We start from the raw sequence: 55551 nt of genomic DNA, 5'->3' as shown, positions 1-55551 counted from the left end.
TCTCACCGTGTATTGGGTTCTACAGGTCAAAACCAAACCCCAGGTCGCGTATTCAAAGGCAAAAAAATGCCAGGTCAAATGGGTAACAAACGAGTTACCGTTCAAGGCTTGGAAATTGTTTCTGTTGACGCCGAAAAAGGTGTACTAGTCATCAAAGGTGCTGTTCCAGGTGCTAATGGTGGTGACGTTATCGTACGTCCGTCAGTCAAAGCCTAGTAAAGGGGATTAACGTGAATTTAAAAACTGTTACAGGTGCAGCGGTTGAACTATCAGAGATCACTTTTGGTCGTGAGTTCAACGAAGCCTTGGTACACCAAGTCGTAACTGCTTACCTAGCTGGTGCTCGTCAAGGCAGCCGCGCTCAAAAGACGCGTGCCGAAGTTTCTGGCGGTGGCAAAAAACCATGGCGTCAAAAAGGCACTGGTCGTGCGCGTGCAGGCTCTATCCGTAGCCCTATCTGGGTTGGTGGTGGTCGTGCATTTGCTGCCAAGCCACAAGATTGGTCTCAAAAAGTAAACCGCAAGATGTATCGCGGCGCAATGCAATGCATTTTGGCGGAATTGGTTCGTCAAGAGCGTTTGGTTTTGGTTGATGACATCGCTGTATCAGCACCAAAAACCAAAGAGCTTATCGCTAAGCTGGCAGAACTGAATGCACCACGTGCATTGATCGTAACTCATGAAGTTGACGAAAACTTGTACTTGGCTGCACGCAATATCCCATATGTAAATGTATTGGGTACTCGTGAAGTTGATCCAGTAAGCTTGGTTTCTTTTGACAAAGTTATCATGACTGTTGAAGCAGCCAAACAATTTGAGGAGACACTTGCATGAGCAACGCAAGACTATATCAGGTACTAAAAGCACCTGTATTTTCAGAAAAATCTCAGCGTCTGGGCGACACTCTTGGTGTGCAAGTTTTCAAAGTTGATAGCACTGCAACCAAGCGCGAAATCAAACAAGCAGTTGAGCTAATGTTTGAAGGTGTTGAAGTTGTCAAAGTCAATACACTGAACACCAAAGGCAAAACTAAGCGTTTTGGCCGTGTTGTTGGTAAGCGTTCTGACGTGAAAAAAGCGTATGTAACCTTAAAAGCTGGTTCAGACGTGCAAATCGGTGCTGGTGAAGAAGCCACTGGCGAAACAGCGACTAACGAATAAGGAATAAAAAATGCCTATCGTAAAAGCAAAACCTACATCACCAGGTCGCCGCTTTGTTGAAAAAGTAGTGCATCCACACCTTTATAAAGGTCGTCCATATGCACCGCTTGTCGAATCAAAAGCTAAAACTGGTGGTCGTAACAATAACGGTCGTATTACCACTCGCCACATCGGTGGTGGTCATAAGCAGCATTATCGTCTGATTGACTTTAAGCGTAATAAAGATGGTATCCCAGCTGTAGTTGAGCGTATTGAATACGATCCAAACCGTACTGCACACATTGCTCTACTTAAGTATGCTGATGGTGAGCGTCGCTACATCATCGCACCAAAAAAATTGAGCGTTGGCGATCAAGTACAATCAGGTGAAGCAGCTCCAATCCGTCCAGGTAACTGCTTGCCACTTAAAAATATCCCTGTTGGTACAGTGATTCATAACATTGAACTTAAAATCGGTAAGGGCGCTCAAATTGCTCGTTCTGCTGGTGCAGCGGTTCAATTATTGGGTCGTGATGGCGCATATGTTATCGTACGTTTGCGTTCAGGTGAAACTCGTCGCATCCATGCGAATTGCCGTGCGGTTATTGGTGAAGTTTCTAACACTGAAAACAACCTAAAATCACTGGGTAAAGCAGGTGCAGCACGCTGGCGTGGTGTTCGTCCTACCGTTCGTGGTACAGCGATGAACCCGATTGACCACCCACACGGTGGTGGTGAAGGCCGTAACTTCGGTAAGCACCCAACCAGCCCATGGGGTCAGAAAGCTAAGGGTCTTAAGACTCGTTCTAATAAGCGTACTGACAGTATGATCATCCGTCGCCGTCGTGCCAAGAAATAAAGGAAAAGTTTCATGCCTCGTTCATTGAAAAAAGGTCCATTTATCGATGCGCATTTGTTTGCCAAGGTTGAAAATGCTCTAGAAAGCAATAACCGCAAACCGATCAAAACTTGGTCACGTCGCTCGATGATTCTACCTCAAATGGTAGGTCTAACCATCTCAGTTCATAATGGTCGCACTCATGTGCCAGTTATTGTTAACGAACAAATGGTTGGTCATAAACTAGGTGAATTCGCCCCGACCCGTTCTTATCGTGGTCACGGCGTTGATAAGAAATCTAAGAGATAAGGTGCTACCATGGAAGTAACTGCAAAATTACGTGGTGCCGCCATTTCGGCACAGAAAGTAAGATTGGTTGCGGACGAAGTTCGTGGTAAGCCAATTGAGCGCGCTTTAGACATTTTAACTTTTAGCAACAAAAAAGGTGCTAAATTAGTTAAAAAATGCCTAGATTCAGCAATTGCTAATGCTGAGCATAACAATGGTTTGGACATCGATAAACTACGTGTTACAACTATTTATGTTGATGAAGGTATCACTTTGAAGCGTATTATGCCCCGTGCCAAGGGTCGTGCTGATCGTATCAGCAAGCGCACTTGTCATATCACTGTTAAAGTAGGGGAATAATCATGGGTCAAAAAGTACATCCAATTGGTATCCGTCTAGGCGTCATCAAAAAGCACAATGCTAACTGGTATGCAAGTCCAAAGCAGTATTCAGAATACTTGCTTAACGACTTCCAAGTTCGTGCTTTTCTACGTAAAAAACTAGAAGGTGCAATGGTAAGTCATATCAACATCGAGCGTCCGACTGGTGCTGCAAAAATCACCATTCACAGTGCACGCCCTGGTGTTATCATTGGCAAAAAAGGCGAAGACATCGAAAGCCTACAAAAAGAACTGACTAAGCTAATGGGCGTTCCTGCTCAAGTTAACATCCAAGAGATCACTTCTCCAGATTTGGATGCTCGCTTGGTTGCTGAAGGTATCGCAAGCCAGCTTGAGCGCCGTGTAATGTTCCGCCGTGCAATGAAACGCGCTGTTCAAAACAGCATGCGTTCAGGTGCACAAGGTATTAAAGTTGAGCTTTCTGGTCGTTTAGGCGGTGCTGAGATTGCTCGTACAGAGTGGTACCGTGAAGGTCGTGTACCTTTGCATACCTTACGTGCTGACATTGATTATGCATCAGTTCGTGCAGAAACCACTTATGGTACAATCGGTGTTAAAGTTTGGATTTTCCGTGGTGAAATCCTAGATGGTATGAATAGTGCTTACAACCCAGTTGTTGAAGACAAAGCACGCGCACCAAAACGCCGTGGCCGTTCTAATCGCCGCAACACAGACAGAGGTTAAGCTATGTTACAACCAAAACGTACCAAGTTTCGCAAAATGCACAAAGGGCGTAACACTGGACTTGCCCAGCGTGGTAACACAGTTGCTTTTGGTGAAATTGGTCTAAAATCTATCGGTCGTGGTCGCATGACTGCGCGCCAAATTGAAGCTGCGCGTCGTACAATCACTCGTCGCATTAAGCGTGGTGGTAAAATCTGGATCCGTGTATTCCCAGACAAACCAATTACCGAAAAACCATTGGAAGTTCGTATGGGTAAAGGTAAAGGTCCTGTTGAGTACTGGGTAGCAGAAATCAAACCAGGCAAAATGCTTTATGAAATCCAAGGTGTTAGTGAAGAGCTAGCCCGTGAAGCACTTACGCTAGCGGCTGCTAAGCTTCCATTCAAGACTACCATTGTTAAACGGACGGTAATGTAATGAAAACCAACGAATTACGCGAAAAATCTGTAGATGAGTTGGCTCAATTGCTTGACGAAAAGCAACTTGATGCGTTCCGTCTGCGTATGGCTAAAGCCACGGGTCAGTTAGCTAATACTCACGAAATCAAAAACAATCGTCGTACGATTGCTAAGATTTTGACTTTGATTAATGAAAAACAAAGAGGTGATGCATGAGCGATAACACCCAAACCCAAGAAGTTGGCGTTGTAACTGGTAAAGTCGTCAGCAACAAGATGGATAAATCTATCGTTGTGTTGGTCGAGCGCCAAATCCGTCACCCAATGTATGGCAAGCAAGTTCGTCGCTCTACTAAAATTAAAGCGCATGACGAAAACAACGTTTGCCAAGAAGGTGATATCGTACGCATCAAAGAAACTCGTCCATTTTCAAAGACCAAAACTTGGGCTTTGGTGGATGTAGTTGAAACTGCTGTAAAAATTTAAGACATTTGCATTAAAAGTCATTTGAGAGTATAATATATGTCTTTTTAGATGTATATCCGCTACTTTTGCGGCAAATGACTTTTATTGCTTTATTTATTATTGGAGTAATGCGATGATTCAGACTGAAACAATGCTGGAAGTTGCAGATAACAGTGGTGCAAGACGCGTTCAGTGCATTAAAGTACTGGGTGGCTCACATCGTCGTTATGCATCTGTTGGCGACATCATCAAAGTAACAGTAAAAGAAGCCATTCCTCGCGGCCGTGTTAAAAAAGGCGACGTGATGAATGCAGTAGTTGTACGTACCAAAAAAGGCGTTCGTCGCCCAGATGGTTCAGTGCTACGTTTTGACGACAATGCTGCGGTATTGTTGAATAATAACAAAGCACCAATCGCAACACGTATTTTTGGACCTGTTACTCGTGAACTGCGTGGTGAACAATTCATGAAGATTGTTTCACTTGCACCAGAAGTACTGTAATTGTTTAGAGGCTTATTATGGCAAAGTTACGTAAAGGCGACACCGTGGTTGTGATTGCTGGCAAAGATAAAGGCAAGCAAGGCACAATTTTGGCGGTGAAAGCAGACCGTGTAAAAGTTGAAGGCATTAACATTGTAACTAAACACCAAAAACCTAATCAAATGTTAGGCAAAGAAGGTGGTATCGTTAAGCAAGAAGCTTTTCTACATATTTCAAATGTTGCGATTTATAACGCAAACACCCAAAAAGCAGATCGTATTGCTTACCAAGTGAACGCAGAAGGCAAAAAAGAGCGCATCTATCGTTCAACTGGTGAAGTAGTGGCGACTGCATAAGAGACTAAGGGTAAATAGTAATGGCAAGATTAAAATCATTATACAATGACAAGCTAAAGCAGCAAATCAAAGAAGAGCTAGGCTTAGAGAATGTCATGCAAGTGCCAAAGATCACTAAAATCACGCTAAATATGGGCGTAGGTGGTGCGGCACAGGATAAAAAATTACTTGAAGGTGCTTTGGCAGATATGACCGCAATCGCTGGTCAAAAACCTGTGGTTACCAAAGCGCGTAAATCAGTTGCAGGCTTCAAGATTCGTGAAGAGTGGCCGATTGGCTGTAAAGTCACACTACGTGGCGAGCAAATGTACGAATTCCTAGATCGCTTAGTTGCCATTGCAATTCCGCGTATCCGTGACTTCCGTGGTTTTTCAGCAAAAGCATTTGATGGTCGTGGTAACTATTCATTAGGCATCAAAGAGCAGATCGTTTTCCCTGAAGTAGACTTTGATAAAATCGATCGTATTCGCGGTTTGGACGTGACTATCACAACCACTGCAGCAAATGATGATCAAGGTCGTGCATTGCTAAAAGCATTTGGCTTCCCATTCAGATAAGGTAAAACGTTATGGCTAAAAAAAGCATGATTAATCGCGAACTTAAACGCGAAAAAACTGTTGCTAAGTATGCTGAAAAGCGTGCTCAGCTAAAAGCTATCATTAGCGATACCAATGCTAGCGAAGAAGAGCGCTTAGATGCAATGTTAGCATTGCAAGCGCTACCACGTAACGCATCTCCAGTGCGTCTACGTAACCGTTGTGGTGTCACTGGTCGTCCTCACGGTTATTTCCGTAAATTTGGTCTTTCACGCAACATGTTGCGTTTACATGTAATGCAAGGCGATGTGCCTGGCGTTCGCAAAGCTAGCTGGTAATAAGGAGTTACGCTATGAGTATGCAAGATCCAGTTGCCGACATGCTAACTCGCATTCGCAACGCACAAGCAAGAAACAAACCATCTGTACAGATGCCAGCTTCTAAATTACGTAAATCAATTGCTGATTTATTAGTGGCTGAAGGCTATCTTACTTCTGCTGAAGTAAGCGAAGCTGAAAATGGCAAAAAAGTCTTGGATATTGAATTGAAATATTATCAAGGCAAAGGTGTTATTGAGCAGCTGAAGCGCTATAGCCGCCCAGGTTTGCGTCAATATCGCGGTAAAGATGAACTTCCAAGCGTTCAAAAAGGCCTTGGTGTTGCCATCATCTCAACCAGTCGTGGCATCATGAGCGATCGTGCGGCACGTGAAGCTGGTATTGGTGGTGAAGTAATCGCATTGGTTGCATAATCAACTTAAAGCAATTACTTACAAAAATCTAGAAAATTTAGGTTTACACCTAAATGTAGATATGTTAAACTAGCGGGCTTTAATGCCTGTTAGTTTTTTTTATGGCTACCATTTATCTAATGGTAGTTTAGTTTTCATTTGAAGGAAATTCCTATGTCTCGTGTGGCTAAAGCCCCAGTAGCGCTACCAAATGGTACCAGCGTTACTTTGAACGATCGGCAGGTTGAAGTCAAAGGTAAGAATGGCACTTTATCTTTGAGCCTGCATGAATTGGTCGAGCTAAAACAAGAAGATGGTGTCGTTACACTATCTCCAGTTGCAGACACTAAAGAAGCGTGGATGCATACTGGTACAGTACGTGCTCTATTGAACAATATGGTTAAAGGTGTGAGCGAAGGTTTTGAGCGTCGTTTACAGTTGATTGGTGTTGGTTATCGTGCACAAGTTGCGGGTAACAAAGTAAACCTAAGTTTAGGTTTTTCTCACCCAATCGAATACACGTTACCTGAAGGTGTAACTGCTGAAAGCCCAAGCCAAACTGAAATTGTGCTGAAGTCAAGCGATAAACAAAAGCTTGGTCAAGCAGCTGCTAAAATTCGTAGCTTCCGTCCACCAGAGCCTTATAAAGGTAAGGGTGTTCGTTATAGCGATGAAGTTGTTCTTCGTAAAGAAGCTAAGAAAAAATAAGGTGAGCCATAATGTTCGATAAAAAATCAGCTCGTCTTCGTCGAGCGAAAAAAACTCGTGCACATATCCGTCATTTGGGCGTTGACCGTTTGACAGTAACCCGCACTCCTCGTCATATTTATGCACAAATCATCTCGCCAACTGGTGGTGTGGTTGTTGCTCAGGCATCTACTTTGGATGCAACTTTGCGCACAGGTGCAACAGGTAATGTGGAAGCAGCTAAAGCTGTAGGCGCTTTGATTGCAGAGCGTGCAAAAGCTGCTGGCATCACTAAAGTTGCATTCGATCGTAGTGGTTTTAAATATCATGGCCGCGTAAAAGCACTTGCTGATGCTGCTCGCGAAAACGGATTGGAGTTCTAATCATGGCAAAAGTTGAACAAACTGACGGTTTGGTAGAAAAATTAGTTGCCGTTGACCGTGTAGCAAAAGTTGTTAAAGGTGGTCGAATTTTTTCTTTCACCGCATTGACTGTTGTTGGTGATGGTAATGGCCGTGTTGGTTTTGGACGTGGTAAGGCTCGTGAAGTGCCTGCAGCCATCCAAAAAGCCCTAGAAGCAGCTAAACGTAATATGATTACTGTAGATTTAGCTGGTCACACACTGCAGCACCCAATCAATGCTCGTCACGGCGCATCAAAAGTTTACATGCAGCCAGCTTCTGAAGGTACTGGCGTTATTGCTGGTGGTGCAATGCGTGCCGTACTTGAAGTTGCAGGTGTACAAAACGTATTGGCAAAATGCTATGGTTCAACCAATGCAGCCAACGTTGTACAAGCAACTTTTAAAGGTTTACGTGATATGACATCGCCAGAGCAAGTTGCTGCAAAACGTGGCAAATCTGTCGAAGAAATTTTGGGCTAAGAAATAGGTGAGTTACGATGAAAAAAATGAAAGTTACTCAAGTAAAGTCGAGTGCCCATCGTTTAGCAAGTCATAAAGCTTGTTTGAAAGGTTTGGGACTTCGTCGCATTGGTCATACTGTTGAAGTTGAGGACACTCCATCAACTCGTGGTATGGTAAATCGTGTGATCTACATGGTTAAAGTGGAGGAAGCGTAATGGGTCTTAAACTGAATGAACTATCACCAGCGCTAGGTGCTAAGAAAAAAGCATTCCGTCGTGGTCGTGGTATCGGCTCAGGCTTGGGCAAAACTGGTGGTCGTGGTATTAAAGGTCAAACATCGCGTTCAGGCTCAAGCATTCCTGCAGGTTTTGAAGGCGGTCAAATGCCTATTTATCGTCGTTTGCCTAAATTTGGTTTTACTTCGAAGATGGCTATGACTACTGCTGAAGTTCGTCTATCTGAACTTAATAAGATTGATGGCGATGTTGTGAGTCTAGATACTCTAAAAGCTGCGAACATCATTCGTGGTGACATGAAACGTGCACGCATTATTTTGTCTGGCGAAGTGAGCCGTGCATTGACCTTTAAAGGCGTAAAAGTTACAAAAGGTGCAAAACAAGCGATCGAAGCTGCCGGTGGTAGCGTCGAGGAGTAATCTATGTCAAGGCAGTCAGCATCTCGTTCTAGCATTCCATTAAACCCTTTTACTTTCATAAGAAAGTATGATGAATTATGGACGCGCATGCTCTTTTTATTCGGGGCGCTGATTGTTTATCGGCTTGGTTCGCATATACCTGTTCCGGGCATGAACCCTGTTAGCTTGGCTAACTTTTTCCAGAGCAATAGCAATACCTTTTTAGGTATGTTTAATATGTTTTCTGGAGGGTCATTGGAGCGTATGTCTATTATGGCATTAGGCATTATGCCTTATATTTCTGCTTCGATTGTTGTGCAGATGATGTCTGCCATCGTACCTTCTCTTGAAGCCTTAAAAAAAGAAGGTGAGTCTGGACGCAGAACGTTAAATAAATATACGCGCCAAGGAACTTTAGCGCTTGCCTTTGTGCAAGCGGTTGGTATGTCTACTGGTTTAATCGCAGGTGGGTTGACACTGACAACCGGTTTGAGTTTTTATATTCCGGCAGTGACTTCTTTGGTGGCAGGCTCAATGTTCCTGATGTGGCTTGGTGAGCAAATTACTGAGCGAGGTGTGGGCAATGGTATTTCTATGCTTATTTTAGCAAGTATCATAGCTAGCGCACCAGGTATGATTTCACAGGCTTTCAGTCAAAATTTAAACTTGATTGTTATGCTTTTGTTTGCCGTATTAGGTATTGCAGTGACAGCAGCTATTGTTTTTATTGAGCGTGCACAGCGCCGCGTACCGGTGAATTATGCTCAAAAACAGCAGTTGGGGCGTAAAATTTACGCACAGCAGCAGTCACATTTGCCATTAAAAATTAATATGGCTGGCGTAATTCCAGCAATTTTTGCAAGCTCGCTACTGCTGCTTCCAGCCAGTTTGGGTCAATGGACTACAGTCAGCGAAAACCCAACACTGACCCAAGAGATTATTCAAAATATCACTTTGGTACTTCAGCCTGGACAGCCTTTATATTTGCTGCTATTTGGGGTGATGATCATTTTTTTCTGTTATTTCTATACGGCATTGATGTTTAATCCTAAAGAAGTTGCAGAAAATTTGAAGCGAAGCGGTGCTTACATTCCAGGAATTCGACCAGGTCAGCAAACCAAGCGATACTTAGATTTTGTTTTAAACCGCCTGACTTTTATTGGTGCAATGTACATGACAATCATCTGTTTGATGCCGATGATCATCCAGTCTGCATTTAATGTACCTATTCCATTAGGCGGGGCATCTTTATTGATTATGGTAGTTGTTTTGATGGACTTTATTGCTCAATTACAAGCGCATCTAATGACGCATCAATACCATGATCAGACAATCATTAAATCGTCATAATTGTACGATTCTTTAGGAGCGTGACATGAAAGTTCAAGCATCTGTTAAAAAAATCTGTGGCAACTGTAAAATTGTGCGTCGCAAAGGTAAAGTACTTGTAATTTGCAGTGCAGAGCCACGCCACAAACAACGTCAAGGTTAATTTACAAATTAATACTTGATTTATCATAGCGGATAATGTATTATCCGCTTCTTGCCATGCTATCATTTAGTCAGATAGCGGTTAAACTTAGCAAATACAAATCGTATTTGTGCTAATGGAGAGAAATCAATGGCTCGTATTGCCGGTGTAAATATTCCGGACAACAAACATGCTGTGATTTCGCTAACTTACATTTTTGGTATCGGTCGTACAACTGCTAAGCAAATTCTTGCTGCTGTTGGTATCGATGAAACTACCAAAATTGGTTCGTTAGATGATTCACAACTGGATGCTGTTCGTGCAGAAGTTGCAAACTACACAGTAGAAGGTGATCTTCGTCGTGAAGTTTCAATGAATATCAAACGTTTGGTCGATCTTGGTTGCTATCGCGGTCTTCGTCATCGTCGTGGTCTACCAGTTAATGGTCAACGTACTAAAACAAACGCGCGTACCCGTAAAGGTCCACGCAAAGCAATTAAAAAGTAACTAACTTAGGAAGCTAAAAGATGGCAAAAGACACTCGTAGCCGCAAAAAAGTGGCTCGTCGTTCGGTATCTGAAGGTATCGCCCATATTCATGCGTCTTTTAATAACACCATTGTAACGATTACTGATCGTCAAGGTAATGCATTGGCTTGGGCCACTTCTGGTGGACAAGGCTTCCGCGGTTCACGCAAATCTACACCATTTGCAGCTCAGGTTGCAGCTGAGGTTGCAGGTAAAACTGCTCAAGAAACTTATGGTGTTAAGAATGTTGATGTCTTGGTAAAAGGTCCAGGACCAGGTCGTGAGTCTGCGGTTCGTGCATTAGGTGCATTGGGTTATAAAATTAACAGCATCAGCGATGTCACCCCAATTCCACACAACGGCTGCCGCCCACCTAAGAAGCGCCGCGTTTAAGGAGATAGACTTATGGCCCGTTATATTGGTCCAAAATTAAAACTATCACGTCGTGAAGGTACTGATTTACAACTAAAATCAGGTGTTAAGCCTTTTGATGTGAAGACAAAAAAAGCAGGTCGTGTACCTGGTCAGCATGGCAATAGCCAAAATAAAACTTCTGAATACGCATCGCAGCTTCGTGAAAAGCAAAAAGTTAAGCGCATGTACGGTGTATTAGAGCGTCAGTTCTCTAATTACTACAAAGAAGCTGCACGTGAGCGTGGTGCTACAGGTGAAAACTTGTTGGTAACTCTTGAGCGTCGCCTTGATAACGTTGTTTATCGTATGGGCTTTGGTGCAACTCGTGCAGAAGCGCGTCAGTTGGTTAGCCATCGTGCAATCATGCTGAAAAAAGCTGGTCGTGATGAATTTGTTCGTGTGAACATTCCTTCAATCCAAGTTCAAGACGGTGATGTGATTGCTGTACATGAAAAATCAAAAGAACAACTTCGCATCAAGAACGCAGTTGAGCTTGCGACACAACGTGGCATTCCTGCATGGTTAGAAGTTGATCACAGCAAACTACAAGGTACTTTCAAGTCTGCGCCAGAGCGTAGCGATCTACCAGCTGAAATTAACGAAAGCTTGATCGTTGAGCTATATTCTAAATAATCCGAATTAAATCGAGGTGACACTATGACAAATGCAACTGAGTTTCTAACACCGAGCGCGATCAACGTCGATACGGTCAATGAAACGACTGCAAAGGTCACGCTCGAGCCGTTAGAACGCGGTTTTGGGCATACGCTAGGTAATGCTCTGCGCCGCATTCTACTTTCTTCGTTATCAGGTGCTGCAGTTGTAGAAGCTGAGATTGAAGGTGTTGATCATGAGTATTCAACACTAGAAGGCTTACAAGAAGATGTACTCGATCTTCTTTTAAATCTAAAGTCTTTGGCAATCATTCTGCATGACCAAAATGAAGCATATTTGACTTTGGATAAACAGGGTGCAGGTGTCGTCACTGCTGCCGATCTTGAGTTACCACACAATGTCGAAATCGCCAATCCTGATTTGGTGCTTGGTACATTGAGTGAACGTGGTCATCTGAAGATGCGCCTACGTGTGGTAACAGGTCGCGGCTATGAGCCTGCTAATCAGCGTCGTGAAGATGCTAATTCTAAAATTATTGGTCGTTTAAAGCTTGACGCAAGCTTTAGCCCAATCATTAGAGTGGCTTACGATGTTGAAAATGCTCGTGTTGAACAGCGTACAGATCTTGATAAATTGATTATCGAGCTTGAGACCAACGGCACGATCGACCCAGAAGAAGCTATTCGCAAAGCTGCAACGATTCTACAACAGCAAATCGCTATTTTTGTAGATCTTGAAGCTGAAGAAGCGCCTGAGCCTATCAAAGAAAAAGAAGAGATTGACCCTGTGCTATTGCGCCCAGTGGATGATCTTGAGTTAACGGTTCGTTCGGCAAATTGTTTGAAAGCTGAAAATATTTATTACATCGGTGATTTGGTACAACGCTCAGAAACTGAGTTGTTGAAAACACCAAATCTTGGTAAGAAATCATTGACTGAGATTAAAGATGTGCTTGCATCTAAAAATCTTGAACTTGGCATGCGTTTAGATAACTGGCCGCCAAGTGATCTACGTGTTGATGATCGTTTTTCTTATCGCAGCCGCTAATTTAAAGGATACTTGACCATGCGACATCGTAAAAGCGGAGTCAAGCTGGGTCGCACCAGCAGCCATCGTAAGGCTATGTTCCAAAACATGACAAACTCATTGTTCGAGCATGAGCTAATTAAAACTACTTTGCCAAAAGCAAAAGAGCTTCGCCGTGTGGCAGAGCCTTTGATTACTTTGGCAAAAGAAGACAGCGTTGCCAATCGCCGTCTAGCGTTCAGCCGTATGCGTAATAAAGATATGGTTGGTAAATTGTTTGGCGAGCTTGGCCCTCGCTATCAAACTCGTCCAGGCGGATATCTACGCATTATCAAATGTGGTTTCCGTGATGGCGATAATGCACCAATGGCATATGTAGAGCTTGTAGACCGCCCATAATGGGAATTCTAATGCTTTATCTAAAACCCTGATGACACCATCAGGGTTTTGTTTTTTTTTGATGAATTTTATGATTTTATTTTCTTTGACCTGATCATTCTAATCATCTAACAATGAAATGAGTGGCGATGTTTTTATCGGTATCTCTCCTGCGTGTATAAACCCATCTACCAAATTTTCCATCGTCATTTCAAGTTCATAACTGCTTTCGTATTCCAATTTTTCACCGTTCACATAAATGGGCATGCTGATAAAAGGCGCATTGAGTATTTCTATCAAACCTAAAGTGATTGGCGTGTGAGCAATATTGACGCAAATGGTTTTATCATTTGGATGGGTAAATTTCTTTGGCAACGCTTTGGTTGGACTTAATAAAAAGTGAGCTGATTTGTCATCAGTGCTTTTTAAAATACGATGGGCAAAATCGCTGACTGTGGCAAAGGTTGATATCTCGCTGATATTGCGGCAAATCAAACAAAATTCAGGTTCATTTTGACTTAGACGGAGTGCTTGAGTAAGCGATTGTTTAGCATCTATGCTGAGCGCTAAGCGATAGCCAATCGCGTCTGGATAGATGATTAACTGATCGCTTTTTATTAGATTGGCAGCCTGAGTTAATAAGCGCATTTGGGGATTGTCAGGATGGATGTAGAATTTTTCCATTGGGTTGCCTTATCTGATTGAGGTGTGATAGTTCGGATGGCTTAACGCCAAAAAAATCCATAATAAAACTTGCGCATCTGATGGCAGGGTCTGTGGTTTTGATAAATAAAGCTGGGCTTGATCAAACACATCTTTGGCAAAAGTACTTCTTGAAGTATCAAAATCGGCATTCAAATTGTCTTGTGAGACATAAAAATATCGACCACAAGCCAATGTCAGCAACGCTTCAACGGCTTGCGGCTTGATTTCTACTTGCTCAAACAAGGCTTGCGTGTGTTCATTTCTGCCATCGGATTCATACCAATACCCAAAATCATTGAGCTTACGGCGATTTTTACCGGCGATACACCAATGACTGATCTCATGTAGCGCACTTTGAAAAAAACCATGCGCAAATTCGATGCGGGCAGGGCGCTGATCGTCACTGGGAAAATATTCAGGCTCGCCACTGCCGCGTACAAGCGTCGTCGGCATCTGCTCAAGATGGGGGTTGTCAAAGAGCAAATTAAATAGCTCAATCAGCCAGTCTGTCAAGAGCTGTTCATGTGTTGTGTCATCTTTAATGGCTTGCCACTTTTTAGAGAGATTTTGCCATGTTTGAGCACTGAGTTGAGCAGTTGCATGATTGAGCTTTGAGATGGGATTTTGATGAAAATCTCGCCAAAGCTGCTGAATTTTTTGTGTGTGCTCAGCAGAACTTGCAGATTGGCATCGCTCAAAATCAGGAGAGAGTTGGTTGAAATTTATCATAAATTAGGGGTTTTAAAATTTTGACTATTATAATATATTTTTCATCAATTCTGAAACTTAGGATTTTTAAAAGTCGCTTTTGTCTGATGGTGATTTGTGCGATAATGGCAGTGACTTTTTTATGATGTAAGCTAAAATTATGACAACCAACAAATACCCTGAAAATCAAAGCTTGCCTACAAATATTATGCTAGAAAAATGGGCGGATATCGGATTTGAATGGCAGGGCAATGTATCAACTGCCGAGATGGCGCGCCTGAAGGAGCAAACAGTTGCTGACTCCACCTTGCAGGTTATTTTTCGTTTGGTTAAGCAAGAAGGCATTGTTTGGCTCAATTATCAAGTGACAGGACAGGTTCAGGTTGCTTGTCAAAGATGCTTGGATCCGCTTGATGTCGATGTCTCAGGTATGCACCACTTGGCGCTTTTGGAATCTGATGAGGCTGTACGGCGGATCGGCGATGCTGAATATATTTTAATGGAGGAGCTTGGCACAGGAGCGACTCGAAAGCTACCCATTAAAGACATTTTAGAAGATGAGCTGCTGCTTATGTTGCCGCTGTCGCCTAAGCACGATGATTGTGATATGCCCGTTGACATGGCTGACGAAGAAGAGATCGTACAGGAACAGGAAAATCCTTTTGCAGCACTGGCACAATTAAAAGGAAAACTGTCTTAATGTGAGGTGCTTTTGATAAAATTTGGCAAAAAATGCGGATTTTATCAAAAGAATTGTAAATTTATGCGATTAGGCTTTGAAATTCACAAGTTTTTTGAGTATAATACAGCGTTTATTGTGCACGGGTCTATGATGGACGGCGATTGATGCTAAATCGCATTGACACAAATTGACAAAGACGCACGAACCATTTTTCTTTATGGGCAGTTTTTGCCTGACTGATTATTAGGAGCTATCATGGCAGTTCAACAAAACCGCAAGAGCCGCTCACGCCGTGACATGCGTCGTTCACACGACCATATCGCTATCCCTGAGCTAAGCATCGATTCAACAACTGGCGAAAAACATCTTCGCCACCACGCGACCAAAGACGGTTTTTACCGTGGTCGTCAGCTATTCAAGGTAAGCCAAGATAGCTAAACACTAGTTAATAGTGAAAAAACCAAGCCAAGTTTCTAAATGGGCTTGGTTTTTTGTTGCCAAAAATTTTATTACATTCATTATTTTGGGTAAACAATTGTTTATTTTTATGGTAAAATTGGCAAACTTCACGCCAATCTTTTTGGTATTTCACAGATTTAATGCGGCATCAGTCATGCCGTTAATGCAAAAAACAGGTGAATTATGACAGAAGCCAACACCAGTGTTAAGCGTTTGGCGGTGGTTTTTCCCGGTCAAGGCTCTCAAACTGTCGGTATGATGAATGAGCTTAGCGGAGCTTATGATGTCGTGCGTAAGACATTTGATGAGGCAAGTGATGCGCTAGGCTTTGATCTTTGGGCGGTTACTCAGGATGAAGATCGCTTGAATAAGACCGAATACACACAGCCTGCTTTGTTGACTTCCAGCATTGCCATCTGGCGAATCATTCAGCCTATGCTATCGAACAGATCTTTGGAGCCCATGTATTTGGCTGGGCATTCTTTGGGTGAGTACAGCGCATTGGTGGCAGCTGGTGTATTAAGCCTTGCTGATGCAGTCAAATTGGTACATGAGCGCGGCAAATTGATGACAGAAGCTGTTCAGGGTATGGATACTCAAATGGCTGCAGTACTGGGCTTGGATGATGAGCAGGTCGAAAGCCTTTGTGAAGAGGTGAGTGGTTCGGCGGGTACAGTCAATGCTGCCAATTTCAACAGCCCAGGTCAGGTGGTCGTCGCAGGGACAACCGTTGGGGTGGCTGGCGTTTTATCCGCAGTTGAGGCGCTTGGCAAAAAAGCAGTACCATTAAAAGTTTCAGTGCCTTCGCACTGCGCCTTGATGAATCCTGCCAGCGATGCATTGGCAGCGCTACTTAACCAAACAGAGTTTGGCGAGGCAGATATTCCTGTCATTCAAAATCGCCATGCCAAAATTCATAAAGAAACGGTAGATATTAAATCTGCGTTGATCGAACAGCTGTCCATGCCTGTTCAGTGGTCTAAAACCATGCAAAAATTGGCAGAGCGTGATATCGATCTGATCATTGAGTGCGGCCCTGGTAATGTTCTGTCGAATTTGGCCAAACGACAAAAGACACCGATCACCGCCATGGCAACAGATAAATTGGCGCGCCTTGAAAAACTGGAGAATTTGGCATGAGTAGAAAGATTATATTGGTTACTGGAGCAAGTCGCGGTATTGGCAAGGCGATCGCCAAGCGTTTCGCCAAAGAAGGTCATTTTGTCATTGGCACAGCCACCAGCGAAAAAGGCGCTGAAGCTATCAGTGAGTACTTGAGCGAATCAGGCGGTATTGGGCGTGTGCTCGATGTGTGTAGCAATGAAGATGTTGACAAGCTGTTCGAAGAAATTGATAGCGTCTATGGCGGCATCAATGTACTGGTAAATAACGCTGGCATTACCAAAGATGGCTTGCTGATGCGTATGAAAGATGAAGATTGGGCGAGCGTGATTGACACCAATTTAACTTCTGTTTATCGCATGAGCCGCCGAGCAGTACGCGGTATGATGAAAGCGCGCCAAGGCCGCATTATTAATATTACCTCGGTCGTAGGACAGATGGGCAATGCAGGTCAAGCAAACTATGCTGCCACTAAAGCGGGCGTAGAAGGCTTCAGCCGTGCGCTGGCTCGCGAGATCGGCTCTCGTGGCGTGACGGTGAATTGTGTGGCGCCAGGATTTGTTGAGACGGATATGACCGAAGAGCTTGATGAGCGTCTCATCAGCTCTATGCTGGATGCAGTTCCGATGGGGCGTATGGCTCAGCCTGAAGAAGTTGCAGCGGCAGTGTCATTCTTAGCCAGTGATGATGCCAGCTATATTACAGGTGCGGTCTTGGCGGTCAATGGTGGCATGTACATGTAGATTCACGAATTCTGTCAGTGAGTAATTCATTGACAGAATGTGCATTTGCCGTTATCATGATAAAAAGTGAACATATGTACCCATAAATGCTTGCACTTTTTCAGCAAATGAATTATGATACTTGTTAAGTTTCATCCTAGCCAATGTAGCGCGGTGCTACACGGTTAATCATTATAAAGGAAATTACCATGAGCGATATCGAAGCTAAAGTAAAAGACGCAGTAGCAGAACAGCTTGGTTTAAGCGTTGAAGAAATTAAAAATGAAGCATCTTTTATGGATGACTTGGGCGCCGACTCTTTGGATTTGGTTGAGTTGGTCATGGCATTTGAAAGCAGCTTTGGCATCACCATTCCTGATGAAGATTCAGCCGAGCTGACCACAGTTCAAAAAGCTATCGATTATGTTTCTGCCAAAGTTGCTTAACCAAAGGCACGCTAAATCTGACAGTAGATGATAGCTATCTGCTAAGATCACTTTTATTTGAAGTGATCTTTTTTTTAGTTTAAGAAAATATTTGGTAGGCTAATTCTACACATTGTAACGCTTTTACTGTCAAATCTCACTATGAAGTTAGCTTGCTTTGACTTAAGATAAACTTATGCACAATAATTGGTGCGTAGTGAAAGTCATAAAAATTTACAACCAAGGAGAATGTCATGGGTGTTTTTAGTTTTGCAAAAGATATCGGTGATAAATTATTTAATCGTAACAAAAAACAAGAAGCCGATCAGCCGAACGCTGCCCCAACCGCAGCGCCTGCAGAGCCGACCGCTCAAGAGATTGCCAATTTGCTATTGGCTCGTATCCAAGCCCAAAATGTGAACATCAGTGGCTTGAAAGTCAATTATAATGCCGATACGGATACCGCCACGCTCTCTGGGACTGCCAAGACTCAAGCGGATCGCGAAAGAGCGCGCTTAGCGGTGGGCAATGTGCAGCATGTCGAGACAGTGGTTGATGACATCGAAGTGGAGTCAGCTGAACCTGAATCACGGTTTTATACTGTCAAATCAGGTGACAGCTTGTCAAAGATTGCTAAGGAAATGTATGGCAATGCCAGTGATTATATGAAGATTTTTGATGCCAACAAGCCAATGCTATCACATCCTGATAAGATTTATCCAGGTCAAGTACTTCGCATTCCACAATAACTAATCCCTAATGTGCTATGAATGACGAGCTTTTAATATAGTTTTTAATTAAGTGATGACTTAAAAGCACGTCGAATAATTGCAAAAATTCCAAGTGTCAAATGGATACTTGGAATTTTTATTGGTATTTGAATAAAGTGTCATAGTCGATATGCTCAAATTTTATCCGTCCTGTCCGCTGAGCTCACTGATCGCCCAATTAATATGCTCATCAAGCATTCTATCCATACCCAGTCTTGATTTTAGTGCATGAATTATCCTGTCTAATGCTATGCCTGTGGCTTGGCAATTCCCCAAAGCAATGGCGGTATTTCTTAAAAGATGTAAATACCCTGTGCGGCGCAAGGGAGAACCTTCGGTTTTGGCTAAAAAATCATCTTCGCTCCACGCCCATACTTCGGTGAGTTCAATGTCATCAAGCCCGTGGCGCGGCGCATAATCACTGACTGTGGAGAGTTTGGCATAGCGATTCCAAGGGCAGATTAACTGACAATCATCACAGCCAAAAATACGATTGCCGATGGCTTTTCTGTATTTGATATCAATGCTGCCTTTGTGCTCAATGGTCAGATAAGAGATGCAGGCAGCAGCGTCTAAAGTGTATGGCGCGATGATGGCACGCGTTGGGCAAATATCCATGCAGGCTTGGCAGCTGCCGCAGTGTGCCTTGACGGCATGGGTTTCATCATCATCGACAAGATCAAGACTGATAAATAATTCGCCCAAATTAAAAAAAGAGCCCGCTTGGCGATTGATTAATAAAGTGTGCTTGCCCGTCCATCCCAGTCCTGCTGCATCGGCAATGGGGCGCTCAAAGATGGGCGCTGAATCACTGAACGGGCGAAACACAAAAGGCTTATCGGCGCCAATGCTCAGATGTTGCCACTGGGGCAGCTCATTTTCGATGGCTTTGGCAAGTTTTTTGAGCTGCTGGCGCACGGTTTTGTGGTAGTCTCTTCCGCGAGCGTAGCGTGCGATGATGGCATGATTTGGGCGCGTATTATCCATGACGCTGCGAGGCTTGGGTAGATCATGTAGATAATCCATTCGCACTGTGATGATGGTTTTGGCGCCATCAACGAGCAGGGCAGGATTTGCGCGCTTGTCGTGATTGTCATGCATAAAGTCAAGCGTGCCATTAAGACCTTGATCTAGCCATGCCTTGAGCGCCTTTGTTTGCTTGGCGAACAAAGGGTGATGAACGCTTAAAAACCCACAGTCGCTAAAGCCAAATTCTGCTGCTTTGGCACAGATCCAATCCTTAACACCGTCTTTGTCGATCGGTTGTACACAAACTGCCGGAATGCGCTTAGTCATGACAATGATCACTGATGGCGGCTTGGATGTGGTGAATTTTTTGTTCAATCAGATCGGGGGTGAGCTTGGTTTGTTGACCGCTCTCGCCAAGTTCGTATATCTCGCCCCCTGACTGTAAGGTGCCAAGATTGGTTTTTAGATAATGGCAGGCTTGCGCATTGTGATAATTTTTTGGGGCGCTTAAATAGTGCACTTTGATGGCTGAAGATGGCTTACCAATGGGCGCTGTTTGACTAAAAACTGGCTCCCCAAATACCCCGACACTTTGAAAAATCATGGCGCTGTGAGCATGGCTGACACAGATGAGCCCCAGACCCAAAGCGGCTTGGCACACGGTATTTCTAGCTGTTTTTGTTGCTTGATCAGTCACACATACCACCAAAATTATAAACTGGCTGTATTGTATCATTAGGTTGGTGTCAAATTACAGCCATTTCATCGAATTTGGGGCAGATAATATTCAAAGAGCTATAAAATGGCAATGATAGCGCCAATGGATTTGATAAAATTTTTTAAAAAGCTCTAAAAACAGGTTGGCAAGGTGAAAGTTTTCAGGTAAGATAAGTGGCATTATTTTGATGGCGCTTATCGGAGATTTTGATCGGTGTCATCTGAAGTCGGCGTAGCTATTTATCAGGTGCTGCGTTTGTGCATTTGGTGCCATTGGATTACCGTTTGATGACGCACGGCTGCACATTGCAATAGGACTTATCGGTCTGCAAGACGCAAGAAATTTCCCTCTGCTGTTTTGGATTTTTCCAAGTCATCTTGTTGTAAGTTCATCTGCGTATGGCAGCCTATTGCCTGATATGAATCAATCACACGCTTTTCGTCTGAATATTGTCACTATGACAAAAGGATGTAACTTATGACGCAAACTACCCAATCCCCGAATATGACGGGACACACTCAAACCAAAGATGCTGCGGCGCACTTTCGCGAACTCCAAGATACCATCGCACGCGGTGAAACAGCCATGATGTCAGGCGCTGAGATGCTTGTTCAAGCATTGATTGACGAAGGTGTCGAGTATATTTTTGGTTATCCAGGCGGTGCGGTACTGCACATTTATGACGCCTTATTTAAGCAAGATAAAATCGAGCATGTACTGGTCAGACATGAGCAAGCTGCAGGGCATATGGCTGATGCATACAGCCGCACAACGGGCAAGACAGGCGTTGTTTTGGCGACCTCAGGTCCAGGTGCCACCAACACTGTGACAGCCATTGCCACTGCTTATATGGACTCGATTCCAATGGTTGTATTGGCAGGTCAGGTGCCATCTAGCTTGATTGGTGATGACGCCTTCCAAGAATGTGATATGGTGGGTATCTCACGTCCGATCGTTAAGCACAGTTTCCAAGTTCGTAATGCCGAAGAGATTCCTGAAATTATCAAAAAAGCGTTTTATATTGCAGGCTCTGGTCGCCCTGGTCCTGTTGTGGTTGATATTCCAAAAGACATGACCAACCCAAGCGATAAATTTGCTTATGTCATGCCGCAGACAGTCAATATCAGATCTTATCAGCCAACCAATAAAGGGCATGGCGGACAAATCAAAAAAGCCATCGAAACGCTACTCTCAGCCAAGCGTCCTGTGCTTTATTCAGGTGGCGGGGTGGTGCTTGGTAATGCCAGTGAAGAGCTGCGCCAATTAGCCGATTTACTCAAGCTGCCAGTAACCAATACCTTGATGGGACTGGGTGCTTATCCAGGCTCAGGGGAGCAGTTCATTGGTATGCTTGGTATGCATGGCACATATGAAGCCAATATGACCATGCATCATGCCGATGTGATCTTAGCGGTAGGTGCGCGTTTTGATGACCGCGTTACCAATAATGTCAAAAAATTCTGCCCAAATGCTACGATCATTCACATTGATGTCGATCCAGCCAGCATCTCAAAGACCATCACCGCACACATTCCGATTGTTGGCGATGTGAAGCTGGTGCTCAATGAAATGCTTGCATTGCTATCAGAGACTGATAAGCGTATTGATGAACACGCACTCAATGACTGGTGGCAGCAAATCAACGAATGGCGCAAACGCCACGGTTTACGCTATGGCGAAGATGATATGACTGCCGAAACGCACGCGATCAAGCCTCAGCATGTGGTTGAGACGCTGTATAAGCTGACCAATGGCGAAGCAATCATCACCTCCGACGTCGGTCAGCATCAGATGTTTGCCGCGCTGTATTATAAGTATGATGAGCCGCGCCAATGGCTAAACTCAGGTGGCTTGGGCACGATGGGTGTGGGTTTACCATACGCCATGGCAGCAAAATTAGCCCGCCCTGAAAAGACGGTGGTGTGTATCACTGGTGAAGGTTCAATCCAAATGAACATCCAAGAGCTGTCCACGTGCCTTCAGTATAATTTGCCAGTTAAAATTTTAAATCTTAATAACGCTCAGCTTGGCATGGTTAAACAGTGGCAGGATATGCTTTATGAAGGTCGCCATGCTCAATCATATATGAAATCTTTACCTGATTTTGTCAAATTGGCAGAAAGCTATGGTCATAAAGGCGTAAAAATCACCAACCCAGCCACCATGGAAGCAGAGTTGGCAGCGGCATTGGCATTAGAAGACCAATTGGTATTCATTGATGTCTATGTGGATAAAGGTGAGCATGTTTATCCGATGCAAGTTGCCGGACAATCAATGCGCGATATGTGGTTATCAAAAGGGGAGCGTACCTAATGCCAAATCAAGTACATAAACATCTGATTTCTGTCTTAATGGAAAACGAAGCAGGTTCGCTGTCTCGTGTTGTGGGTTTATTTTCTCAGCGTGGCTATAATATTGATACGCTGAATGTGGCAGCAACAGACGACCCAACGATCTCGCGTCTGACTTTGACGACCACCACCACGAATGACAAAATCGAACAAATCACCAAACAGCTACATAAGCTGATTGAAGTGGTGAAAGTTCAAAATTTGTCTGAGCTTTCAGGTGGGAATCATGTTGAGCGTGAGCTGATGCTCATCAAGGTGCGTGCGACAGGCTCGTATCGCGAAGAAGTCAAGCGTAATGCTGATATCTTCCGCGCCCAGATTGTCGATGTCAGCGCCAATTTATACACGATTTTGATCACAGGCGATGCAGGCAAATTAGATGGGTTCATTGATGTGATCGGTCGCGACCGTATTTTGGAAGTGGTACGCTCAGGCGTGATTGGCATCGCGCGTGGTGAGAAGACTTTGGCGGTTTAATCCATTGATACATGACAGGGATTAACATGAAAAAACAAGCGATTTTATCATTGGTCGGTTTGGCTGGTGCTATAGCATTGTCAAATCATGCTATGGCTATGGCTAGTCAATCATTAGAAGAGGGCACTTGCTATGTCTTTAAGCAGGGTAAACTTGCTTCTAAAGAACAGTGTGAAATCTTCTATGAGCAAGGCGGTAACTCAAATTTTCCTTCTTATGGCTATGAGAATTATAGCGTCAAAATGCCCAAAGCAGGCGTGTTTCATGTGGTAAATAGTATTAATTGCCATAGCGCCAAGCGGTGTACAAGCAAACACACATTAAATAAGAAAAAAGCCGTCTCTCAATATCGTAAAAACACCAAAGGCTATCAAGTCATTTCGGCAAAACAAGCTGAAAATCTGTCTTATGAAGCTCAAGAAAGCTTGTTAAGATGTGACAAAACAACCGATGGTAAACTTGAGCTTTGTACTGCCAACAAAGAAATGGTAGAGTACGGAGCTGAAGCACCAAGATGGGCTGAATGATTAGCCAACAGATTTTAACCCTGCCGATTTTGGCAAATTTTTAAGGAAATGTATATGAGCCTAAATATCTATTATGACAAAGATTGTGATTTGTCAATCATTCAAAGCAAAAAAGTCGCCATCATTGGCTATGGTTCACAAGGTCATGCGCACGCACTTAACCTAAAAGACAGCGGCGTGGATGTTACCGTCGGACTGCGCGAAGGTTCAAGCTCATGGAAGAAAGCTGAAAATTCTGGTCTAAAAGTGGCTGAGACAAGCGAAGCGGTCGCAGGCGCAGATGTGGTCATGATTTTGACGCCAGATGAGTTTCAGCGCGAGCTGTATAAAGAGGTGATTGAGCCGAACATCAAGCAGGGCGCGACTTTGGCGTTTGCGCATGGTTTTGCGATTCACTACAACCAAGTTGAGCCACGCGCTGACTTAGATGTCATCATGGTTGCCCCAAAAGCACCAGGCCACACTGTGCGTTCTGAATTTACCAAAGGCGGCGGTATCCCTGATTTAATCGCTGTATGGCGCGACGCATCAGGCAATGCCAAGCAGCTTGCGCTATCTTATGCAGCAGGCGTGGGCGGCGGTCGCTCAGGTATCATCGAGACAACATTCAAAGACGAAACCGAAACCGATCTATTTGGTGAGCAAGCGGTGCTCTGTGGCGGCGCGGTTGAGCTTGTTAAGATGGGCTTTGAGACTTTGGTTGAAGCAGGCTATGCGCCTGAGATGGCATATTTTGAGTGCTTGCATGAGCTGAAGCTGATCGTAGATTTGATGTACGAAGGCGGCATCGCTGACATGAACTACTCAATCAGTAACAACGCTGAATATGGTGAATATGTGACTGGTCCAGAAGTCATCAATGAGCAGTCTCGCGCCGCCATGCGCAATGCTTTGAAGCGCATTCAAGATGGTGAATATGCTAAGATGTTTATCGCTGAGGGGCAAACCAATTATCCATCGATGACCGCTCGCCGCCGTAATAACGCTGCGCATCCGATCGAAACTACTGGCGCAAAATTGCGCGCGATGATGCCTTGGATTGGTGGCAATAAGATCATTGATAAAGAAAAGAACTGATTGATTTGTTTGGATCAATTTGTAAAACAGCTGCCTGATTGGCAGCTGTTTTTTTGAAATTATCATATGAAACCGCTATAATGAATGCTGTTTTAATCGTGATAAGTCTTTTATGCCTGAGTTTTCTTTAGAAGTTGTATTTGTCGCACTCAGTTTAATCATTGCCATTTTTGTGATGATTGAATCGACATTGCTTGAGCGTAACGGCGGTAAGCTGCTCCTTAACAATAGTGCATTTATGCTCATCAGCCTATCGACTTCGGCATGGATGGTGGCGGCATTTTTGGCTTGGTATTTTTTGGATCTTAGGGGTTTAAGCTTGGTGGTGGCGATGGTGTATCCGCTGTATGGGCTTTTGGGCTTGGTGTATTCAGCGATGCTGATGCGTGGCATTGAAGTTGATGATCCTGCCGAAGTGGCATTACCCAAAAAATACTTAAGTTTTTGTAAATCCTTTGGCTTGGTCTACAGCGTCTTGTGCTTAGCTGCTTTGCTTGAAAGCATCGGATTGATTCAGCTGTAATCTGATGACAAATATTGCCTGATCAGTCATAAATGAGTGAAAATAATTCACCTTTTTTTATCAATGTTTGTTATAATGATTCCCATGGTATTTATGTACCCAAAGCTGGCTAATATTAGCCGCTTTCCCAACTGCAGATAGACGCAGTGGTATCAAGCATTCTTTAGGCAAGACCAGTAAGTTTCTTATTTGGAAGATTGAATGAAGATGGGGCAACCCGCCTGTTATCCCGATCGTTTTTGTATGTTTTATTGCATGAATAGCATAAGTTGCGTTTTTACGCTTTTCATTCATCCAAATTAGGAAATTGTTATGTCACAGAAAGTTCTTGGCACTGTAAAATGGTTCAACGAATCAAAAGGTTTTGGTTTTATCGCTCAAGATAATGGCGGTCAAGATGTATTTGCCCATTATAGCGCGATCACTGGCTCAGGTTTCAAAACCCTGGCAGAAGGTCAAAAAGTTGCTTTCATCTTAGGCGAAGGCAAAAAAGGCCCACAAGCTGAAGAAATCGAAAAAGTTTAATCGATCGATTTTATCAAAATACCGCTACTCATACAGTTGAGAGCGGTATTTTTTTTATGCTTGTTAGTTTTTGCTATAATAAATCTTGATCAATTGATTTTGGAGATGGGGTATGGCGCAGCTCGATTCATGGCGACACTCTCAAAGACCGTCTCAGTCCTCCTTTGATAGCTTATCGCAAGCACTGGTATCGTCTCGGATGCTTGGTGCCTTTAAGCTCTTTGGTGCGGCTTTGGTGGTGGCATCGGTGGTGTATTTGTTTGGGGCGAATTGGTTATTATTGCCAAATATCATTAAGCTTACCATGGCGCCAGTGTTGATGCTGCTATTGGCGCTGATCAGCTTGCGCACAAGCGGCTTATGGATGAGCGTGCTGCATACTGCTGCAGGCGTGATGAGCGGCTTATCACTTGCTGCGGTGGGTCAAGTCTATCAGACAGGCGCTGACAGCTTTTGGTTATTTGTGATTTGGTCTATCCTAATTGTACCTTGGCTGTACCGTAAAAACTTGGGCGTCTATTTGTTATTATCAGCCGTATCACAGATAGCACTTTGGTTATATTTTGATCAAAGTAACCATCAAATTCATACTTTGGCGCTGTCATCGGCGGCACTTTTTATCATTCAATATGTGCTTTTCGGTCGTGATAAGGCGTCATTATGGGTGATAAGCATTGGACTGGTTGGCTTGTCCTTATTTGCTGCACTAAACTTTCATCATCAAGACACATGGGGGCAGCAGCTGCTTTGGCTTTTCATTGCCATGGCGCCTTTGGGTGTGTTCGTGCTCTCAAAGCGGCAGGTGTCATTGATGGTAACTGTTTTGACGGGCGTTACAACCAGCCTTTTTATATTGGTTTTGGCGTATTTTAATGTACGTAGCTTTTGGGTGTATGCATTGGCTGCGCAGCTGTGGTTTGGGCTATGTGCTTGGGGGCTGTATCGCTATTTTGGGACATATAAGAATAAGTATGAAATGCACATACCACTACTTGCCATTGGGGGCTGGTTATCGTGTTTGTTTGTCATTTTTGGATTAGTAACTTGGGTTGATGATACCTATGCTCTATGGGGCGCTTTGGCGACCATCGTGGGCTTGGGGGTGTTATGGCGTGGCACGGTGGCTTATTTTCGTCATTTGGGCTACTCGTCCGTGATGATTGGGATGGGTCTGATTGCGCTTGGATTATCTGAATCTTTTGAATTGAGCGCCTTAGGAATATTAAGCTTGGTTTGGCTACCCATCCTAGGCGTGTTGTATCGCTTGCGTGTGCATTGGCTGTATTTGCTGCTGCATATCTTGGGGTGGTATGGCGCACTCATGGGCTATGCGCTGTATCTGGATACGATGAGATCCAGTGATCTATACGGGTCTTGGGGTGTTTGGTCGGCAATGGTGTACGGCTTGGGATTAATGGGATGCGTCTTATTGATGCGTGAAGGCGTGTATTGGCGCACGGTGAGCGGCTTTATCTTGTCGATCGCGGTGGGGTTTGGTGTGATGACCACATTACCCATTGGCATACCACCGTTTTGGTCGGCGCTGGGCTTATTAGCGATCTTGGGCGCTTTATTGATGCGACTGCCGCCATCACAGAGCCTAAAATTAAGCGTGCTTGGACTTTTGGCTGGCATTGGCTTTGCGCCCATTTTGGCGGTCATCTTGGTGTTTGCTAGTGCGCTTAGCGGGCAAGATCGCTTAATGACGATCTTATCCATCCTTGTGGGGATTGGGCTATTATGGCTGATGTATTACCAGCTTTCTGTGCCATTTTTGGTGAAATTTATCATCATTTTGAGCAGTGGTCTATTGATGACGATCGTGGCAACTGTGTTAGATGAGCGATCACAACTTGGTGAGCTTGAACAAGCGGGGGTAAAAGATGCAAAAGCTTAAGTGGATGCCGATCGCCATCGCAGGGCTGACCTTAGTTGTGGTGATGGTGATGGTGCTAGGTTATGAAAAGCGGCTTGATCAGGGACGGATTATTTATGCTAAGCTTGCGCCGCTTGATCCGCGCTCATTGATTCAGGGGGATTATATGAGTCTGGCGTATGAGCTGAATGCTAAGGAAGGCGATGCCTATTTTGGCGAAAGAAAGCTTGGCTATGCATCTTTGTCGCCACAAAATGTAATTACAAGTATTCAGTGGGAGCCTAGCACTGATCAAAAAATATGGCTAAAAAATCACTGGGGACGCTGGCAGCTGCCTGTTGATAGCTTTATGTTTGCAGAAGGGTTGGCGGAGTGCTATGACAGTGCCCAGTTTGCCAAAATCTCTGTCACAGATGACGGTAAAATGATGCTGCTTGATTTGGTGGGCGACTCATTACAAGATTTGGATTGCCAAAGTCAAGCGTCATGGTGGCAGGGCGGATTGGTTAGGATGCATCCAAATTAACGATTTTTGAGCTTAAGTAGAGATTCTTCATCTAAGCGCCAGCGACCTTTTTTCTTACTGCCAGTACGGCTGCTTAGAGTGCTTGCGCCAAATAACTTATGCATCGAGTGTGATGAGTGGGCATGGCAGATCGCACACGCCAGACCATCGGCGGCATCAGCTTGGGGAATGACATCCAAAGATAAGATGCGGCAGACCATGGCGGTTACTTGGTCTTTATCGGCAGCACCATAGCCACAAACGGCTTGCTTAATTTGACGGGCGGTGTATTCGCTGACTTGTAAGTCTTGAGCTGTCAATGCAGCGATGGCGGCGCCGCGAGCTTGTCCAAGCTTGAGGGCGGAGTCGGGATTGGACGCCATAAACACTTGCTCAATGGCAGCCTGAATCGGCTGTTCGCTGTACTTTTGATAATGACCGACAATCCGAGATACCCCAGCAAAAATCTGAGCAATTCTTTCGGTGATCTCGCTGCTATTGGTTCGGATGGTGCCAGCATCCAAAAAAGTCAATTTGTCATTATCTGTACTGATAATGCCGTAGCCAGTCATGCGCGAGCCAGGATCGATGCCAATAATTAAAGTCATAAAATATCACAAAAAGCCAAGTAGATGACAAAAGACGCTTGAAAACTTGCCAAGCGTCCTAATTTATTGGTAGTATAGCGTATTTTATCTATTTATTAAATCTTTTGAAGGAGATGGGCATGGGTGCATTGGTGGGCATTGCCTTGATTTGGTTCATCATTGAAATGCTGATTTGGTATCTTGCCGCTCAGTTTATCAGTGGTTGGTATGTATTTTTTTGGTTTATCATTGCAGCGATTATTGGAATTTCATTATTAAGAAAAGCTGCAGGCACCCTAAACCCGATGGCGCAGCAAATGAAAGCCATGCAAAATGGCGTAATCCCCAACCCTGCCAATCAGCCTGCCGAATCTAAGATCACCAAGTCCATTGCTTTGGGCATCGCAGGGATTTTATTTTTATTGCCAGGTCTTTTGACGGATGTGGTTGCAGCGGTACTGCTTTTGCCAGTTGTTCAAAATAAACTTACCACTGCTGCCAAAAATTATGCCGCCAAAAATCAGGATAAAATGATGCAAATGATGGCGCGCCAAATGGGCGGTCAAAATCCTTTTGGGGGCATGGGTCAAAATCCATTTGGTCAAGGCGGGATGAAATCAAACCCTTTTGGCAAAAATAGCGGCTTTGGAACCACTGTGGATGGCGAAGCGAAGACAATTAATAAAGATGTCAAGCGCATCAATTCTGCTAATGATGAATAAAAAATAGCCCTAAGTGGGCTATTTTATATGGTGCGAATGCGTGCTTGCGCGATGACTTTTTTACTGTGAATTTCAAGATACCAAAGCAGTAACACTGCCGCCACCCCAAGCGAAATCACCAATGCCGCCCAAAAGCCATAGATTCCCATACCGCCTTGAAACGCCATAAAATAGCCAGGAATCAAGCCGCAGCCCCAAAAAGCAATGATATGAATTACCATCGGAATGGTGGTGACCTTATATCCGCGCAGCGCATAACTTGCCACGCATTGGACTGCATCGACCAGCTGAAAAGCCGCGGCATACAAAATAATACCGCCTGCCAAGGCAATGACTGCCATGTCATCGGTGTACATGCTCGCCAAAGGATAACGAAAAACCACCAAAAAAATCGCCGTGCCTACTGAAGCGACCATGGCAGTGACGATTGAGACGCCTGAAATATAGCGAGCACGGCTAAACTCTTCGCGCCCAAGGCTGTATCCAACGCGCACAGTCGCAGCACTGCCTAGGCTTTGGGGAATCATGAAAATCAAGCTTGTCAGGCTAATGACCACCTGCTGAGCGGCGACATAATCTTCGGTATTGCCATCAAGTTTTGCAACCAAAAACATGATGCAGGTGAATAAACTGACTTCAATAAAAAATGATAAACCAATGGGAATCCCTAAGCGTGTCATCTCAATCAAGGCTTTGGGGTTGGGTAAGCTGAATTTATCCATCAGACCAAAGCGTTTAAGCTGTTTGTCCTTGATGATCAAAATCCATAAAATGAACGCATTAATCCAAAATACAATCGCTGTCGCCAGTCCGCAGCCTGCGCCGCCAAGTGCAGGCATGCCAAACTTACCGTACACAAAAATCCAGTTCAAAGGGATATTGATAAAAAAACACAGCCAACTGACCCACATGATGATTTTTGGCTTATTAAGGCTAGAAGCATAGGCATGCAAAGCACGATGTATCATTGCCGCAGGCATGGCAAGTCCGATGAACCATAAGTAGCGCTCAGTAATGATAAACGTGCTCTCACTGACATCAAGCCACAGCCGAAACGGTGTGATAGCAAGCCACATGAGCACCATCCCAAGTATGCCCATGATCAAACCATACCACAGCCCTTGCCGTCCCATTTCACCGACTTCATGCGAGCCTTTGGCGCCAAAGAGTTGGGCAATCATGGGGTTAAGTGAAGTCATCACACCCATCAAAGTCACATAAACAGTAATAAACACACTGCTACCAAGCGCCACTGCCGCCAAATCGCCTTTACCGGCGCCGCCTGCCATGACGGTGTCAATAAAACTGGTACCTACCTGCGCCACCTGCGCAAGCAAAATTGGCATACCAAGGTGGATCAGGGCAGACAGCTCTTTTTTGTAGGTGGTGTACTGAAAACGGTTGATGTCTAATAACATATTGACACATCGATAAAAAATAAAAATATCGTCAGATAAGATGAATTATGCTAACAAATCGTGATGACAAATTGATAACATGCCAAGCAAAGGCAGCGAATCGCTCACGCTTGGCAGGGTATATGGTCAATATTTGTCGTTAAGGCGCTGATTGTGGATCTCAAGGCTTTCTTTATCCACTCGAAGCACAAAGCCAATCATAATTAAAAGCACGACCATAGAAGAGCCGCCAAAGCTAAAAAACGGCATGGTTAAGCCCTTGGTGGGTGCAAGTCCCATGGTCATACCAGCATTGATGATGACCTGCCCAAATATCACCACCGCAAAACCAAAAACGGTATAACTTAAGCGAAGCTGACGACGTTTTAATGCTCTAATGCTAATCACCATGATGCTAAGAATGATCAGCGCCTCCAACAACAAAACCACCGCCACACCCAAAAATCCCAATTCCTCGCCTGTGATGGCAAGCAAAAAATCAGTGTGCGCCTCGGGTAGGTGTGATAATTTTTGGACGCTGTCCCCATAACCAACACCGCTTAATTGCCCTCGACCGTAAGCGATCAAGCTGCGTGCCAGCTGAAAATCCGACCCTTGGATATCATCAAAAGCATCAGTAAAAGACAAAATACGCTCACGGCGATAAGGCTCAAGCCAAGCCGCCACGATGCCCAAAACAATCGCCATGAATAAAATCCAGGCATACTGTAATGCCGGTGCACCGCTCACGAAGATGATCACGATCAAAGTGGCAAATAGCACCAATACAGTACCAAAATCTGGCTGAAATAGCAGTAATCCACCTACCGGTAAATACCACACCAATAAACGTACCCCGGTGAAGACATTGTCGCGAATCTCAGCAGATCGGCGCACGACATAATCTGCAGTCACAAACACCATCACAGCTTTGGCAATTTCACCGGCTTGTAGGTTAAACACTCCAAGGTCAAGCCATCGCCGTGATCCATTAATCACTTCACCAAAGAATGCCGTAAGTATTAGCAGCCCTAAAGCTGCCACCCACATCAAAAATACCACATTCATATGCGTTCTGTGATAATAAAATCTCAAAGGAATGCGATAAACAGCCATCGCAAAGATACCGCCGATGACAACATATGCCAACTGATACCAAAAAAATCTCAACGGTGCAAGATCACGCGTGGCAGAAAAAGGAATGGATGCCGATGCAATCATCAAAAGACTGATGCAAATGATTAGGCTCAAACTGGTAAGTAATACCGTTCGTGGATTGAGCCTATCAAAAAAACCAAGAAATTTATCGGAAAATTGAGACATGAGCGCTGCTGTGAGTTGGTTTTGTATAAACTGATTATTATAACGGATTTTTGAATTGAAAATGCAGAAATTTCAAGCGATTTGGTCAAGCTGATCTGTAGTGGTGCTTTGTGTGACAAAAGCCATGTCTAAATTAATGCACATAAAAGGCACAGATTTTGTGTGGATGGACTAAATGGATGCGTGGGGTAAAGCATGAACCATCTCAACGAACTTATCACCGCGCTCATTATAATTTTTAAATTGATCCATGCTAGCGCAAGCAGGCGACAAAAGCACAGCCTTGGCAGCGCTTTGACTGGCTGCTAATACCGCCCGATCAAGTGTGCCAACATGATGGATTTTGGTCGCAAGATGTGCGTCACCTTTGAGCAGATCTTGCTCGATCACAGGGGCGTCTTGACCGATCAAGTACACGCCATCCACCCACTGTGCGACATATGCTGATAGCTCACTAAAATCTTGACCTTTGCCAAGCCCACCCAAAATCAGCGCCAGTGACGATGCGCCATAAACAGTGCCCAGTCCATCAATCGCTGCCATGGTTGAGCCGATGTTTGTACCTTTGGAATCATTAAAATACGCCTTGCCATCGATATCATCAATATATTCACAGCGGTGCGGTAGACCTTTAAAAGTCTTAAGAGTCTCAAGCATGGCATTCATTGGAAGATTGGCAGCCATGCCCAAAGCAAGCGCAGATAAGGCGTTGAGTAGGTTATGCTTACCTTTGATTTTTAATTGATCGATGGGCAAAAGCTTATGGTCTTGATGATATAGCGCCATGCCATCGCCATCGTCAAACAAATAAAAATCTGCTGCTTGGTTCTTAAGTGAGCTATCTGTCGTGATGATGGTATGATTTGGGGCGCTGTTTTCAAGTGTGCTTATGCATTGCTTTGCCAAATCGGTATCGTCTTGGCAGATAATGGCTGTTTGGCATTGATCAAAGATGCGCAGTTTTTGTGCCAAATAATCTGCCATGCCATCATGTCGATCAAGATGATCGGCTGAGATATTTAAAATTGTTGCTGCTTGGGCTGATAAATTTGAGATATGCTCAAGCTGAAAACTTGACAGCTCAAGCACTACCAAAGCCATGTTTTGGATGTTTAATAACTCAAGCGCAGGCGTGCCAATATTACCACCGACGCCGACGATGACGCCTGCGCGTTTTGCCATCTCGCCGACAAGCGTGGTGACGGTGCTTTTGGCATTTGAGCCTGTGATGGCGATAATCGGGGTGCTTGTGGCTTTGGCTAAATCTTGTGCTTTGAGCGCATCAATGAACAACTGAACATCGCTGATCACAGGGATACCTTGAGCTTTGGCGGCGGCGATGCTTGGAGTTCTTGGGTCGATGCCAGGACTGATGACGATCTGATCGGCTGAGCTTAATAGCTCACTGTCCAAGCTACCAAAGTGACAATGAACCGCTGTGGGTAGCCGATCTGCCAAGGCAGGACTGGGATTGCCATCGATGATGCTGACTTGGTGACCGTGATTGACCAAAAAATTCACAGCTGACAGCCCTGAGCTGCCCAAACCGACTACAGCATATTTTTTTGACATAATAGTTTCCCACAATAATAATCACGATCTGTGGGCTATTTTAACAGGTATTGACACTAAGTGGTAGCAGGCGGTGTGCTGTGATGGACATCAAAATACCGAAGCGGTGAATTTTTACAAAATGATGTTGTGAATTATCGCCTTGCCCTATATAATAATTTTGTCATGATTAATATACATTGCCAACCGCCAAGGAATATTTATGAAACTGATTTCTGCGATTATCAAGCCTTTTAAACTCGATGATGTGCGCGAAGCACTCTCAGAAGTCGGTGTCAACGGCATCACCATCACCGAAGTCAAGGGTTTTGGTCGCCAAAAAGGTCATACTGAGATGTATCGTGGAGCGGAATATGTGGTTGATTTTTTACCAAAAATCAAGGTAGAGATTGCGTGCAGCGATGAGATGGTCGATGTGATTATTGAGTCAATCATCAAGGTTGCAAATACAGGGAAAATTGGTGACGGTAAGATCTTTGTCAGTCCGCTAGAGCGCGTCATTCGCATCCGAACTGGCGAATATGATGAAAATGCGTTATAAAGTCATTCATCAGAGTTAATGACAGACAAATAATAGACCCAAACAAAAATGGCACTTAAGATGATTAAGTGCCATTTTTGGTGAATAAGCTAAAATCGTTATTGCTTGACGCCTGTTTGGGTGCCAGCGATGCTCTTGATGGTGATGTTATTACCATTCACTGTGATAGTAACATTTCCTTTGATAGGCAGGGTCGGATGAGCGCCTTTACCTTTATACTTGCCACCACCTTGGCTGGAGATGTCGGTCAAAACTGTCGCACCTTCACGCTTTTTGGCTTTGTCAGTCAAGCCTTGTGTCATCACGCCTTGATAACCGTTGCCAGCTTTACTGATTGTGATGATGGCTTTTTCTTCGCCTTTTTCGCTCATTTTCCACTTACCGACGATGGCATCATTGGCATATGCCGACACAGATAATAAAGCACCTGCGCCTAGGGTAAGTAGTTTGGTAGATAGTTTCATATAAGCTCCTTTTATGTATTGATCCGTATTGCAAAACTCCGAAGAATGGTCGATCGACTTTGACTATACAAATTTGAATTGACCACTAATTTGCATTATAGCGAAGCTTAAGACCATTTGTAAACACTTAATGTGAAATTTTTGTCATAAGTTGGCAAAGTGATTATCTGCCGCCATCATTTAAGTGACAATCCAATGCTAGGCAAAAGGATTATCAACTTGTTCAGGTGGCAGCGTATCATGAGCTTGTATCTGATCTAAGGGCTCGTTTTCAAGTGCTGTCACCAGCCGATTGGCAAAATCTTGTAAAGCGACCGCTTGAGCCAGACCATCTTGGCATTTGGTGATACAAAGCTCGCCAAAGATTTGCACAGCATCAAAGTGATTTTCGATGGTCAAATCTCCAATGGTCAGCACTTGGTCATCATTTTTAAAAGGATGTATCATGGGTATTCCTTGGGGCGTTTGTTTTATTAGGCACGGTTTAGCACTTCAAAGACATAGCGCATGGCGCTGATGGCTAACTCAAACCAACTGCTTGGCTGATCATCAATTACCTTTTGCTCTGATTTTTGATTGTTGCTGGGTTTGGGTAAATCATAGGCGCTCTGGCGAATCTTGGCGGGCAGCGATGGCATGGCGCTGATGCCTGTCAGGCGCGTGAGCTCATCTAGACTGATGATTTGATAATTTTCGGTACTGTCATTAGAAGAAAAATAGACACCAGCAGCTGATAAGCTTGGAATATATACCGCCTTAAAAAAATGGCTGGGCACCAGTACTCGCCCGCCAATGCGTTCAGAAGTCTTACCCAAAAAAGCAACACCCGTCACGACATACACCTCTCCATGCTTGATTGCCAGTTGGCGAGTCTCTGTTTCGATATGGCGCCACAGATGGCGGTTGTGTTCGCCATTTTGGGGTGCGATATTGGCTAGGCTGAAGCTGTCATATTGTGAGTCAGTGGTCGCCATGTCGCCATTTGGGGCAATATGCCCACGATCATAACCTGAGCGTCGATAGTCAGACAGCTCAGCGCGTTCGTCGGCAGGCAGCCTAGGTTCTGCCCGAAAGCTATCAACACGCGCCAAGGTTCTGGCTTGATTGATGCGCGACTTGGTCAGATGAGATGCTGACCATAGCGGCGTGCGTGCGATACCTGAATGTAGGGTGGCGAATCCTTCAAAGCATAAAGTGCGTGCCATGGCGGACAGTCGTTCGCCTTGCTCACCGATCAGTGTCGGTGCTTGTCGATTGGCAAACTGATCCTGACAGTCGCTAAAGCCTGTATCAAATGAACGCACGCTGACGATCTTATCGTCATAAGCTTGCTGATTGGGCTCTTGATATAAGCGGTCGTTATCCGTGCTTTTGACGATCGTTTGCTTAATGGTCGTGGTAATGTGATTGGTCAGCTGTTCTGCTGAACTGATGGCGCTGTCGTTGGCATGGGCAGAACTTGTCGCACTGATCATAGTAATCAGTAGCCATGCTGACAAACGCTTTGGGCGTTTAAAATGGATCATAGCAGTGATGTGTCATGACTTTTGGGTAGATATAGTTATTGTAATTCATTGATAAGGTTTTTATAATGGCGTCTTTAGATTTTAACAGCTTTTTAATATGACAACAACCAAAACCCCAGGCGCTTGCGCGGCAGCTCAGATGAGTGAGCAGGGCGTTTATCCATCTGATGAGCAGCAGCATCACTTTGCTAAGCGGCTACTGGCATGGTTTGAGCGGCATGGTCGCCATGGACTGCCTTGGCAATACCATCATCAGTCATCGGCGGATATTTATGCCGTTTGGTTGTCTGAGATCATGCTGCAGCAGACACAAGTGGTTGCGGTACTGAAATTTTTTGAGCCGTTTTTGGCGCGCTTTGGGACGGTGCAAGCGCTTGCTGCGGCAGAGTGGCAAGATGTGGCGCCTTTTTGGGCAGGACTTGGCTATTATGCTCGGGCAAGGAATCTGCACGCAGGCGCGCAGCAGGTGGCTGATTTCATTGAGACTCACGGTAGATTTCCTGAAACGGTCGATGAATGGCAAGCAATCAAAGGGGTGGGGCGATCGACAGCTGGGGCGATCGTTGCGATGGGCGTCAAGAAGTTCGGCGTCATCTGTGATGGTAATGTCAAGCGTGTTTTGACACGCCATCGTGGGATTTTGGGTGATATTACAAAAAGCGCGACCGATAAGCGCCTTTGGGAGATTGCCACTGCTCTCACCCCAAAAGAGCGCAGCGGACACTATGCCCAAGCTATGATGGATTTGGGTGCAATGATTTGTACGCGCACCCAGCCTAAATGCGATCTGTGCCCTGTGGCGGGCGACTGTATCGCTTATGCGCTGGGCGCACAAAGCCAAATGCCTGTCAAGAAAAAAGCATCACCCAAGCCGCATCGGCACAGTATCGCCCTATCCATCACGCATCACGGACGCACTTTATGGCTGCACCGCCAAAACGGCGGCGGCATCTGGGATGGGCTTTGGAGTTTACCGATGTTTATGCTGCCTTTGGATGATGATAAACAGCTTGACGACACCACCTTAAGCGACGCCATTGTAAAGGCGTGGCAAAGCGACGATAAAGCGCATGATTTGGCGCACAGCCAGCTCATTGAGATCTTGCCTATGCCCACACAAGGCTCAAAAGTCCATTTGCGCCATACACTCACGCATTTTCATTGGCATCTATATGCAAGGTTTATTGATATTAATGACGGTCAATTTCAGCAGATCGATCAAGCACTTACTGCTGTTGGTATCGACTATCTGTGGACAGATACACCCCATGATTTAGCGCTGCCTGTCGCCATGCAAAAGCTGCTGACGCTCAGTGACGACCCTGCCTAAGCAGCCGATCTAGCCTTGCCATCATAGTCTAGGTATCAAAATTTTCTTTTTTGGAGCCAGTCTGTGATTTGAAGTAGTAAATTGTCACTACCCCAATGTTTAACCTCTGCTCTGGCTTCTTCAAACAGCTCATTGGCGTAATCTTGAGCGCCGTCTACACCCAGTAATTTGACATAAGTGGATTTTTCAAGTTTTTCGTCACTGCCAGATGGCTTGCCCAAAGTTGTGGTATCGGCGGTGACATCCAGTACATCATCTTGCACCTGAAACGCCAGCCCAATCGCGCGAGCATAGCGCTTAAGATGACCTAAAGCTTCGGTTTGTGCGCCTGCACATACAGCGCCCATCATCACCGATGCTTCAATGAGCGCGCCAGTTTTATCACGGTGAATGGCTTCTAGCTCATCTTGGGTGAGCGTTTGGTTTTCGCCTTTGATGTCTAGCATTTGCCCCGATACCATGCGCCGCGCGCGAGTGCTTAAGATTTGAGTGAGTCTGTATGCCACAGCTTCATCAGCGGGCGCCTCTTCATAATATTCAGACAGCACCTCAAAAGCGATGGACTGAAGCGCATCCCCTGCAAGCAGCGCAACATCTTCGCCATACACAATATGACAAGTCGGCTGCCCGCGGCGCAGCGCATCATCATCCATACAAGGCAAATCATCATGAATCAAAGAATAGGTATGAATCAGCTCAACCGCCATCATGGCGCGACATACCATTTGTAATTTTTTGGTCAAATTATTTTTATGATTGTTATGATCGCCTGTTTGAATAAGCATCAAAAAGGTCGATAATACTAAGAGCGGACGCACACGCTTGCCACCATTACTCATCGCATAGCGGCAGGCTGCGTTCAGTGGCTCAGGTAGGCTTGCCTGCGTTAGAATCAAGTCTAATAGCTTGGGCAGGTGTTCAGTTTGCCACTGACGCACCTGATCAAGATGCTTGGCATTTTGGATGAAGGTGGTAGTGTGAGGCGTGCTAAAATCAAATATGAAATCGTTAGACATGATAAATTTAGATATTTTATGATAAATGGGCGACCGATAAGTGCTTTATCATACCTTAAATTGTTAAATTTTGGCATGATTTTGGTGGAGAAATTACATGAAAAATCTGAAAATTTGATAAAAATTCCCTATTTTTAAGAAAAATCTGTCATTTTAATGAAAAACACTTGACCGCTACCGCTTTTTTTGGTTTAATACGCGCACTTTGGCGTGATAGCTCAGTTGGTAGAGCAACGGATTGAAAATCCGTGTGTCGGCAGTTCGATCCTGCCTCTCGCCACCATCTTTAAAAAAGCCTTTTGAATATTCAAAAGGCTTTTTTTTCGTGATCAGATGTGTTAGGGATGATCAGCTGGAGGGTTATTGATAAAATCGGTGACTTGATTGGCTAAAATTCCCCAAAGTTTTTCTTGAGCAGCAAGACTACCCCAGGCATTATGCGGCGTAAACAGTACGCGCGGATGATCGGCGATGTTAAGCAGCGGATCATTGTCGCTAAAGGGTTCAGACTCAAATACATCCGAGGCATAGCCTAAGATCTGATCCTTGCCAAGCGCATGAACGATGTCTGCGCCACACACTACGCCGCCGCGAGCAACATTGATGATCAGTGGTTTTTTGTGCATTTTGGCGAGCGTGTCGGCATTGATCAGGTGCTTGGTGTCATCGGTTAAGGGGCAGTGCAAACTGATCACATCGCTGCTATTTAGCACAGTTTCAAACTCGGTGTATTCTGCACTGCGTGGCGCTTTGCCTTGATGTTCGGCGTATAAGACCGTCATGCCAAATACTTTTGCCAATTCACCCACGCGTCGCCCAATCGTGCCTGCACCGATGATGCCAAGCGTCCGACCATGTAAATCAAATAGCGGCTCATTTAATAGACAAAACCGTCCATCTGCTTGCCAAGTGCCATCGGTGGCGCGCTGATGATAGTATTTGGCGCCACGCATGACTGAAAGCATCATCATCAAAGTATGCTCAGGCACACTATTGACCGAATACCCTGCGACATTTTTGAGCGCGACACCTAAGTCTTGACAGGCTTGTTTATCGACATTATCCATACCAGTGGCGGTCAGTTGGATGAGTTTAAGCTTTGGTAGAGCGTTTAAAATATCGCGCGTCATCATGACTTTATTAGTAATCACAATCTGAGCGTCGCTGCACCGCGTGATGATGATCTCATCATCCTGTGGGGTTTGGTCGTAGATTTGATAGTCTGTCACGCCGTCAGGGGTGGGCAGGCGCGCCTGCGCAGAGAATGTACCTGCATCCAAAAAAACAGCTTTCATTGGTCTTATCCTTTCATAAATGCGTTCGTTTTTCATTATATCATGCGCCATCACTTTTCAAATCTTGAAAATATTGCCCTGAATAGCCATAAAGAAAATTAATGTAAATTCTACTTATTTCAAGTAAAATAGTAAGTTTGCCAAAAGCAAGCAATTTTGAAAATAACACACGAACTGAGTATTTTATGAGCGATAATTTTGCCATTGGTCAGCGTTACTTATCCGACAGCGAATCAAGCCTAGGGCTTGGCGTGGTGATTGATGTTGATGACCGCTGTGTCCATATCTTATTTCCCCAAAGTGAAGAAACGCGCGTCTATGCCAAGGCGTCTGCGCTGCTGTCACGGGTGGTGTTTTCAGCGGGCGATGACATCACTGACCAAGAGGGTAATTTGTATCAAGTGGCCAGCTGCGAAAATATCGCAGGCGTGATGCGCTATCATTTGACGTGCGGCAAAAGCTTGATGGAGACGCGGCTTGCGGCAAATATCACTTTATCAAAACCGCTTGAGCGTCTGCTGGCGGGACGTATCGAAGGGGCGGATTGGTATGAGCTGCGCCAAGATGCACTGCGCATTCAGGCGATGCTTGCGCGCCATCCGCTGCGTGGCCTGATTGGAGCGCGTGTTGATATCATTGCTCATCAGTTGTACATCGCGCATGAGGTGGGTAAGCGGCTTGCACCCCGCGTACTATTGGCAGATGAGGTGGGGCTGGGTAAGACCATCGAAGCTGGTCTGATCATGCATCAGCAAATCCTGACAGGCAAGGTGAATCGTGTGCTTGTGCTTGTGCCTGACAGCTTGCAATATCAATGGATGATTGAGCTTAAGCGCCGCTTTAATTTAGATTTTGCGCTGTTTGATTTGGTGCGCACCGCTGCCATCAAGGAGCACAATCCCGATCAAAATGTCTTTTTGACCGAGCAATTCATCATCGCAGGTATGGATTTGTTACTTGATCATCGGGATTTGTATGAGCAGGCGTATGCAGCAGGTTTTGATTTATTGGTTGTTGATGAGGCGCATCATCTGCATTGGGATCCTGAACAAGGCGGTAATGATAAGTATGACTTGGTCGCTGATTTTGCTGCCAGTATCGCAGGTGTGCTGTTATTGACCGCGACACCTGAGCAGTTGGGCGTAGAGAGTCATTTTGCGCGTCTGCGCCTGCTTGATCCGCACCGTTTTGATGATTTGGATGATTTTATTGCCGCTCAAGATGCCTTTGAAGATGTGGCGATGGTAGCGTCTTTGTTGATTGATGGTCAGGATTTGAGCGCCAAGCAAATCCGTGCAGTGGCAGGACTTTTGGGCTTTGAAGAAGTGGAGTTGGCGGATATTAATGCCAATGAACGCCTGCGCACGCATGTGATTAATGAGCTTTTGGATCGTCATGGCACAGGGCGCATTTTATTCCGTAATACGCGTGATAGCGTCCAAGGGTTTTTTGGGCGTACCAGCATTCCTTATCCGCTGCCTTTGCCAACGGCATGGCAAAACACGCATTACACCCAAGGCAAATTGCGTGAGCAGCTGTGGGGTGAGGAGCAATATCCAGATGGTGCATGGCTTGAGCATGATCCCAAAGTTGCTTGGCTAATTGGGCTATTGCGTCAAGAGCTTAAGCACAAAAAAGTGCTGCTCATCGCTCGCAGCGGCGCTACCATCGAAAGCTTAGAGGCGGTGCTTCGGCTGTATGCAGGCATCAAGACTGCGATCTTTACTGAGCAGATGAGCTTGCTTGAGCGCGACCAAGCCGCGGCATATTTTGCGGATGACGCTGGCGCACAGATTTTATTATGTTCTGAGATTGGCTCGGAGGGGCGTAATTTTCAGTTTGCCCAAGACTTGGTATTATTTGATTTGCCTGCCAATCCTGATACGCTTGAGCAGCGCATCGGTCGCCTTGACCGTATCGGTCAAATTGCGCAGATTCAGCTTCATGTGCCTTTCGTGATGGGCACTGCCCAAGAGCGTCTGTATAATTGGTATGATGGTGCGCTTAATATCTTTAATCAAATCAGCCCCACGGCGCAATCCGTTCAAGAGGCTTTTATCGCAGAGCTAAAGCTGCTGCTTGAAGGTGCTGACACGCCCCAAAATCGTGAAAATTTAGCCATGCTCATCGCTCAAGCGTCTGTCTATCGCCAAGAGCTAGAAGAAGCACTACAAGCAGGTCGTGACAGACTGCTTGAGTATAACTCATGCCGCCCGAATGTCGCAGCGCGCATTGAGGTCGCCATGCGTGAGCTTGATGATAACAAATTGCTACCGCTGTTTTTGGATCGCTATTTGACGGCGGTGGGCATGGATTATAGTGTGCAGCGTGATGGTTCATGGATTATCCATCCGATTGATGCCTCTGAAGTTGATGTGGAAGGCATCGAAAGCCTGCCTTTGGATGAAGATGGCATGACTTTGACCTTCAGCCGACAGCAGGCGCTTGCTCGTGAGGATATGCATTATATGACCTATGAGCATCCGCTGATCCAAGCCATCCTTGAGATGATTTTGACAGGTACTTTTGGTAATACGCAAGTTGGGCTGCTCAAATCAGCGGCGCTACCAAAAGGGATGCTGATGATCGAAAATCAGTTTCGTATTGAGGCCATCGCCGCCAAGTCGTTGAATTTATCGGCTTATTTGCCTAAGCAAAGCTTGCGCGTATTTTTGAGTGAGCGTGGAGATGATCTAAGTCAAGTCGCCACCAGTGAAAAAATTCTACCACTCATTGACCGCTTGGATAAGGGGCGTGCTCGTCAAGTTGCCAAGGCGCGTGCAGCCGTCATCGACGCCAGAACCCAAGATGCCAAACGCATTGCAGGCGCGCAGCTTGATCAAATCAGCGCCCAAGCCAAAACTGCTTTTGGCGATTATATGAATAAAGAAATTGGGCGACTGATCCGCCTTCAGGCGATCAATCCTAATGTTCGCGACGATGAGATTTTAGCACTTGAAAAGCTCAAAGCTCAAGGTTTGCAGGCGCTTGATAATTTATCGCTTGTGCCTGACAGCATTCGAGTGTTGGTGACGGTTGCGCCAGATTGAGTTTGGCAGTATGCATTTTTCCTCCCGAAAGCCGCACTGATCGGCGGCTTTTGGGCTTATTTTTTTTATTATTAAGCGCTTATTTTTATGTCATTTGCCAAAGTTTTTACGCGTTCGGTTGTTGGATTACAGGCGCCGCAAGTATTTGTTGAAGTTCATCTCTCCCAAGGGCTGCCAGCCTTAACCATCGTCGGGCTGCCCGAAGCTTCGGTACGCGAGAGTAAGGATCGGGTGCGATCGGCGCTGATTAATTCAGGATATGAATTTCCCAATCGCCGCTTGACGATCAATCTTGCGCCTGCCGATCTGCCAAAAGATGGGGCGAGACTGGATCTACCGATTGCGATGGGTATTTTGGCTGCCAGCGGTCAGATTGATGATAAGGTCTTGGCAGATTTTGAATTTGTGGGAGAGCTTGCGCTCAATGGCGAGCTTAGACCTGTTTCTGGTGCACTTGCTATTGCTCGCGCCATTAAGTCTGCCCGTCATGATGACAAGCCTCGCACGCTGATTATGCCAAGTATGAACGCCTGTGAAGCGGTGAAGGTGGGCGATATGACGGTGCTTGCCGCTGATCATTTGGCGGCGGTTTGTCGTCATTTGGATGTGGTGAGCGGCATCAGCCAAAATCAAGCGGATGTCTTGCCGATAGCGACTTTGCCACATCAGCCCCAAGTGACGCAGTATGCGTATGATTTGGCAGATGTCAAAGGGCAGCATCATGCACGCCGAGCGCTTGAGATTGCGGCGGCTGGCGGTCACTCGATACTATTTACAGGGTCACCTGGATCAGGCAAGACTTTGATGGCATCGCGCCTGCCTAGTATTTTGCCGCCCCTGACCGAGGCAGAAGCCTTGGAGGTGGCGAGCATCTACTCGATTGCAGGCGCGGAGTATGCCTTTGGCGAGCGACCTTTTCGTGCCATCCACCACACCATCTCTGCCACCGCTTTGGTTGGCGGCGGCTCAAAACCCAAACCTGGTGAGATAAGCCTAGCCCACAAAGGTGCAATTTTCCTTGATGAGATTCCAGAATTTGATCGTAAAACACTCGAAACCTTGCGCCAGCCCATCGAGTCCAAGCAGATTACCATCTCTCGCGCTAATGCTCAGGTGTCATTTCCTGCTGATTTTCAGCTGATCGCTGCCATGAACCCTTGCCCTTGTGGGTATCACGGCGACACCACGAACCGCTGCCGCTGCCGACCTGAGCAAATTAAAAAATATCAAGATAAACTATCAGGACCTTTGCTAGATCGCATCGATTTACATATTACCGTACCTGCTTTGCCCATCGAGGATTTACAAAGCGCGCCAAAGGGTGAGTCATCAGATGAGGTTCGTCAAAGAGTCGTGGCAGCACGCGATATGGCAGTGACCCGTCAAGGCAAAGCCAATTATGAGCTGACAGCCAGTGAGCTTGATCAAGTCGCCATATTGGGTCATCAAGAACAGCAAATGCTCAAGATGGCTCAATCCAAGCTTAACTTGTCTGCTCGCAGCTACCACCGCATCTTACGCGTGGCGCGCACCATTGCGGATTTGGCTGCCAGCGAGCACATCAAAACAGCGCATGTGGCAGAAGCTTTAAGCTATCGATAATTGAATTCAAATAATCACGCTGACATGTCGCCTAAAAAATCTCCCAAGCCATAAAGCTTTGGGAGATTTTATCATGTTAACTAATTGAAAGATAAGGATTTTATAATCTTACAGCCAGCTCAAAACCTTCTCGAATGGCTCGCTTGGCATCGAGTCGAGCAGAAGATTTGGCACCACCAATCACCTGATAATCTGCCTTGGGCGTGTCGCCAAGCTTTGGCATCAAGTCATTGACGGACTCTTGACCGACGCACAGCACAACCGTATCGACGCGCAGAAGCTGAGACTTGCCATCAATAGTGACCCACAAGCCTTCGTCGGTGACTTTATCATAATTGGCGCCTGCAATCTGAATAACGCCGGCTTGTTTGATGGCGGCTTTGTGCACCCATCCGGTGGTTTTATTTAAGGTTTTACCCAGCTTACCTTCGCTGCGCTGCAGCAGATATACTTGACGCGCAGGGCTGGCGTAATTGGGCTCAACCAGCGCACCTTTGGGCTGATAATGCGCCTGCTTATCCACGCCCCAATGTGTAAAAAACGCATCGGCATCCATTGCTTTGGGTTTATAAGTTGCATCATTGACGGCATCGGATACACTGCTGCCATGCGTCAAAAATTCAGCCACATCAAAGCCAATACCGCCTGCGCCAAGCACTGCCACACGTTCGCCCGCAACCTTTTGACCAGTCAAAAGCTCGCTATAGCTGATCACTTGTGGCAAATTTGCACCTTCAAGTGAAGGCAGCATGCGTGGAACCACACCTGTGGCTACAATCACATGGTCTGCCGCTTGTTGATCGAGCATGGCTTTATCTACCACAGTGTTTAGGTGTACAGTGATATTTAGGTGCTTGATTTGTTCGCGGAAATATCGGATCGTCTCAAAGAATTCTTCTTTGCCTGGGATCACTTTAGCCATATTAAACTGACCGCCGATGTGCGCGCGCTGCTCATAGATTGTCACTTCATGCCCACGACTGGCGGCAGTCACAGCTGCTGACAGACCTGCCACCCCTGCGCCAACGACGATGATTTTCTTGGGCTTTTGGGTGGGTTTGACGCTGATTTCGCTTTCAAAGCACGCCAAAGGATTGACCAAACAAGAGGCGCGCTGATTGGCAAAGGTGTGATCTAAACACGCTTGATTACAGCCAATGCAGGTATTGATCAGATGTGCTTGATTGCTTGCAGCTTTATTCACCCAGTCGCTGTCCGCCAAAAAAGGACGCGCCATCTGCACCAAATCTGCCTGACCGCTCGATAAAATCTCTTCGGCAGTCTCAGGCATGTTGATGCGATTGGCGGCAATCACTGGGATGCTGACGGCTTGTTTGACGGCGGCGGTGTAGCGCGTAAACGCAGCTCTAGGCACGCTCGTGACGATGGTGGGAATGCGCGCTTCATGCCAGCCGATGCCAGTATTAATTATACTTACGCCTGCCGACTCTAGGGCTTGGGCAAGTGCGATCACATCTTGCATGGTCGCGCCATCTTCGACCAGCTCAATCATCGATAGGCGGAAAGTGATGATAAAATCCACGCCTGCCGCTTCACGCACTGCACGCACCACTTCGACAGCAAATCTCATGCGATTTTCTAAGCTGCCGCCGTACTCATCTTTGCGTTTATTAGTGCGTGCGGATAAAAATTGATTGATCAAATACCCTTCAGAACCCATGATTTCAACGCCATCATAGCCTGCTTTCTTGGCAAGTTTGGCGGTATGGGCATAATCAGCGATGGTTGATCGGATGTTGTTTTGGCTCATTTGTCGCGGCTTAAACGGTGAAATGGGCGATTTGATTGGGCTTGGCGCCACCACAAAAGGATGGTACCCATAGCGTCCTGAATGTAGAATTTGTAATAAAATCTTAGCGCCATGCTTATGCACCGCTCGGGTCACGCGCGCATGATGTACCACATCGCCCAAGCGATTGAGCGTGCCGCCCACAGGCGTCAGCCATCCTTCACGGTTGGGCGCGATTCCACCAGTGATGATGAGTCCTACGCCGCCTTTGGCTCGGGCTTCAAAATAAGTAGCCAGCTTGCCATAATTATAAAATCGGTCTTCAAGACCTGTGTGCATCGAACCCATTACAACACGATTTTTGAGTGTGGTAAAGCCCAAATCCAGCGGCTCAAATAAGTGCGGATAGTTGCTATCCAGGCTTGATGTCTGGGGATTGGTATCAGGTGCTTTGGTTGGGATGATGTTGGCTAGACGCTGTTTTAAAAATGGTAATGGCATGGCTAATCCCTATCCTGTGGCTTGTCATCCCGCTGACGGATGGGCGAGCGATGACTTGCTGACTCTATAAAAAGTAATGTGTAAAATGATGAATAATATCCCCCAAATTTTAGCATATTTTTAAGACAATCAAACAGGATTTTTGGCATTTGACTCATGGGTCATTCGCACCTGCTCGATCCTATGGCGTAAGCGGTGAAATGATTTGCCAAATCATCCAAATCGGAGTAAGCTAATATGAAATTTGGCTAAAATTTTAAGGAAAAATTATGAGCGAGCTGATCACCATTTCAGGTCAAATCACCCCCGATGATGTCAAAGCATTGGCAGACCAAGGCTATAAAACGCTGGTAAACAACCGCCCAGATAACGAAGAACCCAATCAGCCCTTGTCGGACGAAATCGCCAAGGCTGCCAAAGAGCATGGCATTGAGTATCGCCAGATTCCATTTTCAGGCGGGATGCTTGAGATGCATCATGTGCAAGAGTTTGCAGATTTTTATAATCAAAGTCAGCGTCCGCTTCACATCTTTTGCCGTACGGGCAATCGTTCAAGTGTGATTTTGCAAGCAGCGCGCGAGCATGATTTGCTTGACTGATCCTGACATCTGATTTTAAGCCCAGTCTGATTGTGCGACTGGGTTTTTCATTGGCTTAGCCCTAGCTGATCATACCAAAGATGGCATCCAAATGACTTTTGCGGTAAAATAGCTGGCGAACTCATTAAGATACTAAAGCTGACTATGATGAATAAAAATATCCCGATTTTAGATGATGCCGCCATTGAGAAAATGAAAATTGCTGGCAAACTGGCTGCTGATGTCTTGGTGATGCTAGATGAGCACGTCAAAGTTGGCGTCAGCACTGGCGCTCTTGATGACATCGCGCATCAGTACATTCTTGACCACGGCGCCATCCCTGCACCGCTGAACTATAATGGTTTCCCCAAGTCGATCTGCACCTCAATCAATCATGTGGTCTGCCACGGTATCCCTGATCACGAGCGTTTGTTAAAAGAAGGTGATATCATTAATATTGATATTACGGTCATCAAAGATGGCTACTATGGTGATACCTCTAAGATGTGGATTGTCGGTCAAGGTTCGGTCATGGCTGAGCGCATTTGCCGAGTGGCACAAGAAGCGCTGTATGCAGGCATGAAAGTGGTCAAAAATGGCGCGCATTTGGGCGACATCGGCGCTGCCATCCAAGCGGTGGTTGAGCCTGAGCGATTTAGCATTGTGCGCGAGTTTTGTGGTCATGGCATCGGTCAGACTTTCCATGCCGAGCCCCAAGTTCTGCACTATGGTAAAGCAGGTACAGGCGTTGAGCTAAAAACAGGCATGGCATTTACCATTGAACCGATGATCAATCAAGGCGTGTGGCAAACCAAAGTCATGAAAGATGGCTGGACTGCCATCACCAAAGACCGCAAATTATCCGCCCAATGGGAGCATACCTTAATCGTCACCGATAACGGCTGTATCGTAACGACAGTGCGCCCCGAAGAAGATTTAAGCTTTTTAACAAGCTAATGGCTAATTGACGCTAATTTATCTGGATCAGGGCAGCTTAGGCTGCCTTGATTTTTCTTGTTGCTGATGATGAATTTGTGCTAGGATGAAGCGTATTTTATATGATGGATTGATCATGCCAAATTCTACCGCCCAAAACTTTTCACACTTAGCCAAGTCTTGCCATCTTGATATCACGCTGCCCCCACCCATTCAAGACTCATCGCCAGACAGCGCCGTGATTCACGCTTATCTAAATCAGCTTAATGAAGCCATCGACGCCCAAGTCGTCGCTCATGGCATTGATGCGCCTCATCATATCGCTGATCTGATCAAAGTGCGCACGCTTGCGATCGATATGATCTTGGTGCAGTTGTTTGATTGTTATCAATTTCCCAAGGATTTTGCGTTATTTGCGGTGGGCGGGTATGGTCGCGGCGAGCTTTTGCCGGCTTCGGATGTGGATATCTTGCTGATCGGCGATAAAATCAACCAAGCTGCCAAGCCGATCGAGTCTTTTGTGGCGATGCTTTGGGATATTGGCATTACGCCGGCTTTTTCGGTGCGAAGTGTCGATGAGATGCGCACTGCTGTCAGTGATCAGACCATTGCTTCTGCCATGCTTGAGGCAAGGATTTTGGTGGGTAATGAGGCTTTATCTAAGCTGCCTAGCCAAGCCGTCAAAGCGGTTTGGGATGCCAAATCATTTTATGATGCTAAAATGGCAGAATCCAAAGCCCGCTATTTGGCGCACAATGCCACAGAATATAACCTTGAGCCAAATATCAAAAACGCACCTGGTGGGCTTCGGGATATCCATATTATTGGATGGTTTGGGCGATTTTATTTTGGCAGTTCGGATATCGCGGTGCTTGCGACCACTGACTTTATCAACGAAAACGAATGCGCCATCTTGCAGGCAGGTCAGCGCTATCTATGGTGCATTCGCCATCATTTACATACATTGGCAGGTCGTGGTGAGGATCGGCTGTTATTTGACTACCAAAAAGCGATCGCCGAGCGGTTTGGCTATTATACGCGGACTTCAGATACCACTCACCGAGAGGTGACTCAGGCTCTAGAGGCGATGATGCGCGTGTATTATCAACACGCCATGAAAATTGCGGCTTTTTCAGAAGTGCTGTGCGAATATTTTTATGAAAACTATTTGGCAACCACGGCGCGTCTGATTGATATCGACGAGACATTTTATCTGATGCAGTCTGATTGTGATCATCAGTCAAGACCTGCCAAAATTGCCATTCGCCGCTCAGATGCGTTTTTGGTAGATCCTGCCAATTTATTAAAAATTTTTTTGGTGATGGGTCAAAAGGGCATTCGTCAGATCGCAGCAAGCACGCTTCGGGCAATTTATGCGGCTAGCGATGTGATTGATGAAGACTACCGAAATAGCCCCGTGCATCGCCAATTATTTTTAGCCAATTTACAAGAATTAAATTACCTGTTTCATCGCTTGCGTCTGATGAAACGCTTTGGGGTGCTTGGTAATTATCTACCTGCTTTTGGCAAAATCATGGGGCTTATGCAGTATGATTTGTTCCACCGCTATACGGTGGATGCGCACACTTTATTATTGGTGCGCATACTGCATCGCTTCGGTGATGATCGCGTTGATAATCAAGATAAATATGGACTGGTGACCGAGGTTTATCAAAGAATTGCGCGTAAGGACATTTTGGTAATCGCTGCGATTTTTCATGATATCGCTAAAGGTCGTGGGGGTGATCACTCTAAGCTTGGGGCGGCGGATGCTTATGAGTTTTGTGTGTCGCATGGCATGAGCGAGACAGACAGCGAGCTTGTGCGGTGGTTGGTATTAGAACACTTGACGATGTCGCTGATTGCCCAAAAACAAGACATCAGCGACCCTGAGGTGATTGCCAAATTTGCTGAATTTACCAGATCCATCACTCGGCTAAATCATTTGTATGTCTTGACTGTGGCGGATATGAATGCGACGAATAGTCAGCTTTGGAATACTTGGCGCGCCACGCTGCTCAAGCAGCTGTATGTCAGCGTCCATCAAGTTCACAGCTTGGGCAGCCACATTGTCGATAAAGACATCGTCATCACCAACCGCAAAAATAAAGCGCAGAATCTCTTGCCTATGGTAGATAATCATCGACTAAAGGCACTTTGGGATGGCTTTGGGGAGGAGTATTTTTTAAAACAAAAGCACATGGATATCGCTTGGCAGTCAGCCGAGATCTTAGCAGCAGAACATAAGCTCAAAAAAGGCGAGCCAATCATCGCCATCCGAGAGCATGGCGATGTGTCCTTACGAGGGATGCAGCTGCTGATTTGTGCGCCCGATCAGGATAATTTATTTGCCACGACGGTTTGTATTTTGGATCAGTTGGGGCTATCGGTGCTTGATGCGACGATTTTATCGGCAAGTATAGATGGCATCAGTACGGCGGTGGATTCTTATGTGATCATAGATCGATTATTGCCGACGGACAGCAGCATGCCGCTGCTGATGAGTCCTAAGCGTACCAGTCAGATGATATCAGGGCTTAAGCAGGGTCTAAAAGCCGGCGGTGTGCATGCGCCTTCGAGAGTCTTTGAGATGGATGGTAAGCTTAAACATTTTACCGTCCCCACCCAAGTTCACTTTTCTGAAGCAACATCATTGGCGCACCAAGGGCATCACAAAATGCACCTGATCACCAAAGATCGACCGTCACTCCTTGCCAAAGTCGGTGCGGTATTTAGCGAGCTAAACATCCAAGTGCATGGCGCGCGTATCACGACGCTCGGCGAGCGTGCGGAGGACGTGTTTTATTTGAGTGGATTACAGGGCGCGTCTTTGGACGATGAGATCTTGGCTCAATTAAAAGATGCCATCATTCAGGCGCTTGGCTAAAGCAAGATGATGCCTTGTATTTTCATATCATCAAACTCAATCATGGTGATGGTAATTTGATGGTTTTTATGCCAAAATAGCTGCTTAAAAATTTGCGCTCAGATTGAGATTATAGTCATGAATATCAAACCAACCATAACCATACTACCGATCATCGCTTTGATGATGGCTGTGCCTACTTTGGCAAATACCATCAGCACGCACAGCTTTGATGACGATGATTTGCCGGCTTGTGCTGCCACGCCGCTGCCAGAAGATGCTGAATTTGCTACCATTGATTCTGATTGTGGCTATTCTGAAGGGCTTGCACCCATCGTCAAGGCGGGTAAATATGGCTATGTCGATTCAACAGGTAAGGTCGTGATTCCTGCGATCTATCAAGAGGCTTATCCTTTTAGTGATGGCTTGGCGCTATACCGTCACCGTGATAAATATGGCTACCTAAATAAATCTGGCAAAGTCGCCATCCACCCGCGGTTTACCGACGCTTGGGGATTTTGGGAAGGGCGTGCTAAGATCGAGCAGGACGGCAAATATGGTTTCATTGACACTTCTGGTAACATCGTGATACGCCCAAAATATGAGGTCGTTGGCGATTGGTTTGAAGAAGGTTTGGTGCTATTTAAACAAAAAGATAAATACGGATTTTTAGACAAATCTGGCAAAGTCGCCATCCGTCCACAGTTTGATTCTGCCAAAGACTTTTCAGAAGGTCTGGCAGCGGTGACGATGAAGTCTGGTCAAACTGATGAATATGGCGAGCCGCTGCATAAGTACGGCTTTATTGATAAGACGGGTAAGGTGGTGATTGATATTAAATACGATTTAGCCTACGATTTTTTGTCAGGTGCCGCTTATGTGGTTGATGGAGATGAGGCGTATTATATTGATAAATCTGGCAATAAAACTGTCATACCACGGTATATTGATCCTAAGATAGACAGCTTTCTTGACAAATAAGTCTTTAGCTGATATAGTGAAGAATCTGGGGGATGTTCTGGCTTCGACGCTGGTAGCGAAACCTAATGATGCATGTCAAGAGCGTGTGACTCTTGTAAATCAACATACATTTAAAATAGTCGCAAACGACGAAACTTACGCACTAGCAGCCTAAGGGCTGTTTGGGACGGCACAGATTGCCTTTGGTCTGGTTGCTCTCCCCGATGCGAACGCACAGAGGCTAGCCAAGATCAGCGTTGCGATGATATTGGCGAATCTTCTAGCAAATCGTCCAATCCATCCTGACTGTCGGTTCGGTGCGGATTAAAGCCATAGACAGAATCTAAGCATGTAGACTCATAGATGTAGTGCTGGCGGACGCGGGTTCAACTCCCGCCATCTCCACCAATCATTAAAAAAATCCTAAGTTAATCAATGACTTAGGATTTTTTATTGCCTAATTTATTCACACACAAGGTGGATATTGGTCATTTTTGTATCTCTATTTGTATCTTTTACGGTTTAAAAAACTAAAGATACAAAATCACCCCAGTAATAACCAGGGTGATTTTAAGTAATTAAATCAATGAATGATCATTTGTCAATGATGCGTTTGATTTCATTAATATGCTGCTTATTTTTACCAAAGATATGACGCGCTTTTTTGAAGATGCGCAAGGCTTTGGTAAATTTGCTTTCTGTAAATGAGGCTTCGCCATCAGGAATGACAACCAGATTGCCCGACTCATCAATGGTACGGCGTGCGTTATTATCAAAGCCTTGGGTTTCGCCAATCTCGTCAGTGTCTTCAGAAACGATGCGCACAATCTCTTGTTTTTCACGCAGGGGTGCTGTCTCAAACAGTTTTGCCAAAGGCATATCCAGCTCTTTGATGGCAGCGCTTTCAATTTGATCCAAGTGATGATACAGCTCAATGAACCAAGGATCGTAGTCTGCAGATTCTAACTGATCAAGCTCACTACGAATGGGCAGCGGATACGGTAGGCTTTTATAAAACTGCCAAAAATTCACTGTGCTAAGATCGGTCTTAAGGATGTACTCATTATTCTTGGTCTCGGTAATAAAATCATTACTCACCAATTGATCTAAATAAATGCTCCATTTTGGCAGCTCTTTACGACCCAGCATACCACGCAGCTCATTTTCACTCACCACGTCACCATTTTGATAGCGCTTATAAGCCAAATTCAGCATATCCAAAATGCTCAGCAGCGGATGGCGAACAGGCACTTCTTTGGTATCAAAAATCGTCAAAGTGTAGCTGATTTGTACACCCAAAAGAATGATATTCCAAGAAATATAAATCCATAATAAGAAAATCGGCAGAGCAGCAAAGGCGCCATAAATGGCTTCGTAGCTGGTGAAATTGTTCATTACTGTGCCGAAAATGTGCTTCACACTCTCAAAAAGTACCGCAGTGACAATACCTGCAATGGCAGCATTTTTAAATGGCACTTGAGCTTTGGGAATGAACCAATACAGTAAAATGAATCCAGAAGTCATTAGCGCAACTGAAATCAAATATGCCCAAATACCCCAATCAATGCCATAACCTGCGATTTGACGATTTAAAAAATCCACGCTTTGAATGGCACTAGATGCACCAAATGCCACCCCCAAAATCACAGGACCCAAAGTAATAATTGTCCAATAGCGAATGATGCTCGCGGCACCCCCTGAGCGCTCTTGGACGCGCCAGATTTTATTGAATGCGTGCTCAATGGTATTTAAGGTCATAATGGCGGTAACAAACAAACCTGCCACACCCACAAGCCCCAAATTGCTCGAATTTTCTGCAAAAGACTGAATATAACCTGCCACTTGATCACCAGCGGCAGGAAAAAGATTGTCAGAAATCATTTGCTGAACTTGTCCGCGTAACCCTTCTAAAGCAGGTACGCTTGAAAAAATCACCAAAACAACCGTCAGCATCGGCACAAGTGCAAGCAAGGTGGTATAAGTGAGACTGGCTGCTTTTTGCTGCGTATCGTCGTCAATGAAGTGGCGCACAAGCAAGCGTAAATACATAAACCAAGCGTGGTGCGCAAAAGGAAGTTTGTTTAAAAAATTTGCCATAATATCCAATTAAATGTTTATCACCCAATATCGCACTAGTGTAACAAATATTACGGCATATTACAGGCGAAGTTTTGTACAATTATGTATCAAAGTTTTAGAGTGTGTAAGAAGTTTTTATGGGATTGCCAATAAATGTAGATGGATTTTAGGTAGCTAAGTTTGTTTATTTAAGATAAATCTTGTTATAATGCCAAACGATGCCAACTAAGATGATAAATTTATGACCACACCTTATATACTTGTTTTATATGATACCAATAAACACGCCACCAAGCAGCTGGCTTATTTGATCGCCCAAGGGGTGACTGATACGGGCATAAAAGCTGTCATTCGCCGAGTGCCTAAAGTCTCTTTGGTTACCGAACAGACGCAGCCTGCCATTCCTGATGAAGGCGATTTGTATTGCACACCAGATGAGCTGATCGGCTGTTCAGGTTTGGCGATGGGCAGTCCGACGCATTTTGGTAATATGTCGGCAAGTCTTAAGTATTTTTGGGACAATACCGTTTCAGCATGGCTGTCAGGTGAGCTACAAGGCAAGCCTGCTTGCGTTTTTACCACATCAGGCTCAATGCACGGCGGTCAAGAAAGCACGCTTTTGACGATGATGATCCCATTATTACACCATGGTATGCTGTTGATGGGATTGCCTTATGCGCATCCTGAGCTATCCATGACGGCGCGCGGCGGGACGCCCTATGGTGCAAGCCATGTGTCGGGCGCAGAGCATCAGCATGTCATTACTCAAGACGAGCAAGCGCTAGCCATCGCTCAAGGTGTGCGTTTGGCGACGCTGGTCAAGCAGCTTCAAGCAGGCGATCTATGAGAGTCTCTAAATCTGCCAAGCCTGCCGAACCGATACGCCGAGCGCTACGCCTGAGTTGGTATGCTTGGATATTGATTGCCTTGATTGTTTATCCTTTGACTGTCAGTTTAACTACAGGTGCTTCTGTGTGGGCAGGCGTCGGTGTGCAGCTTTTGGCATTGATGCCGGCTTTGCTTTTTACGCCTTGGGTGCATCGAGGCACTTCTGCCTATGCGCTGATGTGGGCAAGTATGGTTTTATTGGTTTATTTGGGTGTGGGTGGCGTGTTGGCATTGCTTCGAATTTATGAACAAGCACCAATAGCGGTCGGTATAATAAAGATAATTGAGTTTTCAATTTTACTGATGATTAATTATCAGTTATTTGTCTTACTCAAGCGCCTACCTGCGATGCACAAACAAATCAATCAAACCAAATAAAACAAGCCTTGTGAGCAACAGGGCTTGTTTTATAGATGTATTAGATTAATTGACCTTAGTCAGCTCCATTGAGATAATTTTGCCTTCTGTGGTTTGGCTGACGCGCACTGGCAGATAG

General features: G+C 45.4%; 68 protein-coding genes, 1 tRNA gene and 1 other RNA gene (2 of these 70 running past the window's edge). 54 read left to right on the top strand and 16 right to left on the bottom strand.

The window, feature by feature from the left end; all coding sequences use genetic code 11:
* The 27 genes from rplC to rplQ all read left to right on the top strand — a co-directional run.
* Positions 1-216, top strand: the final stretch of a protein-coding gene (rplC, locus tag U0021_RS03335) for a 50S ribosomal protein L3 (protein WP_003656990.1). Its footprint begins 423 nt before the window's first position; 216 of the gene's 639 nt are visible here — the last part of the coding sequence; its start codon lies off the left edge, out of view; the stop codon is at positions 214-216.
* Between the two features lie 14 nt (positions 217-230).
* Positions 231-833 (top strand): 50S ribosomal protein L4, encoded by a 603-nt coding sequence (rplD, locus tag U0021_RS03330; protein WP_049236811.1) that lies wholly within the window; start codon positions 231-233, stop codon positions 831-833.
* Positions 830-1159: a 50S ribosomal protein L23 gene (gene rplW / locus U0021_RS03325; protein WP_003656987.1), complete on the top strand. Its 330-nt coding sequence runs from the start codon at positions 830-832 to the stop codon at positions 1157-1159. Before rplD ends, rplW begins: the two co-directional genes overlap by 4 nt.
* A 10-nt stretch (positions 1160-1169) precedes the next feature.
* On the top strand, positions 1170-1997 hold the full coding sequence (gene rplB / locus U0021_RS03320; protein ID WP_049236813.1) for a 50S ribosomal protein L2: 828 nt from the start codon (positions 1170-1172) through the stop codon (positions 1995-1997).
* A 12-nt stretch (positions 1998-2009) separates the two neighbouring features.
* The gene (gene rpsS, locus U0021_RS03315) at positions 2010-2285 is read left to right on the top strand and encodes a 30S ribosomal protein S19 (protein WP_049236815.1); all 276 of its coding nucleotides are present in this window, start codon (positions 2010-2012) and stop codon (positions 2283-2285) included.
* 9 nt (positions 2286-2294) lie between these two features.
* Positions 2295-2624 carry a 50S ribosomal protein L22 gene (rplV, locus tag U0021_RS03310; protein WP_003656983.1) on the top strand — a complete coding sequence of 110 codons (330 nt, stop codon included), beginning with the start codon at positions 2295-2297 and terminating at the stop codon, positions 2622-2624.
* Between the two features lie 2 nt (positions 2625-2626).
* On the top strand, positions 2627-3349 hold the full coding sequence (gene rpsC / locus U0021_RS03305; protein WP_049236816.1) for a 30S ribosomal protein S3: 723 nt from the start codon (positions 2627-2629) through the stop codon (positions 3347-3349).
* A 3-nt stretch (positions 3350-3352) separates the two neighbouring features.
* Entirely contained in the window at positions 3353-3766 is a 414-nt protein-coding gene (gene rplP / locus U0021_RS03300) for a 50S ribosomal protein L16 (RefSeq protein ID WP_049236817.1), read from the top strand.
* A complete protein-coding gene (gene rpmC, locus U0021_RS03295) occupies positions 3766-3963 on the top strand; it encodes a 50S ribosomal protein L29 (RefSeq protein ID WP_049236819.1) in 198 nt (65 codons plus the stop codon). Before rplP ends, rpmC begins: the two co-directional genes overlap by 1 nt.
* On the top strand, positions 3960-4232 hold the full coding sequence (gene rpsQ, locus U0021_RS03290) for a 30S ribosomal protein S17 (protein WP_064610278.1): 273 nt from the start codon (positions 3960-3962) through the stop codon (positions 4230-4232). Before rpmC ends, rpsQ begins: the two co-directional genes overlap by 4 nt.
* A gap of 112 nt (positions 4233-4344) precedes the next feature.
* Positions 4345-4713, top strand: a complete 369-nt coding sequence (rplN, locus tag U0021_RS03285; protein WP_049236821.1) for a 50S ribosomal protein L14 — start codon at positions 4345-4347, stop codon at positions 4711-4713.
* Positions 4714-4730: 17 nt separating this feature from the next.
* On the top strand, positions 4731-5048 hold the full coding sequence (gene rplX, locus U0021_RS03280; RefSeq protein WP_049236823.1) for a 50S ribosomal protein L24: 318 nt from the start codon (positions 4731-4733) through the stop codon (positions 5046-5048).
* A gap of 20 nt (positions 5049-5068) precedes the next feature.
* On the top strand, positions 5069-5605 hold the full coding sequence (gene rplE, locus U0021_RS03275) for a 50S ribosomal protein L5 (protein WP_003656974.1): 537 nt from the start codon (positions 5069-5071) through the stop codon (positions 5603-5605).
* An 11-nt stretch (positions 5606-5616) separates the two neighbouring features.
* Positions 5617-5922, top strand: coding sequence for a 30S ribosomal protein S14 (gene rpsN, locus U0021_RS03270; protein ID WP_003656973.1), 306 nt, complete (start codon positions 5617-5619; stop codon positions 5920-5922).
* 14 nt (positions 5923-5936) lie between these two features.
* Positions 5937-6335, top strand: a complete 399-nt coding sequence (gene rpsH / locus U0021_RS03265; protein WP_049236825.1) for a 30S ribosomal protein S8 — start codon at positions 5937-5939, stop codon at positions 6333-6335.
* Positions 6336-6488: 153 nt separating this feature from the next.
* Positions 6489-7022, top strand: coding sequence for a 50S ribosomal protein L6 (rplF, locus tag U0021_RS03260; protein ID WP_049236827.1), 534 nt, complete (start codon positions 6489-6491; stop codon positions 7020-7022).
* Between the two features lie 11 nt (positions 7023-7033).
* Complete coding sequence (gene rplR / locus U0021_RS03255) at positions 7034-7384, top strand: 50S ribosomal protein L18 (RefSeq protein WP_078256561.1); 351 nt, start codon at positions 7034-7036, stop codon at positions 7382-7384.
* 2 nt (positions 7385-7386) lie between these two features.
* Positions 7387-7884, top strand: coding sequence for a 30S ribosomal protein S5 (rpsE, locus tag U0021_RS03250; protein WP_003656969.1), 498 nt, complete (start codon positions 7387-7389; stop codon positions 7882-7884).
* A 17-nt stretch (positions 7885-7901) separates the two neighbouring features.
* On the top strand, positions 7902-8081 hold the full coding sequence (gene rpmD / locus U0021_RS03245) for a 50S ribosomal protein L30 (RefSeq protein WP_049236829.1): 180 nt from the start codon (positions 7902-7904) through the stop codon (positions 8079-8081).
* Positions 8081-8521, top strand: coding sequence for a 50S ribosomal protein L15 (rplO, locus tag U0021_RS03240; RefSeq protein ID WP_049236832.1), 441 nt, complete (start codon positions 8081-8083; stop codon positions 8519-8521). The genes rpmD and rplO overlap by 1 nt, the downstream gene beginning before the upstream one ends.
* 3 nt (positions 8522-8524) lie before the next feature.
* Positions 8525-9850, top strand: coding sequence for a preprotein translocase subunit SecY (gene secY, locus U0021_RS03235; RefSeq protein ID WP_049236835.1), 1326 nt, complete (start codon positions 8525-8527; stop codon positions 9848-9850).
* Positions 9851-9875: 25 nt separating this feature from the next.
* Positions 9876-9992 carry a 50S ribosomal protein L36 gene (rpmJ, locus tag U0021_RS03230; RefSeq protein ID WP_114801052.1) on the top strand — a complete coding sequence of 39 codons (117 nt, stop codon included), beginning with the start codon at positions 9876-9878 and terminating at the stop codon, positions 9990-9992.
* A 129-nt stretch (positions 9993-10121) separates the two neighbouring features.
* On the top strand, positions 10122-10478 hold the full coding sequence (gene rpsM, locus U0021_RS03225; protein ID WP_049236841.1) for a 30S ribosomal protein S13: 357 nt from the start codon (positions 10122-10124) through the stop codon (positions 10476-10478).
* Between the two features lie 20 nt (positions 10479-10498).
* Complete coding sequence (gene rpsK, locus U0021_RS03220) at positions 10499-10891, top strand: 30S ribosomal protein S11 (RefSeq protein WP_003656963.1); 393 nt, start codon at positions 10499-10501, stop codon at positions 10889-10891.
* Between the two features lie 12 nt (positions 10892-10903).
* Positions 10904-11545, top strand: coding sequence for a 30S ribosomal protein S4 (rpsD, locus tag U0021_RS03215; RefSeq protein ID WP_049236843.1), 642 nt, complete (start codon positions 10904-10906; stop codon positions 11543-11545).
* 24 nt (positions 11546-11569) lie between these two features.
* Positions 11570-12574 carry a DNA-directed RNA polymerase subunit alpha gene (locus U0021_RS03210; RefSeq protein ID WP_049236846.1) on the top strand — a complete coding sequence of 335 codons (1005 nt, stop codon included), beginning with the start codon at positions 11570-11572 and terminating at the stop codon, positions 12572-12574.
* 18 nt (positions 12575-12592) lie between these two features.
* Complete coding sequence (gene rplQ / locus U0021_RS03205) at positions 12593-12952, top strand: 50S ribosomal protein L17 (RefSeq protein ID WP_114800244.1); 360 nt, start codon at positions 12593-12595, stop codon at positions 12950-12952.
* 99 nt (positions 12953-13051) lie between these two features.
* Here the strand turns inward: rplQ and U0021_RS03200 are convergent, their stop codons facing one another.
* Together U0021_RS03200 and U0021_RS03195 are read right to left on the bottom strand one after the other, a co-directional pair.
* Positions 13052-13615, bottom strand: coding sequence for a Sua5/YciO/YrdC/YwlC family protein (locus U0021_RS03200; protein ID WP_114800245.1), 564 nt, complete (start codon positions 13613-13615; stop codon positions 13052-13054).
* 9 nt (positions 13616-13624) lie between these two features.
* On the bottom strand, positions 13625-14365 hold the full coding sequence (locus U0021_RS03195) for an elongation factor P hydroxylase (RefSeq protein WP_114800246.1): 741 nt from the start codon (positions 14363-14365) through the stop codon (positions 13625-13627).
* 139 nt (positions 14366-14504) lie between these two features.
* Between U0021_RS03195 and U0021_RS03190 the strand changes: the two genes are divergently transcribed.
* The 6 genes from U0021_RS03190 to lysM all read left to right on the top strand — a co-directional run bounded on the left by U0021_RS03190 (position 14505) and on the right by lysM (position 18503).
* On the top strand, positions 14505-15044 hold the full coding sequence (locus tag U0021_RS03190) for a YceD family protein (protein ID WP_114800247.1): 540 nt from the start codon (positions 14505-14507) through the stop codon (positions 15042-15044).
* Between the two features lie 237 nt (positions 15045-15281).
* On the top strand, positions 15282-15464 hold the full coding sequence (rpmF, locus tag U0021_RS03185; protein ID WP_049236855.1) for a 50S ribosomal protein L32: 183 nt from the start codon (positions 15282-15284) through the stop codon (positions 15462-15464).
* A gap of 204 nt (positions 15465-15668) precedes the next feature.
* Complete coding sequence (gene fabD / locus U0021_RS03180) at positions 15669-16625, top strand: ACP S-malonyltransferase (RefSeq protein WP_114800249.1); 957 nt, start codon at positions 15669-15671, stop codon at positions 16623-16625.
* Positions 16622-17350 carry a 3-oxoacyl-ACP reductase FabG gene (gene fabG, locus U0021_RS03175; protein ID WP_064619200.1) on the top strand — a complete coding sequence of 243 codons (729 nt, stop codon included), beginning with the start codon at positions 16622-16624 and terminating at the stop codon, positions 17348-17350. The genes fabD and fabG overlap by 4 nt, the downstream gene beginning before the upstream one ends.
* Before the next feature lie 188 nt (positions 17351-17538).
* Complete coding sequence (gene acpP, locus U0021_RS03170) at positions 17539-17775, top strand: acyl carrier protein (RefSeq protein ID WP_049236863.1); 237 nt, start codon at positions 17539-17541, stop codon at positions 17773-17775.
* 233 nt (positions 17776-18008) lie between these two features.
* Positions 18009-18503 carry a peptidoglycan-binding protein LysM gene (gene lysM, locus U0021_RS03165; protein WP_114800250.1) on the top strand — a complete coding sequence of 165 codons (495 nt, stop codon included), beginning with the start codon at positions 18009-18011 and terminating at the stop codon, positions 18501-18503.
* A 162-nt stretch (positions 18504-18665) separates the two neighbouring features.
* Here lysM and queG read toward each other — a convergent pair whose 3' ends face one another.
* Positions 18666-19820, bottom strand: coding sequence for a tRNA epoxyqueuosine(34) reductase QueG (queG, locus tag U0021_RS03160; RefSeq protein ID WP_114800294.1), 1155 nt, complete (start codon positions 19818-19820; stop codon positions 18666-18668).
* On the bottom strand, positions 19813-20190 hold the full coding sequence (locus tag U0021_RS03155) for a hypothetical protein (protein ID WP_114800251.1): 378 nt from the start codon (positions 20188-20190) through the stop codon (positions 19813-19815). Before U0021_RS03155 ends, queG begins: the two co-directional genes overlap by 8 nt.
* Before the next feature lie 606 nt (positions 20191-20796).
* On the opposite strand from U0021_RS03155, the gene U0021_RS03150 reads away from it, so the two are divergent.
* The 8 genes from U0021_RS03150 to U0021_RS03115 all read left to right on the top strand — a co-directional run bounded on the left by U0021_RS03150 (position 20797) and on the right by U0021_RS03115 (position 28093).
* A complete protein-coding gene (locus U0021_RS03150; protein WP_204371703.1) occupies positions 20797-22524 on the top strand; it encodes an acetolactate synthase 3 large subunit in 1728 nt (575 codons plus the stop codon).
* Positions 22524-23039: an acetolactate synthase small subunit gene (gene ilvN, locus U0021_RS03145; protein ID WP_049236872.1), complete on the top strand. Its 516-nt coding sequence runs from the start codon at positions 22524-22526 to the stop codon at positions 23037-23039. Before U0021_RS03150 ends, ilvN begins: the two co-directional genes overlap by 1 nt.
* A gap of 26 nt (positions 23040-23065) precedes the next feature.
* Positions 23066-23566, top strand: a complete 501-nt coding sequence (locus U0021_RS03140) for a hypothetical protein (protein ID WP_114800252.1) — start codon at positions 23066-23068, stop codon at positions 23564-23566.
* A gap of 54 nt (positions 23567-23620) precedes the next feature.
* Positions 23621-24643 carry a ketol-acid reductoisomerase gene (gene ilvC, locus U0021_RS03135; RefSeq protein WP_049236875.1) on the top strand — a complete coding sequence of 341 codons (1023 nt, stop codon included), beginning with the start codon at positions 23621-23623 and terminating at the stop codon, positions 24641-24643.
* 112 nt (positions 24644-24755) lie between these two features.
* Positions 24756-25166 (top strand): hypothetical protein, encoded by a 411-nt coding sequence (locus U0021_RS03130; protein WP_114800253.1) that lies wholly within the window; start codon positions 24756-24758, stop codon positions 25164-25166.
* 312 nt (positions 25167-25478) lie between these two features.
* Positions 25479-25691: a cold-shock protein gene (locus tag U0021_RS03125; RefSeq protein WP_003656932.1), complete on the top strand. Its 213-nt coding sequence runs from the start codon at positions 25479-25481 to the stop codon at positions 25689-25691.
* A gap of 112 nt (positions 25692-25803) precedes the next feature.
* Positions 25804-27588: a DUF2157 domain-containing protein gene (locus U0021_RS03120; protein ID WP_114800254.1), complete on the top strand. Its 1785-nt coding sequence runs from the start codon at positions 25804-25806 to the stop codon at positions 27586-27588.
* Positions 27575-28093 (top strand): GDYXXLXY domain-containing protein, encoded by a 519-nt coding sequence (locus U0021_RS03115; RefSeq protein ID WP_114800255.1) that lies wholly within the window; start codon positions 27575-27577, stop codon positions 28091-28093. Before U0021_RS03120 ends, U0021_RS03115 begins: the two co-directional genes overlap by 14 nt.
* Here the strand turns inward: U0021_RS03115 and ruvC are convergent.
* Entirely contained in the window at positions 28090-28680 is a 591-nt protein-coding gene (gene ruvC, locus U0021_RS03110; RefSeq protein ID WP_078256580.1) for a crossover junction endodeoxyribonuclease RuvC, read from the bottom strand. The genes U0021_RS03115 and ruvC overlap by 4 nt on opposite strands.
* A 119-nt stretch (positions 28681-28799) precedes the next feature.
* Between ruvC and U0021_RS03105 the strand changes: the two genes are divergently transcribed.
* Positions 28800-29381 carry an FxsA family protein gene (locus U0021_RS03105; RefSeq protein ID WP_049236883.1) on the top strand — a complete coding sequence of 194 codons (582 nt, stop codon included), beginning with the start codon at positions 28800-28802 and terminating at the stop codon, positions 29379-29381.
* A 23-nt stretch (positions 29382-29404) separates the two neighbouring features.
* Here the strand turns inward: U0021_RS03105 and U0021_RS03100 are convergent, their stop codons facing one another.
* The 3 genes from U0021_RS03100 to murD all read right to left on the bottom strand — a co-directional run bounded on the left by U0021_RS03100 (position 29405) and on the right by murD (position 33673).
* Positions 29405-30799 (bottom strand): MATE family efflux transporter, encoded by a 1395-nt coding sequence (locus tag U0021_RS03100; protein WP_114800256.1) that lies wholly within the window; start codon positions 30797-30799, stop codon positions 29405-29407.
* A 126-nt stretch (positions 30800-30925) separates the two neighbouring features.
* Entirely contained in the window at positions 30926-32101 is a 1176-nt protein-coding gene (locus U0021_RS03095; RefSeq protein WP_114800257.1) for an FtsW/RodA/SpoVE family cell cycle protein, read from the bottom strand.
* A 171-nt stretch (positions 32102-32272) separates the two neighbouring features.
* Entirely contained in the window at positions 32273-33673 is a 1401-nt protein-coding gene (murD, locus tag U0021_RS03090) for a UDP-N-acetylmuramoyl-L-alanine--D-glutamate ligase (RefSeq protein ID WP_114800258.1), read from the bottom strand.
* Positions 33674-33875: 202 nt separating this feature from the next.
* Between murD and U0021_RS03085 the strand changes: the two genes are divergently transcribed.
* On the top strand, positions 33876-34214 hold the full coding sequence (locus U0021_RS03085; RefSeq protein ID WP_114800259.1) for a P-II family nitrogen regulator: 339 nt from the start codon (positions 33876-33878) through the stop codon (positions 34212-34214).
* Positions 34215-34312: 98 nt separating this feature from the next.
* Here U0021_RS03085 and U0021_RS03080 read toward each other — a convergent pair whose 3' ends face one another.
* The 3 genes from U0021_RS03080 to U0021_RS03070 all read right to left on the bottom strand — a co-directional run bounded on the left by U0021_RS03080 (position 34313) and on the right by U0021_RS03070 (position 36204).
* Positions 34313-34678 (bottom strand): hypothetical protein, encoded by a 366-nt coding sequence (locus U0021_RS03080; RefSeq protein WP_078256585.1) that lies wholly within the window; start codon positions 34676-34678, stop codon positions 34313-34315.
* Positions 34679-34876: 198 nt separating this feature from the next.
* Positions 34877-35125, bottom strand: coding sequence for a hypothetical protein (locus tag U0021_RS03075; protein WP_114800260.1), 249 nt, complete (start codon positions 35123-35125; stop codon positions 34877-34879).
* A gap of 26 nt (positions 35126-35151) precedes the next feature.
* The gene (locus tag U0021_RS03070) at positions 35152-36204 is read right to left on the bottom strand and encodes a DNA/RNA non-specific endonuclease (RefSeq protein WP_114800261.1); all 1053 of its coding nucleotides are present in this window, start codon (positions 36202-36204) and stop codon (positions 35152-35154) included.
* A gap of 97 nt (positions 36205-36301) precedes the next feature.
* On the opposite strand from U0021_RS03070, the gene mutY reads away from it, so the two are divergent.
* On the top strand, positions 36302-37534 hold the full coding sequence (gene mutY / locus U0021_RS03065) for an A/G-specific adenine glycosylase (protein WP_114800262.1): 1233 nt from the start codon (positions 36302-36304) through the stop codon (positions 37532-37534).
* Positions 37535-37569: 35 nt separating this feature from the next.
* On the opposite strand, the gene U0021_RS03060 is transcribed toward mutY, so the two are convergent.
* On the bottom strand, positions 37570-38550 hold the full coding sequence (locus tag U0021_RS03060) for a polyprenyl synthetase family protein (protein WP_114800263.1): 981 nt from the start codon (positions 38548-38550) through the stop codon (positions 37570-37572).
* A gap of 207 nt (positions 38551-38757) precedes the next feature.
* Between U0021_RS03060 and U0021_RS03055 the strand changes: the two genes are divergently transcribed.
* A tRNA-Phe gene (locus tag U0021_RS03055) sits at positions 38758-38833 on the top strand.
* A gap of 55 nt (positions 38834-38888) precedes the next feature.
* On the opposite strand, the gene U0021_RS03050 is transcribed toward U0021_RS03055, so the two are convergent.
* A complete protein-coding gene (locus U0021_RS03050) occupies positions 38889-39845 on the bottom strand; it encodes a D-2-hydroxyacid dehydrogenase (RefSeq protein WP_114800295.1) in 957 nt (318 codons plus the stop codon).
* 185 nt (positions 39846-40030) lie between these two features.
* Between U0021_RS03050 and rapA the strand changes: the two genes are divergently transcribed.
* Both rapA and U0021_RS03040 read left to right on the top strand, forming a co-directional pair.
* Positions 40031-42895: an RNA polymerase-associated protein RapA gene (gene rapA / locus U0021_RS03045; RefSeq protein ID WP_114800264.1), complete on the top strand. Its 2865-nt coding sequence runs from the start codon at positions 40031-40033 to the stop codon at positions 42893-42895.
* Between the two features lie 87 nt (positions 42896-42982).
* On the top strand, positions 42983-44497 hold the full coding sequence (locus U0021_RS03040; protein WP_114800265.1) for a YifB family Mg chelatase-like AAA ATPase: 1515 nt from the start codon (positions 42983-42985) through the stop codon (positions 44495-44497).
* A 100-nt stretch (positions 44498-44597) separates the two neighbouring features.
* Here the strand turns inward: U0021_RS03040 and U0021_RS03035 are convergent, their stop codons facing one another.
* The gene (locus U0021_RS03035) at positions 44598-46748 is read right to left on the bottom strand and encodes an NADPH-dependent 2,4-dienoyl-CoA reductase (protein WP_114800266.1); all 2151 of its coding nucleotides are present in this window, start codon (positions 46746-46748) and stop codon (positions 44598-44600) included.
* Positions 46749-47017: 269 nt separating this feature from the next.
* Here U0021_RS03035 and U0021_RS03030 point away from each other — a divergent pair, with 269 nt between their 5' ends.
* From U0021_RS03030 to ssrA, 5 genes are all read left to right on the top strand, one after another.
* Positions 47018-47347, top strand: coding sequence for a TIGR01244 family sulfur transferase (locus U0021_RS03030; protein ID WP_049237051.1), 330 nt, complete (start codon positions 47018-47020; stop codon positions 47345-47347).
* Between the two features lie 147 nt (positions 47348-47494).
* Positions 47495-48283 carry a type I methionyl aminopeptidase gene (map, locus tag U0021_RS03025; RefSeq protein WP_114800267.1) on the top strand — a complete coding sequence of 263 codons (789 nt, stop codon included), beginning with the start codon at positions 47495-47497 and terminating at the stop codon, positions 48281-48283.
* Between the two features lie 115 nt (positions 48284-48398).
* Positions 48399-51149 carry a [protein-PII] uridylyltransferase gene (gene glnD, locus U0021_RS03020; protein WP_114800296.1) on the top strand — a complete coding sequence of 917 codons (2751 nt, stop codon included), beginning with the start codon at positions 48399-48401 and terminating at the stop codon, positions 51147-51149.
* 117 nt (positions 51150-51266) lie between these two features.
* Positions 51267-52109 (top strand): WG repeat-containing protein, encoded by an 843-nt coding sequence (locus U0021_RS03015; RefSeq protein WP_114800268.1) that lies wholly within the window; start codon positions 51267-51269, stop codon positions 52107-52109.
* 28 nt (positions 52110-52137) lie between these two features.
* Positions 52138-52496, top strand: a transfer-messenger RNA (tmRNA) gene (gene ssrA, locus U0021_RS03010).
* 186 nt (positions 52497-52682) lie between these two features.
* Here the strand turns inward: ssrA and U0021_RS03005 are convergent.
* Entirely contained in the window at positions 52683-54185 is a 1503-nt protein-coding gene (locus U0021_RS03005) for a YhjD/YihY/BrkB family envelope integrity protein (RefSeq protein WP_114800269.1), read from the bottom strand.
* A gap of 223 nt (positions 54186-54408) precedes the next feature.
* Here U0021_RS03005 and wrbA point away from each other — a divergent pair, with 223 nt between their 5' ends.
* The gene (gene wrbA, locus U0021_RS03000; RefSeq protein ID WP_114800270.1) at positions 54409-55014 is read left to right on the top strand and encodes an NAD(P)H:quinone oxidoreductase; all 606 of its coding nucleotides are present in this window, start codon (positions 54409-54411) and stop codon (positions 55012-55014) included.
* Positions 55011-55433, top strand: a complete 423-nt coding sequence (locus U0021_RS02995; RefSeq protein ID WP_114800271.1) for a hypothetical protein — start codon at positions 55011-55013, stop codon at positions 55431-55433. Before wrbA ends, U0021_RS02995 begins: the two co-directional genes overlap by 4 nt.
* A 45-nt stretch (positions 55434-55478) precedes the next feature.
* Here U0021_RS02995 and U0021_RS02990 read toward each other — a convergent pair whose 3' ends face one another.
* On the bottom strand, positions 55479-55551 hold the 3' portion of the coding sequence (locus U0021_RS02990) for a DUF3108 domain-containing protein (protein WP_114800297.1). 596 nt of this gene lie beyond the right edge of the window; the window shows 73 of its 669 coding nt (coding positions 597-669); the start codon falls outside the window, past its right edge — the gene reads right to left on this strand; it ends in the stop codon at positions 55479-55481.

Origin of the sequence: Moraxella canis (assembly GCF_034424565.1) — a bacterium.
GTDB lineage: Bacteria > Pseudomonadota > Gammaproteobacteria > Pseudomonadales > Moraxellaceae > Moraxella > Moraxella canis.
This window is presented reverse-complemented; position numbering and strand designations above follow the sequence as displayed.

Coding starts and splice junctions, on each gene's coding strand:
- rplW (WP_003656987.1), top strand. CDS start 830: ATGAGCAACGCAAGACTATATCAGGTACTAAAAGCACCTGTATTTTCA.
- rplB (WP_049236813.1), top strand. CDS start 1,170: ATGCCTATCGTAAAAGCAAAACCTACATCACCAGGTCGCCGCTTTGTT.
- rpsS (WP_049236815.1), top strand. CDS start 2,010: ATGCCTCGTTCATTGAAAAAAGGTCCATTTATCGATGCGCATTTGTTT.
- rplV (WP_003656983.1), top strand. CDS start 2,295: ATGGAAGTAACTGCAAAATTACGTGGTGCCGCCATTTCGGCACAGAAA.
- rpsC (WP_049236816.1), top strand. CDS start 2,627: ATGGGTCAAAAAGTACATCCAATTGGTATCCGTCTAGGCGTCATCAAA.
- rplP (WP_049236817.1), top strand. CDS start 3,353: ATGTTACAACCAAAACGTACCAAGTTTCGCAAAATGCACAAAGGGCGT.
- rpmC (WP_049236819.1), top strand. CDS start 3,766: ATGAAAACCAACGAATTACGCGAAAAATCTGTAGATGAGTTGGCTCAA.
- rpsQ (WP_064610278.1), top strand. CDS start 3,960: ATGAGCGATAACACCCAAACCCAAGAAGTTGGCGTTGTAACTGGTAAA.
- rplN (WP_049236821.1), top strand. CDS start 4,345: ATGATTCAGACTGAAACAATGCTGGAAGTTGCAGATAACAGTGGTGCA.
- rplX (WP_049236823.1), top strand. CDS start 4,731: ATGGCAAAGTTACGTAAAGGCGACACCGTGGTTGTGATTGCTGGCAAA.
- rplE (WP_003656974.1), top strand. CDS start 5,069: ATGGCAAGATTAAAATCATTATACAATGACAAGCTAAAGCAGCAAATC.
- rpsN (WP_003656973.1), top strand. CDS start 5,617: ATGGCTAAAAAAAGCATGATTAATCGCGAACTTAAACGCGAAAAAACT.
- rpsH (WP_049236825.1), top strand. CDS start 5,937: ATGAGTATGCAAGATCCAGTTGCCGACATGCTAACTCGCATTCGCAAC.
- rplF (WP_049236827.1), top strand. CDS start 6,489: ATGTCTCGTGTGGCTAAAGCCCCAGTAGCGCTACCAAATGGTACCAGC.
- rplR (WP_078256561.1), top strand. CDS start 7,034: ATGTTCGATAAAAAATCAGCTCGTCTTCGTCGAGCGAAAAAAACTCGT.
- rpsE (WP_003656969.1), top strand. CDS start 7,387: ATGGCAAAAGTTGAACAAACTGACGGTTTGGTAGAAAAATTAGTTGCC.
- rpmD (WP_049236829.1), top strand. CDS start 7,902: ATGAAAAAAATGAAAGTTACTCAAGTAAAGTCGAGTGCCCATCGTTTA.
- rplO (WP_049236832.1), top strand. CDS start 8,081: ATGGGTCTTAAACTGAATGAACTATCACCAGCGCTAGGTGCTAAGAAA.
- secY (WP_049236835.1), top strand. CDS start 8,525: ATGTCAAGGCAGTCAGCATCTCGTTCTAGCATTCCATTAAACCCTTTT.
- rpmJ (WP_114801052.1), top strand. CDS start 9,876: ATGAAAGTTCAAGCATCTGTTAAAAAAATCTGTGGCAACTGTAAAATT.
- rpsM (WP_049236841.1), top strand. CDS start 10,122: ATGGCTCGTATTGCCGGTGTAAATATTCCGGACAACAAACATGCTGTG.
- rpsK (WP_003656963.1), top strand. CDS start 10,499: ATGGCAAAAGACACTCGTAGCCGCAAAAAAGTGGCTCGTCGTTCGGTA.
- rpsD (WP_049236843.1), top strand. CDS start 10,904: ATGGCCCGTTATATTGGTCCAAAATTAAAACTATCACGTCGTGAAGGT.
- U0021_RS03210 (WP_049236846.1), top strand. CDS start 11,570: ATGACAAATGCAACTGAGTTTCTAACACCGAGCGCGATCAACGTCGAT.
- rplQ (WP_114800244.1), top strand. CDS start 12,593: ATGCGACATCGTAAAAGCGGAGTCAAGCTGGGTCGCACCAGCAGCCAT.
- U0021_RS03200 (WP_114800245.1), bottom strand. CDS start 13,615: ATGGAAAAATTCTACATCCATCCTGACAATCCCCAAATGCGCTTATTA.
- U0021_RS03195 (WP_114800246.1), bottom strand. CDS start 14,365: ATGATAAATTTCAACCAACTCTCTCCTGATTTTGAGCGATGCCAATCT.
- U0021_RS03190 (WP_114800247.1), top strand. CDS start 14,505: ATGACAACCAACAAATACCCTGAAAATCAAAGCTTGCCTACAAATATT.
- rpmF (WP_049236855.1), top strand. CDS start 15,282: ATGGCAGTTCAACAAAACCGCAAGAGCCGCTCACGCCGTGACATGCGT.
- fabD (WP_114800249.1), top strand. CDS start 15,669: ATGACAGAAGCCAACACCAGTGTTAAGCGTTTGGCGGTGGTTTTTCCC.
- fabG (WP_064619200.1), top strand. CDS start 16,622: ATGAGTAGAAAGATTATATTGGTTACTGGAGCAAGTCGCGGTATTGGC.
- acpP (WP_049236863.1), top strand. CDS start 17,539: ATGAGCGATATCGAAGCTAAAGTAAAAGACGCAGTAGCAGAACAGCTT.
- lysM (WP_114800250.1), top strand. CDS start 18,009: ATGGGTGTTTTTAGTTTTGCAAAAGATATCGGTGATAAATTATTTAAT.
- queG (WP_114800294.1), bottom strand. CDS start 19,820: ATGACTAAGCGCATTCCGGCAGTTTGTGTACAACCGATCGACAAAGAC.
- U0021_RS03150 (WP_204371703.1), top strand. CDS start 20,797: ATGATGTCAGGCGCTGAGATGCTTGTTCAAGCATTGATTGACGAAGGT.
- ilvN (WP_049236872.1), top strand. CDS start 22,524: ATGCCAAATCAAGTACATAAACATCTGATTTCTGTCTTAATGGAAAAC.
- U0021_RS03140 (WP_114800252.1), top strand. CDS start 23,066: ATGAAAAAACAAGCGATTTTATCATTGGTCGGTTTGGCTGGTGCTATA.
- ilvC (WP_049236875.1), top strand. CDS start 23,621: ATGAGCCTAAATATCTATTATGACAAAGATTGTGATTTGTCAATCATT.
- U0021_RS03130 (WP_114800253.1), top strand. CDS start 24,756: ATGCCTGAGTTTTCTTTAGAAGTTGTATTTGTCGCACTCAGTTTAATC.
- U0021_RS03125 (WP_003656932.1), top strand. CDS start 25,479: ATGTCACAGAAAGTTCTTGGCACTGTAAAATGGTTCAACGAATCAAAA.
- U0021_RS03120 (WP_114800254.1), top strand. CDS start 25,804: ATGGCGCAGCTCGATTCATGGCGACACTCTCAAAGACCGTCTCAGTCC.
- U0021_RS03115 (WP_114800255.1), top strand. CDS start 27,575: ATGCAAAAGCTTAAGTGGATGCCGATCGCCATCGCAGGGCTGACCTTA.
- ruvC (WP_078256580.1), bottom strand. CDS start 28,680: ATGACTTTAATTATTGGCATCGATCCTGGCTCGCGCATGACTGGCTAC.
- U0021_RS03105 (WP_049236883.1), top strand. CDS start 28,800: ATGGGTGCATTGGTGGGCATTGCCTTGATTTGGTTCATCATTGAAATG.
- U0021_RS03100 (WP_114800256.1), bottom strand. CDS start 30,799: ATGTTATTAGACATCAACCGTTTTCAGTACACCACCTACAAAAAAGAG.
- U0021_RS03095 (WP_114800257.1), bottom strand. CDS start 32,101: ATGTCTCAATTTTCCGATAAATTTCTTGGTTTTTTTGATAGGCTCAAT.
- murD (WP_114800258.1), bottom strand. CDS start 33,673: ATGTCAAAAAAATATGCTGTAGTCGGTTTGGGCAGCTCAGGGCTGTCA.
- U0021_RS03085 (WP_114800259.1), top strand. CDS start 33,876: ATGAAACTGATTTCTGCGATTATCAAGCCTTTTAAACTCGATGATGTG.
- U0021_RS03080 (WP_078256585.1), bottom strand. CDS start 34,678: ATGAAACTATCTACCAAACTACTTACCCTAGGCGCAGGTGCTTTATTA.
- U0021_RS03075 (WP_114800260.1), bottom strand. CDS start 35,125: ATGATACATCCTTTTAAAAATGATGACCAAGTGCTGACCATTGGAGAT.
- U0021_RS03070 (WP_114800261.1), bottom strand. CDS start 36,204: ATGATCCATTTTAAACGCCCAAAGCGTTTGTCAGCATGGCTACTGATT.
- mutY (WP_114800262.1), top strand. CDS start 36,302: ATGACAACAACCAAAACCCCAGGCGCTTGCGCGGCAGCTCAGATGAGT.
- U0021_RS03060 (WP_114800263.1), bottom strand. CDS start 38,550: ATGTCTAACGATTTCATATTTGATTTTAGCACGCCTCACACTACCACC.
- U0021_RS03050 (WP_114800295.1), bottom strand. CDS start 39,845: ATGAAAGCTGTTTTTTTGGATGCAGGTACATTCTCTGCGCAGGCGCGC.
- rapA (WP_114800264.1), top strand. CDS start 40,031: ATGAGCGATAATTTTGCCATTGGTCAGCGTTACTTATCCGACAGCGAA.
- U0021_RS03040 (WP_114800265.1), top strand. CDS start 42,983: ATGTCATTTGCCAAAGTTTTTACGCGTTCGGTTGTTGGATTACAGGCG.
- U0021_RS03035 (WP_114800266.1), bottom strand. CDS start 46,748: ATGCCATTACCATTTTTAAAACAGCGTCTAGCCAACATCATCCCAACC.
- U0021_RS03030 (WP_049237051.1), top strand. CDS start 47,018: ATGAGCGAGCTGATCACCATTTCAGGTCAAATCACCCCCGATGATGTC.
- map (WP_114800267.1), top strand. CDS start 47,495: ATGAATAAAAATATCCCGATTTTAGATGATGCCGCCATTGAGAAAATG.
- glnD (WP_114800296.1), top strand. CDS start 48,399: ATGCCAAATTCTACCGCCCAAAACTTTTCACACTTAGCCAAGTCTTGC.
- U0021_RS03015 (WP_114800268.1), top strand. CDS start 51,267: ATGAATATCAAACCAACCATAACCATACTACCGATCATCGCTTTGATG.
- U0021_RS03005 (WP_114800269.1), bottom strand. CDS start 54,185: ATGGCAAATTTTTTAAACAAACTTCCTTTTGCGCACCACGCTTGGTTT.
- wrbA (WP_114800270.1), top strand. CDS start 54,409: ATGACCACACCTTATATACTTGTTTTATATGATACCAATAAACACGCC.
- U0021_RS02995 (WP_114800271.1), top strand. CDS start 55,011: ATGAGAGTCTCTAAATCTGCCAAGCCTGCCGAACCGATACGCCGAGCG.